Source organism: Nocardioides montaniterrae (genome assembly GCF_054782655.1).
In genome coordinates, this window is record NZ_BAAGSB010000001.1 from 1 (window position 1) to 55,725 (window position 55,725).

Here is a 55,725-nt window from a genome sequence, read left to right on the forward strand (position 1 = left end):
ACCCCCGACGTACCTCTCGCGACACCCTCACACCGTGCGGCACCACACACCACCCTCACCTCAGGTGTTGCGATGACCCCACGAATCCGCCCTGCATCCCTTGGGAAACCTGCAGGCCAGGCGACCCGACGAACCAGGAGAACTGACCGATCGGCTGATGCCCGAGCCGCCACGAGCGACCATGCTGCTCCGAATGGCTACCCGAATCATCCCCACCCGCCTGATCCGCAGCACCCTCGCAGCCCTCGGCATCGTCCTCGCGACCGCGACCACCGCGTCGGCCGCCTCGTGGTCCCACTTCGACGCGCTGATCGACGTCACGACGACCAGCAACGGCTGGGCGACCACTTCGCCGGCGCCGGCGCACCTGAGCACCGACGTGATCGGCGTGCGCGCCGTGAACGGCGCCCGCACGATCACCGTCACCGTGCACACGTTCTCGGCGCTGCCTGCCCACAACTACCTGGTCACGAGCACGTTCCGTACGCCGACCGGCCGCTTCTCCGCCACCCGCGTCGACTCCGCCGCCGGCAACGGCAAGGCCGTCTTCGCCCGGAACGTCCTGGTCGACTGCGACGACCTGAGCATCACCGTCGACCGGCTCCGCCGCCTCGTGCGCTACGCCATCCCCAGCAGCTGCCTGGGTGACCCGGCCTGGATCCGGTTCGGCACCTCGGTCGTCACCTCGAACGCCGCCGACACCGTCGAGTGGTTCGACGACGCCCTGCGCGCCGACATGGGCAGCGGGCTGGCGCTCTCGCCGCGCATCGCCCGCGGCTGACCGGACGCCGGCCGAGCGGGAGGAGTTGCTAGATTCCCGGACATGCTCGGGAACGACAGGTCTCCCACGGCCCCACCGCCGGCACACGGTGTCCTCGACGGCCGGTTCCCGCCCGTCGTCATGGTCATCGGACTGGTCGTCGCGCTGGTCGTGCTGCTGCTGATCATGCGCGTCGTCGCCCGTGGCCAGGTCCGTCGTGAGCAGGAGGCAGCCGAGGAGCGCCGCCGCCGGCTCGAGGAGCTGGACGAGCGTTGAGCGCTAGCCTGCTGGCGTGACCGAGCCGGACGGCAGCTACTCCCCGCACCACGACGGACGACCCGATCCGGGCGAGATCTGCTGGGGCTGGGTGCCCTACGAGGAGGACCCGACGCAGGGCAAGGACCGCCCGGTCCTGGTGATCGGCGACGAGACCGCGCCCGACCCCGAGACGGGCTCAGGGACCGTGCGGCTGTTGCACTGCCTGGTGCTGACCAGCAAGGACCACGACCGCGACGAGGCCCAGGAGGCCCGCGCCGGCCGCTTCTGGATGGACGTCGGCACCGGCGCGTGGGACCCGCGGCACCGCCCCAGCGAGGTTCGCCTCAACCGGCTCGTGAAGCTGCGTGAGGACGGCGTACGCCGGGAGGGCGCTGCCTTGGATCGTGCGACCTACGACGCGGTGATCGCCGCGCGCGCGGCGTACGCCTGAGCGTCGACGCTCAGCGCGCCTCGCAGGCTCGGATGCGCTCGGCCTTGCAGACGTCGCCGCCGGCGCCGCCGTCGGCCGAGTCGGTGTCGCCGCCGCCGATCAGCAGATCGTTGCCGCCCTTGCCGATCAGGGTGTCGTTGCCGGGGTCGCCGTAGATGAGGTCGCTCCCGCTCGAACCGACCAACCGGTCGCCGTGGCTCGTCCCGGTCACCCCGTGGATGCGGGTGAAGGAGACCGTGTGCCCGTTGCCCCAGGCGGCCGTGCCGGCGCCGAGGTCGGCCTTCACGCCGGTCTTGAACTGGTGGAAGGTGATCGCGTTGGAGCCGGAGCCGCCATGCAGGACCGAGCCGTAGTTGACCGAGCGCATCGCGAACTCGTCGTTGCCACCGCCGCCGTAGGCGTGCGGGGCGCCGCGGCCGACGTAGAACAGGTCGTTCCCGTCGTCGCCGTACCCGGCGCCGCTGTTGCGGATCCGGATCGTGTCGTTGCCGGCGTCGCCGTGGCCGACGCCTCCCCAGGCGATGACCAGGTCGTTGCCGGCGCCGCCGTGCATGACGCCGGAGATGTCGAAGAGGACGTCGGAGCCGCCGTTGCCGGTGAGCGTGTCGGCGCCGCCGTCACCCTCGAACCAGTCCCTGCCGGCGCTGCCGACCATCGTGTCGGCGTGCGTGCTGCCGCGGACGATCGCGATGCCGGCATAGGTGTCGTGGCCCTCGCCGTCCACGGTCTGCGCACCGGCGTGGACGGTCACGCCGGTCGCTGCGTTGCCGTAGGTGAGCACGTCCTTGGCGTCACCGCCACCGGAGATCGAGTCGTCGCCCAGGCCACCGGCGAGCAGGTCGTTGCCGGTCTCGCCGAGGATCGTGTCGTTGCCGGCTCCGCCGGCGATGCCGTCGGCACCAGCGCCGCCGCAGATGATGTCGTTGCCCGCGCCACCGGAGTACTGGTCGTTGCCACCGCCGAGCCAGACCACGTCACCGAGGGGGTTGTGCGTGCCCGTGACGGTCGCCTGGGTGTCGGGACCGTCGGTGCCCACGATGTTGGCCACCTCGCCGTCGCAGTAGCGAGTCGTCGCGTGCGCCGCAGAGGGCGCCAGGGCGACGGCGAAGGGAGCGACGAGGGCGAGGACGCAGATCCGAGCACGCATGCCGGTCCAACGATCCGGGACCCCTGGCGTCACTGGTGTCTCACCTCTCAAACCAGCTGCCACCAGGTCGAGCGCAGCCCGAACCAGGAACGGAACTGGTCGCCGGTGATCGTGGCATGTGTCGCCACGCCGTTCTTGAGCCCGTCGATCCGCACCGACGTGACCCGGCCACCCCACATCCCGTTGCCGTCGCGAGCGACGACGCTGAGCGACTGGAAGTCGCCGATGGCCGGGAGGGCGCGCTCGATCGCGCTCGCCTGGATGGTCGCGGGCCACGGGTTGCCGGCCCAGCTGTCGTAGGGGTCCTGCTGGGCGGGGAGGTAGGGCTTTCCGCCGTACGTCGTCCAGCCGCCGTTGCTCGCCGAGAACTGCGTGAAGGCCGGCTCGCCGGCGTACGTCAGGACCTGCTTGGCGGTCTGGCTGACGGCGGCGTTGGTGCTCGCCACCTCGGCCGAGTAACCGCCGTACGCCTGGTCGCGGGTGTCGTCGTACATCTGGAAGGAGGGGCTGGTCGGCTCGCTGCGCTCGAAGGCGGCATAGGTGCGAGCGGCGACGGCCTGGGCGCGCAACGCGGCGGGCTCCCAGCTGGGATAGGCCTCCTGCGGTACGACGCCCTTCAGGTAGCTCTCCAGGGAGACGACGTTGACGGTGTCCCGGGCGCTGCCGCCCGCCGAGCGGAGCACGCCGCGGTAGGAGCGCGAGCCGTGCGGGAGGAAGAGCTTGATCGGCGCCCCGCCGGCCCCGAACTGCGCCTGACCCTTGAGGGTCCGGACGACGTGCCAGCGATCGGTGAGCACCGACAGCCGCGTCGAGGCACCGTGGTCGACGGCCGCGAGCCGCCACCGCTTGGCGCGCGAGTTGCGCAGCTTCCAGGTCGTGCCCCCGGCCACGCGCCGGGCGGTGAGGCCCGTGCGGTTCGCGACCACCACGTCGTTGCTGGTGTCGCCGCTGATCTGCACGGTGACATTGCCGCCGGCGGTGCCCCACGAGGTGCCGGGGTAGTAGAAGGCCAGGATCTGCGGGGTCGTACGCCCCTGCAGCGCGGCGCCCTGGGCGCCCCACTGCGACATGCCGTGCCCGTGACCGTTGCCGCGGCCCTGGATGTCCACCGACGTGGGGCCCTGGGCCGCCGCGGGGTCCGCCGAGATCAGGCCGGCGCCGGCCAGCAGCAGGGCGAGCAGGATCGACGGGCCGAGGCCGCGAGTGATGGAACGCACCGTCCGAGAGTAAGCAGAAGGTGGTACGCCGATTCAACCCGCGCAGCACCGATCTCTAGGATCAAGGGCTATGAGCAACACCCAGGACACCCCGGCGACCGAGACCGCGCCTGAGGCATCGACGCAGGCCAGCCGCGTCGTCGCGGTACCCGAGAAGCCGGCCCTGGAGGGCCTGGAGTCGAAGTGGGCCGAGCGGTGGAAGGCGGACGCGACGTACAAGTTCGACCGCACCCAGCCGCGCGAGAACGTCTACTCCATCGACACTCCCCCGCCGACGGTCTCCGGATCGCTGCACGTCGGGCACGTCTTCTCCTACACGCACACCGACGTCATCGCGCGCTACCAGCGGATGACCGGCAAGAGCGTCTTCTACCCGATGGGCTGGGACGACAACGGCCTGCCGACCGAGCGCCGCGTCCAGAACTACTTCGGCGTGCGCTGCGACCCCTCGCTGCCCTACGACGCCGACTTCACCCCGCCGGAGAAGCCGGACCCGAAGAAGCAGATCCCGATCTCGCGGCCGAACTTCATCGAGCTGTGCGACCGACTCGTCCAGGAGGACGAGAAGGTCTTCGAGTCGCTGTGGCGCACCCTGGGCCTCTCGGTCGACTGGGACGAGACCTACACGACCATCGGCCCGAAGGCGCAGGCCGTCTCCCAGCGCGCCTTCCTGCGCAACCTGTCCCGTGGCGAGGCCTACCTCCAGGAGGCGCCGACCCTCTGGGACGTCACGTTCCAGACCGCCGTCGCCCAGGCCGAGCTCGAGGCACGGGACTACCCCGGCGCCTACCACCGCGTGGCCTACCACGCCGCCGACGGTCGCAAGGTGTACGTCGAGACGACCCGACCCGAGCTCATCGCGTCCGCCGTCGCGCTCATCGCGCACCCCGACGACGAGCGCTACCAGCCGCTGTTCGGCACCACCGTGACGTCCCCCGTCTTCGGCGTCGAGATCCCCGTCCTGGCGCACACCGCCGCCGAGCCCGACAAGGGCGCCGGCATCGCGATGTGCTGCACCTTCGGTGACCTCACCGACGTCCAGTGGTGGCGCGAGCTCAACCTGCCCGTCCGCACCGTGATCGGCCGCGACGGCCGGTTCACCCGCGAGACGCCCGAGTGGCTGTCGTCCGAGACCGCCGCGTCGGCGTACGAGGAGCTCAAGGGCAAGACCGCCCACTCGGCCCGCGAGGCCATGGTCGCGGCGCTCAAGGCGTCCGGCGACCTCGACGGAGACCCCAAGCCGACCCAGCGGATGGCGAACTTCTACGAGAAGGGCGACAAGCCGCTCGAGATCGTCTCCACCCGCCAGTGGTACATCCGCAACGGTGGCCGCGACGCCGCCACCCGCGACAAGATGCTCGCCCGTGGCGCCGAGATCGACTGGCTGCCCAGCCACATGAAGCACCGCTACGACAACTGGGTCAGCGGCCTGAACGGCGACTGGCTGATCTCCCGCCAGCGCTTCTTCGGCATCCCCTTCCCGGTCTGGTACCCACTGGACGCCGAGGGCGAGCCCGACTACACCCGGCTGCTGCTGCCCACCGATGCGCAGCTGCCGATCGACCCGTCGACCAACGCGCCGGCCGGCTACACCGAGGACCAGCGCGGCAAGCCGGGCGGCTTCGTCGGCGACCCGGACGTCATGGACACCTGGGCCACCTCCTCGCTCACCCCGCAGATCGCGGGCGGCTGGAGCACCGACGACGACCTGTTCGGCCGCGTCTTCCCGATGGACCTGTGCACACAGGCCCACGACATCATCCGCACCTGGCTGTTCTCCCGCGTCGTCCGCGCGCACTTCGAGAACGGTGCGGTCCCGTGGGGCCACGCGATGCTGTCGGGCTTCATCCTGGACCCCGACCGCAAGAAGATGTCGAAGTCCAAGGGCAACGTCGTGGTCCCCAACGAGATCCTCGACAAGTACGGCGCCGACGCGGTCCGCTGGCGTGCAGCCATCGCCCGCCCGGGCCTGGACTCGCCGTTCGACGAGACCCAGATGAAGGTCGGCCGTCGCCTGGCGATGAAGGTCCTCAACGCCTCGCGCTTCGTCCTGGACGACGAGTTCGGCGTCGGCGCGACGACGTACAGCGCCGTCGCGGTCTCCGAGCCGGTCGACGTCGCGCTGGTCGGCCGTCTCGCAGGCGTGATCCGCAAGGCGACCGACGCGTTCGACGCCTACGACTACACCACCGCGCTCGAGGTCGCCGAGAAGTTCTTCTGGGAGTTCTGCGACGACTACCTCGAGCTGGTCAAGGAGCGCGCCTACGACAAGGAGGGCGGCCTCGCCGCCGACTCGGCGCGCTCGACCCTCGCGCTCGCGCTCCAGGTCCAGCTGCGCCTGCTCGCGCCGTTCCTGCCCTACGTGACCGAGGAGGTCTGGTCGTGGTGGCAGGAGGGTTCGGTGCACACCGCTGCATGGCCGACCGTCGGCGAGCTCGGTTCGGCCGCCGCCGCTGACGGCAGCGTCGTCGACGCCGTCGCTGCCGCGCTGTCCGGCATCCGTGGCGCGAAGTCGCAGGCCAAGGTCAAGATGCGCGCCCCGCTCGCCCGCGTCGAGGTCACCGGTCCGGCGAACCTCACGCCCAAGGCCGAGTCCGCCGCCGCCGACCTCCGTCGCGCCGGCAACATCGTGGGCGACCTGGTCTTCACCGTGTGCGACTCCGCCACCGAGCTCACCGTCACCGCTGACGTTGCGGATCAGGAGTAGATCGCTCCGCGTCACGCAACCGAAGAACGGACCGATCGGGCGTCACCTCGACGCCGGGTGAGCGGTGGACCACCGCGCTTCTGCGCGATCGGTCCGTCCCGCGGTCGTGGGGCGTCAGGCTTCGGGGTCGACGGCCCGCTCGTCGGCCTCGTGGCCGGGCGTGAGGTGCTCGACGGCCGAGAGGCGCAACGGGGTGAACGGGCCCGGCGTACGCGCCGACCGCACCCGCGCGGCGATGCAGACGTGGTCGCCACCGGCGTCGAGCACGGCGATCCGGTCCAGCGTCATCCGGTTCTCGCACGCGGTCAGCAGGGGTACGCCGTGCTCGTCGACCACCGTGTCGAGGCCGGCGAACTTGTCCTCTTCCTCACCGGTACGGGTTCCGAACCGCTCGGCCAGGGCCATGTCGTCCGCGGTGAGCGCGTGCACCGCGAAGTGCTCGGCCCGCAGCGCCACCCGGTAGGTGTTGTTGGCCTTCGACAGCCAGATCGAGTACTGCCCCGGGTCGATGCTCGAACGGCAGTGGAAGCCGACCAGGCAGCCCGCCTGCTCCCCCTCCGCCGCCGTGGTGACCAGCACCATCGGCGGGTCCAGGGACGTCAGGAGGTCGCTGAGCTCGTCGCTGGCCATGGGCACCTGTGCCCGATCGAGGAAGGCCTACACCTCCGGGCGATCTCGTTCCTCGATCGCCCTTCGGTCACGCAGACTTCTTCTTGGGCTTGCGCAGGACCAGGGTCGGCTCGGCACCCTCGTCGACCACCTCACGGGTGACGATCAGCTTCTCGACATCGCCGCGGGAGGGGACGTCGTACATCGCGTAGAGGAGGGTCTCCTCGATGATCGCGCGGAGTCCGCGGGCGCCGGTCTTGCGCTCGAGCGCCTTGTCGGCGATCGCGTCGATGGCGTCCGGCGTGAACTCCAGCTCGACGCCGTCGAGCTCGAAGAGCTTCTGGTACTGCTTGACCAGGGCGTTGCGCGGCTCGGTGAGGATCTCGACCAGCGCCGGCCGGTCGAGCTTGTTGACGCTCGCGATCATCGGCAGACGCCCGATGAACTCGGGGATCAGACCGAACTTGGTGAGGTCCTCCGGACGCACCTGGGCCAGCAGGTCCTCGGCGTCCTTCTCGGCCTGGCCGTGCACCTCGGCGGTGAAGCCGAGGGTCTTCTTGCCGACCCGCTGCTCGATGATGTGCTCCAGGCCCGCGAACGCACCGCCGACGACGAACAGGACGTTCGTGGTGTCGATCTGGATGAACTCCTGGTGCGGGTGCTTGCGGCCACCCTGCGGCGGCACCGAGGCGGTGGTGCCCTCGATGATCTTCAGCAGCGCCTGCTGGACGCCCTCGCCGGAGACGTCGCGGGTGATCGAGGGGTTCTCGGCCTTGCGGGCCACCTTGTCGATCTCATCGATGTAGATGATGCCGGTCTCGGCCTTCTTGACGTCGTAGTCGGCAGCCTGGATCAGCTTGAGCAGGATGTTCTCGACGTCCTCGCCGACGTACCCGGCCTCGGTCAGCGCCGTGGCGTCCGCGATCGCGAACGGGACGTTGAGCATCCGCGCGAGCGTCTGGGCGAGGTAGGTCTTGCCGCAACCGGTCGGACCGATCACCAGGATGTTCGACTTGGCAACCTCGACGACCTCGTCCTTGGAGTGCTTGCCGTTGGCCGGCATGACACCCGCCTGCACCCGCTTGTAGTGGTTGTAGACCGCCACCGCGAGCGTCTTCTTCGCCTGCTCCTGGCCGATGACGTAGGAGTTGAGGAACTCGAAGATCTCCTTCGGCTTGGGCAGCTCGGCGAGCTCGACCTCGGAGCCCTCGGCGAGCTCCTCCTCGATGATCTCGTTGCAGAGATCGATGCACTCGTCGCAGATGTAGACGCCAGGGCCGGCGATCAGCTTCTTGACCTGCTTCTGGCTCTTTCCGCAGAAAGAGCACTTGAGCAGGTCGCCTCCGTCACCGATGCGAGCCACGGCGGTCCTCCTAGGGGTCGGTCTCTGTGATGCTACGACGAAAGTCGGGTCAGGAGCCTGAGGTCAGGGCCGGCGTCTTCTTGAGCGACTCGAGGATCGAGTCGATCAGGCCGTACTCCACCGCCTGGGCCGAGGTGAGGATCTTGTCGCGCTCGATGTCGCGGCTGACCTCCTCGATCGGCCGGCCCGAGTGGTCGCTGATCATCTTCTCGAGCAGCTCGCGCATCCGCAGGATCTCGTTGGCCTGGATCTCGATGTCGGAGGTCTGCCCGAAGGTGCCCTCGGTGTAGGGCTGGTGGATCAGGATCCGGCTGTTGGGCAGCGCGAGACGCTTGCCCTTGGCGCCGGCGGCCAGCAGGATCGCGGCGGCGGACGCGGCCTGTCCGATGCACACCGTCTGCACGTCCGGCTTGATGAACTGGATCGTGTCGTAGATCGCCGTCAGCGCGGTGAACGAGCCGCCGGGGCTGTTGATGTAGATGCTGATGTCCTGGTCGGGGTTCATCGACTGCAGGCACAGCAGCTGGGCGATCACGGCGTTCGCGACCTCGTCGGAGATCGGGGTGCCGAGGTAGATGATGCGGTCCTCGAAGAGCTTGGTGTACGGGTCGATGCGGCGGATGCCGTACGACGTACGCTCCTCCCACTGCGGGATGTAGTAGTTCATGCTCAGTCCTTCTTGTGGGCCGGGCGGCCCTCGCCGGCGGCTTCCTTGGCGCTCTTGATGACCTGGTCGACCAAGCCGTACTCGAGCGCCTCGTGGGCGGTGAACCAGCGGTCGCGGTCGGCGTCCTCGATGACCTGCTCGACGCTCTGGCCGGTGTGCTCGGCGATGAGGTCGAGCAGCACCTTCTTGATGTGCAGCGACTGCTGCGCCTGGATCTTGATGTCGGAGGCGGAGCCACCCATGCCGGAGGACGGCTGGTGCATCATGATCCGCGCGTGGGGCAGGGCGTAGCGCTTGCCGGCCGCGCCGGCGCACAGCAGGAACTGACCCATCGACGCGGCCAGGCCCATGCCGACGGTCGCGACGTCGTTGGGGATGTAGTTCATGGTGTCGTAGATGGCCATGCCGGCATCCACGGAGCCACCAGGACTGTTGATGTGGAGGAAGATGTCCGCCTCGGGGTCCTCGGCGGAGAGCAGCAGCAGCTGGGCGCAGATCGCGTTGGCGTTCTGGTCACGCACCTCGGAACCGAGGAAGACGATGCGCTCCTTGAGCAGCCGGCTGTAGATGTTGTCGTCGAGGAAGCTCATGCCCCCGCCGTTCATCTGGGGTGCAGCGATCTCAGGATTCAGGCTCACGACGGCGACACTAGCCGCCGGAGCGGCCCGATCCACGCGATCCGGGCCGGTGTTCGCCGACAGCGGATTCCTGAGGGTACCGCGGAGGTTCCTCAGGCGAGCCAGCGGCGCAGCGCCGCGTCGACGTCGGGATGGTTGAGCACCCCGAAGTGGTCGGTGCGGCCGACGTGCAGCATCTCAGCCCCGGGGAACAGCTCACGGCCTGCCCGGTCGATGCCGGCGGCGCTGCGCGGCGTGACCAGGAGGTCGCCGATCGCGCGAGCGACGGGGTGGCGCGCCGAGCGGGTCAGGGTCGCGCTGACCAGGCGGTAGCGCGCATGCGGCAGCGGCGGCACGTCCTCGCGCAGGCCCTCGACCAGGTCACGGATGCCCTGGCCCTGGCGGTCGATGATCCGGCCGAAGGCCGCGACCTCGGGCAGCCGCGCGAGCCCACGGCTGGCGTGACCCGCACTGACCGCGAACCAGGAGCCGAGGTGCGGCGTGGAGAGGGTGATGACGTCGCTGACCTTCTCGGCCCACGCGGGGGTCCCGGTCTCGGCCTGAACGGCGGAAGCGGCCCGCATGATCAGGCCGCCCATCGAGTGGCCCACCAGGGCGATCCGCTCGACCTCGACCGGCCAGGAGGCGGTGAGCCGCTGCATCAGGGCGGTCAGTGCCGCACCGTTCTCGCGCAGCGGGAGGCCGGTGTTGGCGCGGAGGAAGACGGGGGTCCAGCCGTCGGCGGCCAGGCTCTCGGCGTACGTCGTCCCCCGCTTGTCGCGGTGGATGTTGAACGCCTCCTCGTTCTCGCACAGCCCGTGCAGGAACACCACGATCCTGCCCGTGGCGCCCGGGAAGGCGGCCGCCACGGCCTGAGGGTCGTCGGCGGCGACGTCGCGCCCGTGCCGGCGTACGGCCATCGGGATCGCCAGCTGCGGGCGGTCGCGGAGCAGCTCGTCGCCGATCAGGCCGTTGACGGCCGAGTTGACCAGCCTCCCCCAGGCCTGCTCCTCGAGCTGCGGGCCCGCCTCGGCGACCTTGTCCAGGCCCTTGCTCGCGGTGCGCAGGGTGGCACCGATCGAGGTGTAGACCGCGCCGGCGATCAGGTTGTGCGCCGTCTCGACGGGCGCCACGGCTGGTCCGACCCCCAGTCGGACCAGACCGTGGACCCGGTCCGAGATCGCCCGATGGGTGTCTCGGACCGTGTCCACGATGACCTCGTCGGCCGCCTGAGCGACGAGCGAGAGCGCGTCGAGCAGGGTCGGGCCGGCGGGGGTCGTCGTGTTCACGGCGTGACGATAACCCAGTGAGTGCACAGTTGTACACTCATTGTGCGGACGGGCTCATGTAACTACGTGTCCAGTGCACTACCAGGGTGAAAGACCACCCGGCCAGTGCACTGGACACGTAGTTACATGCGCGGGGTGCGCGCACAAGCCGACGGCCCCCACCCGCGATGCGGGCAGGGGCCGTCGTACGACGAACCGGGGCGATCAGGCCTCGACAGCGGCGGCCTCGGCGGCCTCGACCTCGGCGGGGTCGGCGATGGTGCCGTCCGGGAGGAGGTTCTTCAGCTCGACCACGTTGCCGGAGGCGTCCTTGACGGTCGCGCCCTCGACGAGCTGGGCGAGCGCCTTGCCGCGGCGGATCTCGGCGATCAGCTCACCGACGTGGTTGTGCTCCACCATGTGGTTGACGAACTCCTGCGGGTCCTGACCGGACTGCTGGGCACGACGGATCATGTGCTGGGTGAGCTCGGACTGGTCGACACCGAGCTCCTCCTTGTTGGCGATCTCGTCGAGCAGGAACTGCGCGGCGACGGCGTCGCGGACCCGGCGCTCGAGGTCGGCCTCGAACTCCTCCTGGGTCTGGCCCTCGTCCTCGAGGTAGGCGGCCAGCGTCATGCCGGCGTACGCCAGCTGCTGCTCGACGGACTGGCGACGAGCGTTGAGCTCCTCGGTGACCAGCGCGTCGGGCAGGGCGATCTCGGTCTTCTCGAGGAGGGCCTCGAGGACGGCGTCGCGGGCGGCGGCGGCCTGCTCGAGGCGCTTGCCACGGGTCAGCCGCTCACGGACGTCGTCCTTGAGCTCGGCCAGGGTGTCGAACTCCGAGGCGTCCTGGGCGAAGTCGTCGTCCAGCTCGGGGAGCTCCTGCTCCTGGACCTGGGAGACGGTGACCGCGACCTCGACGTCCTCGCCGACGGCGTCGCCGTTGACCAGCTGCGAGGAGAAGGTCTTGGACTCGCCGGCCGAGAGGCCCACGAGGGCCTCGTCGAGACCGTCGATCATGCCGCCCTTGCCGACCTGGTAGCTGAAGCCGCTGATCTCGGCGCCCTCGACGGCCTCGCCGTCCTTGGTGGCGGCCAGGTCGATGGTGACGAAGTCACCGTCGGCAGCGGCGCGCTCGACCTCGGACAGGGTGCCGAAGCGCTCACGCAGCGCCTGGACCTGCTCCTCGACGTCCTCGTCGGAGACGGCGATGTCCTCGACGGAGGCCTCGATGCCGTCGTACGCCGGAACCTCGAACGGAGCGAGGATGTCGACCTCGGCGGTGAACGCCAGGCCCTCGGTGTCGTCGAGCTTGGTCACCTCGATCTCCGGCTGGGCCAGCGGGGTGAGGCTGTTCTCCTGCAGGGCCTCGGTGTAGGCCTTCGGCAGCACGTCGTCGACGGCCTCGCTGAGGACGGCACCACGGCCGACCTGGCGGTCGATGACCTGCGGCGGGACCTTGCCGCGGCGGAAGCCGGGGACGTTGATCTGCTTCGCGATCTTCTGGTACGCCGCGTCGAGGCTCGGCTTGAGCTCCTCGAAGGGCACCTCGACGGTCAGCTTGGCCCGGGTCGGGCTCAAGGTCTCGACGGCGCTCTTCACAGGTGATCTCCTACTAGTCGGTGGGTGGGGCGCGCCGGCGTTAGATCAGCCGGCTAAGACGCCCGGATTCAGACTGGCTCACACTACCCGCGCAGGGGGCACCCCCACGAACCGGGAGAGTCAGCTGGACAGCACGCGGTAGTGGGTCTGGGGCGAGAGGTCCGGCTTGCCGCAGCTGACCATCGGCTCAGCCGTCGTCTCCGCGAGCACCGCGACGGTCAGCGAGCGGGGTCCGGCGAGGTCGACCTCCCACCGGTCGGCGGCGTCCGCGAGCGAGCCGAGGACCTGCCAGTCGCCCGGCACCGGATGGTCGGTCAGGACGTGCGCCAGCGCTGCCTGGACGTACGCCGGATGGCCGGTCAGGCCCCGCAGCAGCTCCGGCAGCACACGACCCGCATCGGTCGCGTCGGCGATGTGCACGGTGTCGGACGGCGTGACCCGTCCGTACATCGCCGCGCCCGGGAACGCGGTCGGCAGCGCCACGACGACCGGCGCGAAGCGGTGCCCGCCGGTGTGGCTGCACCCCCACACCTGACCAGGACGTACCGCGTTGAGGGCCGCCGCGATCGGCCGTCCCTCCATCGCGCAGCACAGGTCGCGCTTGCCGTGGGTGCAGACGAGGTACGCCGGCTCGCCGGCCGGCTCCCCCGCCGTACCGTCGAGCGGGGCGTCGAGCAGGTCGCCGTCGTCCTCGAAGGTGCTCCAGGCGGTCACCGTCGAGCCGGACGGCCGGACCGCCCAGGCACGTCGCAGGGCGCTGCCCGCGACGCGCTCGGGGCGGCGGATCGCCAGCAGCCGAAGGCCGGCGGCGTCGGCACGCTTCTGCAGCGCCGCCGCCACGGAGGCGTCGAAGTCGGAGTCGGACAGGCCCTGGGGACCCCACGCGCCGGGCTGCTCCACGAGCAGGACACCGCCCTGCGGGAACGCCGTACCGATCATCGACTCGTCCCGCTCCGCAGCCAGGACCGAACAGCGCTCCACAGGTCCGATGCTCTCAGAGACCCGGTCGTGCCACGCCTGGACCGGCGGGAAATCGGCGGTCGTCCGGTGAAGGGAGATGGTCGGGGCGACAGGACTCGAACCTGCGGTCTCCTGCTCCCAAAGCAGGCGCGCTAGCCACTACGCTACGCCCCGCGAAACCGCTTCTGACCTGCGGAAACGGTGTCGGAGAGGGGATGACGGGAATCGAACCCGCGTAATCAGTTTGGAAGACTGAGGCTCTACCATTGAGCTACATCCCCGCGGTCCCGGTCAGCGACCGGTTGAACGCAGGAGCATCTTTCCACGTCACCCTCGGCGGTGCACCATCAGGAGGGCCCGGTCGTCGTCGGGCGAGCCGACGGCCGCGACGAGGCGTGCGGACAGGCCGTCCCAGGAGTGACGCAGCAGCGACTCGGCCGCGCCGAGCATCGCGTCGATGCCGAGCTCGATGTCGCGCCGCGGCTCCTCGACCATGCCGTCGGTGTAGAGGACGAGGGTGTCCCCGGGGGCCAGCCGGCCGGAGAGCGGGGCGTACGTGACGTCCTCCAGCACACCGAGGACGGGCCCCTCGGTCCGGTGGACCTCCCAGCGGCCCGAGCCGGCATGACGCTGCGCTGCCGGCGGGTGGCCGGCGGCGCGGACCTGGAACTCGCCGTTGGTCAGGTCGAGGGAGAGGTGGATCGCCGTCGCGAAGCCCTCCTCCCAGGCGCGCTGGAGGAGGTAGTCGTTGGCGGCGCTGAGGAAGTCCTCGCGCGGCAGCGCGCCCAGCAGTCCGCCCATCGCCCCCGACAGCTGGAGCGCGCGGGTGCCGGCGGCCTCCCCCTTGCCGGAGACGTCGACGACGGCCAGGTCGAGGCAGCGGCCCCGGTCGCGCTTGGTGGCGACCACGAAGTCGCCCGCGAACGGCGAGCCACCAGCCGACGTCAGCGCGGACTCGACCAGCCACTGCTTGGGCAGCACTGGGATCTCGCCCTGGGCGAGGATCCGGTCGCGCAGGTCGACCAGCATCGAGGAGCGCCGGCTGCGCGGCGAGCGCTTCATCGCGACGCCGCCCGGCTGCGGAAGACGGGCTGGCAGCGGCTGCACCAGAAGAGGTTGCGCCCACCCAGGACCTCGGTGCGGACCGGGCGCTGGCAGACGTGGCAGGGCTGGCTCGTACGCCGGTAGACGTAGACCTCTCCGCCATGGTCGTCCACCCGCGGCGGACGTCCCATCGCCTCGGGCGTGTGCTCGGGCAGCACCGTGTCGATGCGGCCGGTGCGCACCCCCTCGGCCATCAGCACGACCAGGTCGTCCCACATCGCCTGCCACTGCGCCTTGCGCAGCGTGCGACCCGGCCGCAGCGGGTGGATGCGATGACGGAACAGCACCTCAGCACGGTAGACGTTCCCGACCCCGGCGAGCACGGTCTGATCCATCAGCAGCGTGCCGATCGGGCTGGCGCTGCGGCCGATGCGGGCCCAGGCGCGATCGGGATCGGCGTCGGGTCGCAGCGGGTCGGGCCCGGAGCGCGCCACCACCGCGTCACGCTCGGCCGCGGTCACCAGCGCGCAGGTGGTCGCGCCGCGCAGGTCGGCGTACGACGTCGGGGTCTGGAGCCGCAGACGGACCTGGCCGACCGGCGCGGGCACCTCCTCGACGTCGGAGCGGACGCCGAACTTGCCGTAGAGGCCGAGGTGCACGTGGATGAACCGCTCGTCCTCGAACCGGATGAAGAGCTGCTTGCCCCAGGCCTCGGCGTCGAGGAGACGTACGCCGTCCAGGGCGGCCGCGGAGTCGGCGAAGCGCCCCTGCGGGGAACCCACCCGGACCGGACGTCCCCCGAACACGTCCGTCAGCTGGTGGGCCAGTCGGTGGAGGGTATGCCCCTCAGGCATCGTCCGTCGCGCCCGCAGAGACCGCGGAGTCGGGCAGCGGCGGCAGCTCTCCGGTGGTCTCGTAGTCGGCCATCTGGCCGATGCGGCGTACGTGCCGCTCCTCGCCGGAGAACGGAGTGGTCAAGAAGACCTCCACCAGGCGGGTCATCACGTCGATGGTGTGCATGCGGCCGCCGACCGCGACGACCCAGGCGTCGTTGTGCTCGCGGGCCAGCGCGGCCGTCTCCTCGGACCACGCCAGCGCGGCGCGGATGCCCTCGACCTTGTTCGCGGCGATCTGCTCGCCGTTGCCGGAGCCGCCGATGACGACGCCGAGGCTGTGCAGGCCGTTGGCCCGGTCCTCGCGCACACCCTCCGCCGCACGGAGGCAGAAGACGGGGTAGTCGTCGAGGGCGTCGTACTGGAACGGGCCGTGGTCGACCGGCTCGTAGCCGTGCTCGGTGAGCCAGGCGGTCAGGTGGGACTTGAGCTCCAGACCTGCGTGGTCGCAGCCGAGGTGCACGCGCATGGGGATGATTCTGTCAGTCACACTCCGTGGAGGCGACGCGCGGCCTCCGCGATGGACCCCGAGACCGACGGGTAGACGGTGAACGCCTGCGCGAGGTCGTCGGCGGTCAGGCCCTCGGCGACCGCGATCGAGACGGGATGGATCAGCTCGCTGGCCCGCGGACCGACCACGACTCCCCCGACGACGATGCCCGTGCCGGGGCGGCAGAAGAGCTTCACGAAGCCGTCGCTGACGCCCTGCATCTTGGCGCGCGGGTTGGTCGCCAGCGGGAGCGTGACCGACTCGGCCTCGATCTCACCGGCGTCGATGGCGTTCTGCGACCAGCCGACGGTCGCGATCTCGGGTGCGGTGAAGACGTTGGAGGCCACCTTCTTGAGCTCCAACGGCTGTACGGCGTCTCCGAGGAAGTGCCACATCGCGATCCGGCCCTGCATGGCGGCGACGCTCGCCAGCATGAGCACGCCGGTGCAGTCGCCGGCGGCGTACACGCCCCGGGCGGAGGTGCGGGACACCTTGTCGACCTTGATGAAACCACCGTCGTCGGTCTCGACGCCGGCCTCGGCCAGCCCGAGGTCGGCCGTGTTCGGGACCGAGCCGAGGGCCAGGATGCAGTGGCTGCCGCTGACCTTGCGGCCGTCGGTCAGCGCCACGGTGACCACGTCGCCGTCGCGGGTCACCGACTCCATCCGGGACTGACCGAGGACGGTCATGCCCTTGCGGGTGACGACCTCCTCGAGGACGGCCGCGGCGTCGGCGTCCTCGCCGGGCAGCACGCGCTCGCGGCTGCTGACCAGGGTGACCGGGATGCCGAGGGCGAGGTAGGCACTGGCGAACTCGAGGCCGGTGACTCCGGAGCCGACGACGATCAGCTCGGTGGGGCGCTCGGTCAGGTCGTAGACCTGCTCCCAGGTGAGGATCCGCTCGCCATCGGGCCGGGCGGAGGGGAGGGTGCGCGGAGCGGCTCCGGTCGAGATCAGGATCGCGTCGGCGTCGATGGTCTGCGTCGTGCCGTCAGGCTTGTCGACGACGACCTTGTGGGGGCCGTCCAGCCGGCCGCGGCCGTTGACCACGGTGACGCCCCAACGGCGGATCCGCGAGTCGATGTCCTTGGACTGCTGCTCGGCCAGGGCGAGGACCCGCTTGTTCACCCGGTCGAGGTCGACGTGGAGGCCCTCGGACGGTCCGTCGTGCAGGCTCAGGCCGAGCTCCTCGGCACGCGACACCTCGGTCATCAGCTCGGCTGCCGCGATCAGGGTCTTGCTGGGCACGCAGTCGGTGAGAACGGCCGAGCCGCCGAGGCCATCGGTATCGACGATCGTCACGTCGGCACCCAGCTGCCGCGCGACCAGCGCCGACTCGTATCCGCCCGGGCCGCCACCGATGATCACCACGTGCTCCATGCGCGTCATTGTGTCAGTGCGCTCCCGCTGCAGGTCACCCGATGATCACCGGGTCGCCGCAGTCGTACAGGTGGTCCTTCGGGTCGAGCTGCCGGTAGACGATCCTGGCCCCACGCCCGAAGCACCACACCTCGTCGACGTCGCCGTCCGGGATACCCAGGTAGATGCGCTCGCCACCGGACAGCGCCTCGACGAAGTCGGCGCCGTCACCAGGGACCAGCAGGTCGTGGGTGCCGCTGGCCGTGCCGGCGCTGCGGAGCAGGTCGTCCCCACGGCCGCCGATGAGCGTGTCCGCGCCGCCACCACCGATCAGCGCGTCCGACCCTCCGCTGCCGCGCAAGGTGTCGTTCCCACGACCGCCCAGCGCTCGGTCGTCGCCGGCGCCCAGGTAGATCGTGTCCGCTCCATCTCCCCCGTCCGCCCGGTCGTCGCCGGCGCCGAGGTACGCCGTGTCGGCGTACCTCGTGCCGGTCCAGGTGTCGGCGGTGAACGTCCCGTGGTGCGCCGCCGCGTCAGCGGACAGCGGGGCGAGCAGCACCAGGACCGCCGTGAGCAGCACACCGCGTGATGCACGTCGTCGCATGCCGGGATCCTGCCCGACGCAGCGGCCGCTGTAACCCCCTGGCTATGGTCCGCTGCATGGAGCATGCCGAGCCGTCCCGCCTGCTGCGCCTCATCACGGTCCCCTTGATGCTGCTCGCGGGCGGCATGGTGGCGATCCAGTCGCAGATCAACGGGCGGCTGGCGCACGAGCTCGGCACAGGTCCGCGGGCCGGGATCGGCGCCGCGTGCATCAGCTTCGCCACCGGCCTGGTCGTGCTGCTGGTGGCCGTCCTCGGCCGGGCGCGACACCGGGCGAAGCTGACGGAGCTGGCGGCCGCCGTACGGGCCGGGCGGGTCCGCTGGTTCGAGGTGATCGCCGGCCTCTTCGGCGCCTTCCTCGTCTCCACGCAGGGCCTGACCGTCGCCACGATCGGGGTCGCGCTGTTCAGCGTGGCGATCACCGCCGGCCAGTCCTGCAGCGCGCTGGTCGTCGACCGCCTCGGGATCGGTCCGGGTGGTGCGCAGCCGTTGAACCTGCCGCGCGTCGTCGCTGCCGCCTTCGCGGTCGTCGCGGTCGTGGTCGCCTCGGGCTCCAAGCTGGCCCACGACTTCTCCTGGCACATCGCGCTGTTCACGCTGCTGCCGTTCCTCGCCGGAGCCGGTACGTCGGTCCAGGCGGCGCTCAACGGACGCATCGCGCGTGTCGCCGACCCGCTCGTCACCACCCTGAACAACTTCGCCGTCGGCATGTGCGGGCTGCTGGTGGCGTTCGCCCTCAGCTTCCTCGGCTCCGGCTCGCTCGACGGCCTGCCCGGCACCTGGTGGCTCTACCTCGGTGGCGTCATCGGCATGACGTTCATCTGGCTCTCGGCGCTGCTGGTCCACGTGCACGGCGTCCTGGTGCTCGGCCTGTCGATGATCGCCGGCCAGGTCATCGGGGCCCAGGTGATCGAGGCCGTCATCGACGGCACCTCCCCCGGCACCGCCCAGCTCGTCGCCTGCACCCTGACCGTGCTCGGCGTGCTCATCGCGCTGCTGCTGCGGACCAGGCGCATCGCCTGACCCGGCCGATCAGTGACGGATCCGGCCGGTCGTCACCGCCCACAGCACCACGGACGCGGTGAGCGCTTGGGCCGCGATCACGCCGACCAGCACCAGGATCTGTGCGGAGGCGGCCTGGACCGGCGTACCGCCGCCGAGGAGCACGCCGACGAACGCTCCCGGCAGCGTCACCAGCCCAACCGTGCGGGTCTGGTCGATGGCGGGGAGGAGCGCCTCCCGCGCCGTCGGACGTACGACGAGGTCGCGCGACACCCGCTCCGGGAGGCCGAGCGCCAGGGCGGCCTCGTAGAGGTCGTGGTGGTCGCTCATCTCGCGCAGCGCCCGCCGGCCGCTCAACGTCACCGCCGTCATCGCGTTGCCCGTGACGATGCCGGCGACCGGGATCAGCGCCGCTCCCGTCAGCGGTACGACTCCGGAGGCCAGGCACAGCCCCACGACCGGGCCCGCACCCGCCGCGATCGCCGCCGCGACCCAGCGGGCGCACGCCCGGGGAGCTGCCAGCCGACGCCAGGCGGTGAGCACCGCGACGGCGTACATCAGCAGGGCGAAGCCCAGCGACAGCCAGAACGACTTGAGCACCGCGACGATCACCAGCGCCACGACGGCCAGCTGCGCCACCGCGCGCAGCCCGGCGACCACCTGGTCGCGTTGCACGTCGAGCCGCCCGATCCAGGCCGTCAGCGCGGCGATCGTCAGCAGCGCCGCCAGCACCACCCCGAGGCGCCAGTCGGCGCTCGGTGCGATCGCGTCCGGGGTCATGGGCGCATCATCGCCCATCCGCCGCGGCCACCCGCCAGCACGACGGACGGGTCGGCCGCCCGCAGGCGACCGACCCGTCCGTGGAGCTGAGGATCAGAGGTTGATCATGTGCCCCGCGATGCCGTGGATGGCCTCCTTGACGGCCTCCGACAGCGTCGGGTGCGCGAACACGTTGCGGCCGACCTCGTCAGCGGTGAGGTCCCACTTCTGGGCCAGCGTCAGCACCGGCAGCAGCTCGGTGGCGTCGGGGCCGATCATGTGCGCGCCGATGATCTCGTTGTGCTCGGCGTCGGCCACGATCTTGACGAAGCCGACGGCCTCGCCGAGGCCCATCGCCTTGCCGTTGGCGGTGAAGGGGAACGTGGCAGTCTTGACGTCGTACCCCTTGTCCTTGGCCTGCTGCTCGCTGTAGCCGAAGGAGCCGATCTGGGGGTTGCAGTACGTCGCGCGCGGGACGAAGTCGTACTCGACCGGCATGGTCTCGGCGCCGGCGATGGTCTCGGCCGCGACGATGCCCTGGGCCTCCGCGACGTGGGCGAGCATCATCTTGCCGGTGCAGTCGCCGATGGCGTAGACGCCCTCGACGTTGGTGCGGCAGAAGTCGTCGATCGCGATCGCGCCGCGGTCGGTCAGCTCGACGCCGGTGGCCTCGAGGCCGTAGCCCGTCGTACGCGGGGCGAAGCCGAAGGCCGCCAGGAACTTGTCAGCCTCCAGGACCTGCTCGTCGCCACCCGCGGCCGGCGCGATGCGGACCTTGACGCCCGAGCCGGTGTCCTCGACGCCCTTGACGGCAGTCGAGGTGAGCACCTTGACGCCGAGCTTCTTGTAGTGGCGCGCGAGCTCCTTGGAGACATCGGCGTCCTCGGTCGGGACCATCCGGTCGAGGAACTCGACGATGGTGACGTCCACGCCGAAGTTCTTCATGACGTAGGCGAACTCGACGCCGATGGCGCCGGAGCCACCGATGATCATCGACGTGGGGACCTCGGGGTCGAGGATCTGCTCCTCGTAGGTGACGATGTTCTTGCCGTTGGGCTCAACACCCGGGACGCTGCGGACCGTCGCGCCGGTGGCGATGATCAGGTTGTCGCAGGTGTACTCGGCGGTCGAGCCGTCCTCGGCCGCCACCGAGACCGTCTTCGGGCCGGTGAGGGTGCCCCAGCCGTCGACCTCGGTGATCTTGTTCTTCTTCATCAGGAAGTGGACGCCCTTGACGATGCCCGCGGACACCTGGCGCGAGCGCGAGTGCGTCGGCGCGTAGGTCATCGTCGCGTCACCCTCGATGCCGTACTTGGCCTTCTCGTGGTTCAGCGTGTGCGCGAGCTCGGCGTTCTTGAGCAGCGCCTTCGAGGGGATGCAGCCGACGTTGAGGCACACACCGCCCCAGTACTTCTTCTCGATGACAGCGACGGACTTGCCGAGCTGCGATGCGCGGATGGCGGCGACGTAGCCACCGGGGCCGGCGCCGAGAACGAGGACATCGAAGTGGGTCACAGGTGAGAGCCTACTTACCCTCACGCGCGCGTGGCCAAGCGCACGTCTACGGATGAGTAAGGTGCGGCGTGTGACCGCGTACGCCGCCTACGGGACGAACCTCGATCCCGCCCGGATGAGCTCGCGCTGCCCGCACTCCCCGCTGCAGACGACGGGCTGGCTGACCGGCTGGCGGCTCACCTTCGGCGGCGAGGAGCACGGCTGGGACGGCGCCCTCCCGACGATCGTGCCCGACGTCCTGGAGCAGGTCTTCGTCGCGGTGTACGACGTCACCGGGCCCGACGAGGCGACGCTGGACCAGTGGGAGTCGGCGAGCACCGGCCTCTACCGCAAGACCAAGGTGCGGGTCTCCACGATGCAGGGCGAGGTCGTCGCCTGGACCTACGTCCTGGACGCCTACGAGGGCGGGCTGCCGTCGGCGTCGTACCTCGGGGTCCTGGCCAACGCCGCCGAGGCCGCGGACGCCCCGGCTGACTACGTCAAGGGCCTGCGCGGTCGCGACTGCCGCTCCACCGGCCTCTGACCACTCCGGCTGGAAGTTCGCGCCGGATCGCCGTTTCTGACGGCGCTCATCGCCGAACTTGTCGTCCTTGTGGTCGTCGCCTCCTAGGCTGACGAGCGTGACCTCGCCGTACGACGCCGCCAACGAAGCCGCCGCCCGCCTCGCCGAGCTGACCGGCGTCGCGCGGCACGACATCGCGCTGGTGCTGGGGTCGGGCTGGCTGCCGGCCGTCGACATGATCGGGCGCGCCGACGTCGAGCTCGAGACCACCGACCTCCCGGGGTTCTCGGCCGCTGCGGTCGCCGGACACTCCGGGAAGATCCGCTCGATCACGGCCGCCGACGGGCAGCGGATCCTGGTGTTCCTGTCACGCACGCACTACTACGAGGGGCGCGGCGTCGAGGCCGTCGTGCACGGCGTACGCACTGCCGCCGCGGCGGGCTGCCGCGCGATCGTGCTGACCAACGGTTGCGGCGGGCTGAAGCCGACCTGGACGCCCGGCACACCGGTGCTGATCAGCGACCACATCAACCTGACCGGGCGCTCCCCCATCGTCGGCGCCAACTTCGTCGACCTCACCGACCTCTACTCCGCGCGGCTGCGGGAGGCCTGCCGGACCATCGATCCGTCCCTGGACGAGGGCGTGTACGCGCAATTCCCGGGGCCGCACTACGAGACCCCGGCCGAGGTGCGCATGGCCGGCATCATCGGCGCCGACCTGGTCGGCATGTCCACCACGCTCGAGGCGATCGCCGCCCGTGAGGCCGGCATGGAGGTCCTCGGGATCTCCTTGGTCACCAACCTCGCCGCCGGCATCTCCGACCAGCCGCTCAACCACGCCGAGGTCCTCGAGGCCGGCCGGAACGCCGCTACCCGGATGGGCGAGCTGCTCAGCCGGGTCGTCCCGCTCATCTGAGGCCGTGAGTGCCACGGCACACCGTGACACTCACGACTCTCGTCAGCTCAGCGGCCGCAAGTACCCGAGGACGTAGTATGAGTAGCCGCCCCAGGTGAACGCCTTGCCCATGTCCGAGATGTGCGCATATGTCTTGGGGCCGGTCGGGTTGCCGTAGCGATCGGTCTGCTGACCCGTCTGCGTGTACACATGGAGCGCAGAGCCGGCCGTCGTCTGGTCGCGCAGCACGACCGCGACGTGGCCGTGCGAGCCGCTGTACCAAACGGCGATGTCGCCCTTGCGTGCGAGCGATGAGGCAGAAACTCGCTTGTAGTACGGCGCCAGCGGATGCCCGGCGGCGGCCAGCCCCCACCAATCGCGACCGTCGCCGGCCACCCAACGGGAAGCGCTCGGGGACGAGTAATGACGAACCACGATCTGGTGATAAAGGTTGGCCAGGTCAACGCACTGACTGCCGTAACGCCCATCGACGTTGATGCTCTGGGTGCCATTCCCGTAACGACTGACGAAGGCATCGACGCGGGCACTCAGGGCCGAGCTTGAGGTAGGCGGCGGCTGAGGGCTGCACGTGGGCGCGACGGGGTTGCTCGTGCCGGTGGCCAGCACGGCATCGGACACGTAGCCCCGCTTGCCGGCGTACGTCGTGTGGTCCCACAGAGATGTGGTGCCGTCGGGCCCGGTCACGGACTGGCCGCGCAGCGTGCAGTCGATCGCCAACCGTGTCCCCTTCGGGATGCACACCAACGCCGTCGACGAGGTCGTCGTCGAAGAGCGAAGGTTGACGCAGGTGTAGTTGGGCTTGACCGTCCCGTAGCCGACGGCGTGGGCCGGCGCGACCCCCACAGCGGCGCCGACACCGGCCGCGAGCGCGAGCGCCAGCAGACCTCGCGTGAACATGCCTCGGACCATCGTTCCCCCTCGTTCTCGGTGCGCCGACGATGGCAGAAAAGGACAGCCAGCGGACCGAGTTCGGGAACCGACCACGCGCACCGCGGCCAAACACCCGCCGACGGTCCGGGCGACCGGCCAACATCAGCTCGGGGAGAGCCGCTCCCGCAGGCCCCGCTCGGCGCCGGCCATCATCCGGTGGTGGTTCCAGGTGAGGACGGGACGGGCGGCGTACGACGCGAGCGCGAGCGCTCCGCCGACCTCGACGTGCTGCTCGAAGAGCATGCGGGTCCCGCCGGCGACGGCGGAGAGGTGCCAGCGGACGGTGCCCTCGAGATCGCCGCCGACGGCCACCTCGAGGGTCGGGGGCGTCCGCGAGACCGCCTCGAGGACGAGGTCGAGCGTGTAGGGCAGGGCCGAGCGACACAGGACGCGCGCGGTCGTGGGGCCGAGGGAGGCGACGGCGCGGACCTGCGGCCACCACTCGGGGTAGTGCTCGAGGTCGTCCAGCACCCGCGCGACGTCGGCGATGGGGGCAGGGACCAGCCACTGCGTGGTGAAGTCGTACGCCGCTCGCACGTCGACCATCCTCCCGGACGACGACATTTGCGGGTGCCAACCACCCTTCCACCACGTGAATATTTTTGGACTTCATCGCCGTCGAAGCGGCCGTTCGGCCACTATGTGTGGCACCCGTCACTGCTCCGTGGCGGTCAAGGCGTGACACCTCGGGGAGTCACTGAGCCGGGAGACGGTTCGTGGGTCTGTTCCACCACAAGACGCGGGTTCGCATCTATCGAAGCCACCAGCTGCAGTCGGTCCCGGGCGTCCTCGCCCATCCGATCGTGATCCACGACCTGGAGGACGAGACTCCGGTGTCGGCCCAGGTCGTCGACGAGGCCGGCGCCACCTTGACCGTGGTGCCCGACTACGCCGCTGCCCACGTCGGACCCGACCTCGAGCCGGCCGGCACCGGCTACGTCCCGGCGATGGTCACGCTGCCGGACGCCGGCACGATCCCCGCCGTACGCCGGTCCACGCCGTACCTCACCCTCGACGACGGCCTCAGCGTCCTGCTGGACCGGACGTTCGTGATCGGCACGAACCCGGTCCCGCCGCCGAGCCACCCGTACGCCGAGCCGCTGGCGGTCACGGACCCCGCCGACTCCACCAGCGCCACCCATCTCCTCGTCTCGCCCGCCCGCGACGGGGCGTGGGTGATCGACCTGCACTCGCAGACCGGTGTCGCGATCGCCGACGACCAGGGCCGCTCCATCCACCTGCCGCCCGGGCAGCCGGGGCGCGCGGTGGCCGGCACCGAGATCCACTGGGGATCGCGGGCCATGGTGGTGCGGCTCTGAGCCACCTCCCGCACTAACATCCGAGTTGTGATGGGGAGAGTGTGGTCGGCGCTGCTGACGCCGAAGTGGATCGCGCGATTGATCTTCGTCGTGGGACTCGCCTCCGTGGCGAGTGCGCTGTCCCCGACCCTCGACGCGCGCAGCGAGACGATCAACTCCCTGGTGCCTCCGGTCTTCCCGGCCGCTGCCGCGACCGGGACGGCCGCGATCGGCATCATGCTGCTCCTGCTGGCCCGCGGCCTGCGGCGCGCGAAGCGTCGCGCCTGGACCGTCGCGCTCGCCCTCACCGTCATCGCCACCGCGCTGCACCTGCTCAAGGGCCTCGACGTCGAGGAGTCCGTGATGTGCACCGCGATGGTCGTGCTGCTGATCGCGGCCCGTCGCAACTTCACCGCGCGTCCCGACGCACGCTCGCTGCGCGCGGTCCTCGTCGTGCTGGTCGGCGGGCCGTTGATCGCCGGCGCGATGGGCTGGATCTGGCTCACCGTCGATGCCCGCGGCCAGGAGCCCGGCACCACCACGTGGGACCGCGCCGCCCAGGCCTTCGAGGGTCTGATCGGCATCCCGGGCCCGATCTCCTTCGCCAGCTCGCGCTCCGAGAACATCGCGGCCGTCGCGCTCGTGGTGCTCGGCGCCTCGGTGCTGGTCGCCGCCCTCCTCGCGGCCCTGCGGCCGCCGGCCGGCCCCTCGCCGATCGACGACGACGAGGAGGCCCGGCTCCGCGACCTCCTCGAGCGCTGGGGCCACGCCGACTCCCTGGGCTACTTCTCGCTGCGTGACGACCGCGCCGCGATCTTCGGTCCCGGCGGCGCGGCCGTCTCCTACCGCGTGATCGGCAACGTCTCGCTGGCCGCCGGCGACCCCCTCGGCAATCCCGACGCGTGGGCCGGTGCCGTCGAGGCCTGGCTCCAGGAGGCCCGGGACCACGGCTGGACCCCGGCCGTCCTCGGCGCCGGCCAGGCCGCCGCACGCGCCTACCAGAAGGCGGGCCTCGACGTCCTCGAGCTGGGCGACGAGGCCATCCTGCACGCGCCCCGCTTCACCCTCGACGGTCGCGAGATGCGCGGCGTACGCCAGGCGGTGTCGCGGTGCGAGCGCAGCGGCCTCTCCACGGAGGTACGCCGGATCCGCGACATCCCCGACGACCAGGTCGCCGAGCTCCAGCGCCTCGCCAACCACTGGCGCGACGGCAACGTCGAGCGCGGCTTCTCGATGGCCTTGGGTCGCTTCGGTGCCGCTGAGGACGGAGACGCCGTCGTCGTCCTGGCGCGGATGAACGACGAGCCGGTCGGGATGCTGCACTTCGTGCCGTGGGGCAAGGACGGCCTCTCGCTGGAGCTGATGCGCCGCAACCGCACCTCCCCCAACGGCGTGATCGAGCTGATGGTCGCGAGCCTGATGGCGGAGGCGCCGGCGCTCGGCGTCGAGAAGGTGTCGCTGAACTTCGCGGTCTTCCGGGGCGTGCTGGCCCGCGGCGAGCAGCTCGGCGCCGGCCCGACCGCGCGGCTGGGTCGTGCGGTGCTGATGGGTGCCTCGAAGTTCTGGCAGATCGACTCGCTCTACCGCTCCAACGACAAGTACCGGCCCGAGTGGGTGCCGCGCTACCTCGTGTACCCCGGCGCCAAGGACCTCGCCGGCATCGTGACCGCGGTGCTGCAGGCCGAGGCGTTCCTGCCGACGCCGATGTGGAACCGGCGCGACGACGCCGAGCTGGTCGTCAGCTGACCCTGGCGCGGTCTTGGCGCCGAGGTGTTGGCTGGAGGCATGACCGCACGCCGCACTCTCGGAACCACCTCCTCGCTCGACGTCTCCGCCCTCGGCCTCGGCTGCATGGGCATGTCGGAGTTCTACGGAACGCCCGACGAGGAGGGTGGGATCGCGACCATCCACCGCGCCCTCGACCTCGGCGTCACCTTCCTCGACACCGCCGACATGTACGGCCCGTTCACCAACGAGCTGCTCGTCGGCCGGGCCATCGCGGGACGCCGCGACGAGGTCCAGCTGGCGACCAAGTTCGGCAACGAGCGGCGGCCCGACGGGACCCGGGTCGGCGTGAACGGCTCACCCTCCTACGTGCGGGCGGCGTGCGACGCCTCGCTCGAGCGACTCGGCGTCGACCACATCGACCTCTACTACCAGCACCGGGTCGACAAGACGGTCCCGATCGAGGAGACCGTCGGTGCCATGGCCGAGCTGGTGGCCGCCGGCAAGGTGCGCCACCTCGGCCTCTCCGAGGCCTCGGCCGAGACCATCCGGCGCGCGCATGCCGTGCACCCGATCACCGCGCTGCAGACCGAGTACTCCCTCTTCACCCGCGACCTCGAGGACGAGATCCTGCCGACCCTCGAGGAGCTCGGCATCGGACTGGTCCCCTACTCCCCGCTCGGCCGGGGGATCCTCACCGGGGCGATCCGCGAGACTCCCGCCGAGGGTGACAGCCGCGCGACGGCGTACTTCCCGCGCTTCTCGGGCGAGAACCTCGCCACCAACCTCTCGCTGGTCGACCGCGTCCGCGCCGTGGCCGCGACCAAGGGATGTACGCCGGGCCAGCTCGCGCTCGCCTGGGTGCTCGCCCAGGGTGCGGACGGGCTCGGCGTCGCGCCGATCCCGGGCACCCGGCGGATCCCCTACCTCGGGGAGAACGTCGGCGCCCTCGAGGTGTCGCTCAGTGCCGAGGACCTCGCCGCGCTCGAGGAGGCGGTGCCGCGCGACGCGGTCGCTGGCGACCGCTACGGCGACATGAGCACGATCGACGCCTAACCTGCGGACATGGACGACCTGATCGCCGACGCCCACGCCTGGATCGCCGACGACCCCGATCCCGCCACACGGGCCGAGCTGTCGGCCGTCCTCGAGAGCGGGGACCTGGCGGACCTGGCCGACCGCTTCCGCGGGCCGCTGGAGTTCGGCACGGCCGGCCTGCGCGGGCGGCTCGGCGCCGGGCCCCACCGGATGAACCGGGTCGTCGTGATCCGTGCGGCGGCCGGGCTGGCGGCGTACCTCCTCGCCTCCGGTGGCGAGCGCGGGTCGAGCGTGGTCATCGGGTACGACGCCCGCCACAACTCCGAGGTCTTCGCGCGGGACACGGCCGAGGTGATGGCCGGCGCCGGGCTGCGGCCGCTGCTGCTGCCGCGGGCGCTGCCGACGCCCGTTCTCGCCTTCGCGATCCGCTCCCTCGGGTGCGTCGCCGGGGTGATGGTCACCGCCAGCCACAACCCGCCGCAGGACAACGGCTACAAGGTCTACCTCGGCGACGGCACCCAGATCGTCCCGCCCGCCGACTCGGACATCGCCGCATGCATCGCCGCGGTCGGGCCGGTGTCGTCGGTCGCCCGGGTCGTCGTCGGGCCGGAGGCGGTGGTCGGCGAGGAGGTCGTCGACCGCTACCTCGACGCCGTCGTGTCCGTCGCGTCCGGAGGTACGCCGGGCCTCGCGATCGTCTACACGCCGATGCACGGGGTCGGCGGCGGCCTGATGGGCGAGGCGTTCGAGCGGGCCGGCTTCACCACGGTCGCGGTCGTTCCCGCCCAGGCGGACCCCGACCCCGACTTCCCGACCGTCGCGTTCCCCAATCCCGAGGAGCCGGGCGCGATGGACCTCGCCCTGGCCCTCGCGGCCGAGCGCCGCGCCGATCTGGTCATCGCCAACGACCCGGACGCCGACCGGTGCGCGGTCGCGGTGCCGGTTTCGACAGGCCCGACAGGCTCGAACGACGAGGCTTCGAACTGGCGGATGCTGCGCGGTGACGAGGTGGGCGCACTGCTGGCGTGGCACCTGCTGCGGCAGGGTCGCCACGGCGTCTACGCCACCTCGATCGTGTCGTCCTCGCTGCTCCTCGCGATGGCGGCCCGTCACGGCCGGCAGGCGCAGGAGACGCTGACCGGCTTCAAGTGGATCGGGCGCATCCCTGATCTGGCGTTCGGCTACGAGGAGGCGCTGGGCTACTGCGTCGACCCGCGGAACGTGGCCGACAAGGACGGCGTCTCGGCGGCGCTGATGGTGTGCTCCATCGCCGCCGACGCGAAGGCACACGGCCGCACGCTGCTCGACGTCCTCGACGAGATCGCCCGGTCCTACGGCCTGTTCGCGACCGACCAGCTGTCGGTCCGGGTCGAGGACCTCTCCGAGATCGCCGACGCGATGGCCCGGCTCCGCGCTGCTCCCCCCACCACGTTGGGCGGCCGCAAGGTCGAGGTGGTCGACGACCTGACGCTGGGCGCCGGCGGGCTGCCGCCGACCGACGGGCTTCGCTACCGGCTCGACGGCGGGGGCCGGGTCGTCGTACGTCCGAGCGGGACCGAGCCCAAGGTCAAGTGCTACCTCGAGGTCGTCGTGCCGGTGCACGGCGACGACGTCGCCGCAGCGCGCGCGACCGCCGCCGAGCAGCTGGCGGCGCTCAGGGCCGACGTCGCGTCGGCTGCCGGCATCGCGCTGTAACACGTCGTCCGCTGTAACACGTCGACCGGCGGTCTACCGCCCCGTTCTCCGCACTTCGACGTCGTCACGACAGCGTGGAAGTGCCTCCGAAGACGTGAAGGACCGCCGGACAACGTGTTACAGCAGCCCGACCAGCCACCAGCCCACCCCGAACCCGGCGCCGACGCCCAGGACCCGCAGCGGCCCCCACCTGAGGCCGAAGATCGCGACCAGGCAGGCGGCGGTGATGAGGAACGCCTCGAGGCTCGCCGAGCCGAGGATCGGGACGTCCATGTCGATCGGCCCCCCGGTGAGCGGCCGAGTGCGCGTGAACAGCGTGTGCAGCGCGAAGAAGACCGCGAGGTTCGCGATCACGCCGACCACCGACGCGGTGATGGCCGTGAGCGCGGCCGTCAGGTGGCGGTTGGAGCGCAGGCGCTCGACGTACGGCGCCCCCGCGAGGACCAGCACGAAGCACGGCACGAACGTCGCCCAGGTGACGACGAACGACCCCAGCACCGCGGCCACCCAGGGGTCCAGCGCGCCGGGCGAGCGGTAGGCACCGAGGAACGCGACGAACTGCACCACCATGATCAAGGGCCCCGGCGTCGACTCGGCCAGGCCGAGCCCTCGCACCATCTCGTTCGGGGCGAGCCAGCCGTAGACGTGGACGGCCTGCTGGGCGACGTACGACAGGACCGCGTAGGCACCGCCGAAGGTGATCAGCGCGGTGCCGGAGAAGAACACGCCCTCGTGGACGATCGTGGAGGACCGGCCCAGGGCGAGCGCGATCAGGCCGACCGGCAGCAGCCAGACGACAGCGCCACCCACCACCAGCACGAGCGTGCGTCGCGTCGACGGCGGCGCGTGGTGCAGCAGCTCGTCGCTGACCAGCGGCGCCGGGCCGCCGGAAGAGCCGTGCGGCTTGGGCTCCCCGAGCGCCCTGATCCGCAGACCCGCGAGCCCGCCGATCACGCCCGCACCGAGCACCACGATCGGGAACGGCACCCGGAGCACCGCGAGGGCCACGAACGCCAGCACCGCGAGCACCACCAGGAGCGAGTGCCGCAGGGCACGCGACCCGACGCGTACGACGGCCTGCAGCACGATCGCGATGACGGCCGGCCCGATGCCGGCGAAGACCGCGGTGATCACGCCGACGTCGCCGAACCCGACGTACACCGCCGACAGCGCGAGCAGCGCGACGACGCCGGGGAGCACGAACAGGGTGCCGGCGATCAGGCCGCCGAGCGATCCGTTGAGCAGCCAGCCCGTGTAGATGGCCAGCTGCTGGGCCTCGGGGCCGGGCAGGAGCATGCAGTAGTTGAGGGCATGGAGGAACCGCTGCTGACCGATCCAGCGCTTCTCGTCGACCAGCTTGTGCTGCATGACCGCGATCTGGCCCGCGGGGCCGCCGAAGGTCTGGGCGGCGATCGACGCCCACGCGCGCGTTGCCTCGCGCAGCGGGATGACATCGCCCTCTCGCGTCACGAGCGTGAGCCTAGTGGTGCCACTACGCTGGCCGCGTGACTGATCCCACCGCTGCCGAGATCGCCCGGATGATCGACCACACGCTGCTCAAGCCCGAGGCCACCCACGCCGACGTCGCGGCCGCCATCGTCGAGGCGGCCGCGCTCGGGACCTACGCGGTCTGCCTGTCGCCGAGCGTGCTCCCCGTCGAGCTGCCCGAAGGGCTCAAGCTGGCCGTCGTCTGCGGCTTCCCCAGCGGCAAGCACACCTCGACGGTGAAGGCGGCCGAGGCCGCGCAGTCCGTCGCGCTCGGCGCCGACGAGATCGACATGGTGATCGACATCGGCGCCGCGGTCGAGGGACGGTACGCCGACGTGCAGTCCGACATCGCCGCCGTACGTGCTGCGGCGCCGGCTCCCGTCGTGCTCAAGGTGATCATCGAGTCGGCCGCGCTGACCGACGAGCAGATCGTCGCGGTCTGCACGGCCGCCGAGGCGGCCGGCGCCGACTTCGTGAAGACGTCCACCGGGTTCCACCCCGCCGGCGGTGCCACGGTCGCTGCGGTCGCGCTGATGAAGGCGACCGTGCCGAACCTGGAGGTCAAGGCCTCCGGCGGCGTCCGCACCATCGACCAGGCCCGCGCGATGATCGCCGCCGGCGCCACCCGGCTCGGGCTCTCCGGCTCGCAGGCGCTGCTCGCCGGCGACGAGGCGAGCAGCGGCTACTGAGCGATCAGGCGTGGTCGGCGTACCACGGCTTGATGACCTCGTTGATGATCCGCAGCCGCTGGTCGAACGGCAGGAACGCCGACTTCATCGCGTTGAGGGTGAACCACTCGACGTCGCGCAGGCCGTAGCCGAACGCGTCACGCAGCAGCGCGAACTCGCGACTCATCGAGGTGCCGCTCATCAGCCGGTTGTCGGTGTTGACGGTGACGCGGAAGCGGAGGTCCGAGAGCAGCTTGATCGGGTGCTCGGCGATCGAGGGTGCAGCACCGGTCTGCACGTTGGAGGACGGGCACATCTCCAGCGGGATCCGGCGATCACGGACGTACGCCGCCAGCCGGCCGAGCTGGGCGCCGTCGGCGCTGCCGTCGGGGCCGACGGTGATGTCGTCGACGATGCGTACGCCGTGCCCGAGCCGGTCGGCGCCGCACAGCTGGAGCGCCTCCCAGATCGAGGGCAGCCCGAAGGCCTCACCGGCGTGGATCGTGAAGTGGCCGTTGGCCCGGCGTACGTGCTCGAAGGCGTCGAGGAACCGCGACGGCGGGAAGCCGTCCTCGGGACCGGCGATGTCGAAGCCGGCGACGCCGCGATCGCGCCACGCGATCGCCAGGTCGGCCGTCTCGGTGGCGGGCGCGGCCTGGCGCATGGCGGTCAGCAGCTGGCGGCAGACGATGACGTCGCCCGCGGCCTCCATGCCTTCGCGCAGACCGAGCTCGACCGCGGCGACCACCTGCTCCAGGGTCAGCCCTCCCTGCACGTTGAGCTCGGGGGCGTAGCGGACCTCGGCGTACACGACGCCGTCGGCGGCGAGGTCCTCGACGGTCTCGCGCGCCACCCGGGTCAGCGCGGCCTCGGTCTGCAGCACCGCGACGGTGTGCGCGAAGGTGTCGAGGTAGCGCACCAGCGAGCCGCTGTCCGCCGACGCCCGGAACCACTCGGCGAGTCCGTCGACGGTGTCCGCGGGCAGCTCGTGGCCGATCTCCTGCGCGAGCTCGAGCACCGTCGCGGGCCGCAGCCCGCCGTCCAGGTGGTCGTGCAGCAGGACCTTCGGCGCGGACACGAGCAGCTGATCGGTCGCTGAGCGGGTAGGTTCCATGACGGCATTGTTCCACTGGGAAGAAGGACTGATTCCATGCGCGTTTTCACCACTTTCGAAGAGCTCGAGGCGGCGGCCGGGGAGGACCTCGGCAGCAGCGAGTGGGTCACCATCGACCAGCGTCGCGTCAACCAGTTCGCCGATGCGACCGGCGACCACCAGTGGATCCACGTCGACATGGAGCGCGCCAAGGATGGCCCGTTCGGCGGCACCATCGCCCACGGCTACCTCACCCTCGCGCTCGTCCCGTGGCTCGGCAGCCAGATCTTCAGCCTGCAGACGCCCGGCGCCAAGCTCAACTACGGCGTGAACAAGGTCCGGTTCACCAACCCGGTCAAGGTCGGCTCGCGCATCCGCCTGCACGTCAAGGTCGCCGCGGTCATCGACATCCCCACCGGCAAGCAGCTCACCGTGCAGCACACGATCGAGATCGAGGGCGAGGAGAAGCCCGCCATGATCGCCGAGACCGTCGTCCTGCTGCTCCCGTGAGTGCGCCCAAGGACGCCTTCGCCGAGTACCTCGGCGCCGAGATCACCCAGCTGGGTGGCGGCAACGCCACCGCCCAGCTGACCTTCGGTCCCCAGCACCTCAACCCGCACGGCACCGGCCACGGCTCCTGCATCTACGCCCTGGCCGGCCTCGCCCTCGCGGCGGCCGCCAACAACGAGACCCACTCCGGTGTGGTCAGCGCCGTGCAGATCGACTACCTCTCCCCCGTCCGCGAGGGCGACACCCTCATCGCCCGCGCCGCCGTGCAGGAGCGCCTGGCCCGCGAGGACATCTTCGTCATCCGGGTCCTCCGGGGTGAGGACATCGTCGCCCGTGCTACCGGGCGGGCCAACCGTCGCGAGCGCTGAGCTGGGTGTTGGGATCACCGGTTCACCGGTGATTCCTGAACTTCCACCCCATTGCAACGGGGTGGAAGTTCAGGTTGTGGTGTCACCCGGTGACTGGTGAGACGGGAGTGACGGCCAGGACCGGCCTCACTCGACCTTGTCGAGGATCAACGGCACCGGCTCGTACGCCGACCCGTCGACCGAGACCTCGTAGGCACCCTCGAGCGCCTCGAGGGCGCGCGAGAAGCGGTCGGGGGTGTCGGTGTGCAGCGTGAAGAGCGGCTCCCCGGCGACGACGGAGTCCCCCGGGCGGGCGTGCCAGACGACGCCGGCGCCGGCCTGGACGATGTCCTCCTTGCGCTCACGCCCCGCGCCCAGGCGCCAGGCCGCGACGCCGACGCACAGCGCGTCGAGCCGGGTCAGCACACCTGAGGACGGCGCGGCGACGACGTGGGTCTCGCGTGCGACAGGAAGCGCGGCCGAGGGGTCGCCGCCCTGCGCGGAGATCATCGACCGCCACACGTCCATCGCGCGCCCCGAGGCCAGCACCTCGGACGGGTCGACGTCCGAGACCCCGGCGCACGACAGCATCTCCCGCGCCAGCTCGACGGTGAGCTCGACGACGTCGGGCGGACCGCCTCCTGCCAGCACCTCGACCGACTCGGTGACCTCCAAGGCGTTGCCCGCGCAGAGACCGAGCGGCGTCGACATGTCGGTCAGCAGGGCGACGGTCCGCACCCCTGCATCGGACCCCAGCGCCACCATCACCTCGGCCAGCTCGCGCGCGGACTCGGTCGTCTTCATGAACGCGCCCGAGCCGACCTTGACGTCCAGCACCAGCGCGCCGGTGCCCTCGGCGATCTTCTTGCTCATGATCGACGAGGCGATCAGCGGGATCGCCTCGACGGTGCCGGTCACGTCACGCAACGCGTAGAGCTTGCGGTCGGCAGGCGCCAGACCGTCACCCGCCGCGCAGATCACGGCTCCCACCGACTCCAGCTGCGCCAGCATCTCCGCGTTCGACAGGGACGCGCGCCAGCCCGGGATCGACTCCAGCTTGTCGAGCGTCCCGCCCGTGTGGCCCAGGCCGCGCCCGGACAGCTGGGGCACGGCCACGCCACACGCCGCGACGAGAGGAGCCAGCGGCAGGGTGATCTTGTCGCCGACCCCGCCGGTCGAGTGCTTGTCGGCGGTCGGTCGCGACAGCGAGGCGAACGACATCCGCTCCCCCGAGGCGATCATCGCGGCGGTCCAGTCGGCGATCTCGCGCCGGTCCATCCCGCGCAGCAGGACGGCCATCGCCAGGGCCGACATCTGCTCGTCGGCGACGGCACCGCGCGTGTAGGCGTCGATCACCCAGTCGATCGCGCCGGTCGACAGCACACCGCCGTCCCGCTTCGTGGTGATGATCGAGACGGCGTCGTACCCATTCACTCAGCGACCTCCAGGTCGTCAGCGCCGAACGCGTCCGGCAGCACCTCGTCCATCCGTTTCACGCCGCGCGCCGTCATGACGAGCAGCGAGGGCCCGCCGTTCTCCCACAGGAGCTGGCGACAGCGCCCGCACGGCATCAGCGGCTCACCCGAGCCGTTGACGCAGACGAAGTGCGTGAGCCGCCCGCCGCCCGAGCGGTGCAGGGCCGACACCAGCCCGCACTCCGCACACAGCGTCAGGCCGTACGACGCGTTCTCCACGTTGCAGCCCGACACGACCCGGCCGTCGTCGACGAGCGCCGCGGCGCCCACGGCGAAGTTGGAGTACGGCGCGTAAGCGTTCTCGGCTGCGGCGACGGCCTCGTCGCGCAGGGCGACCCAGTCGACGCTCATCACTGCTTCTCGTAGGGTTCGCCGTCGGCCGCCGGCGGGCGGACACGACCGATGAATCCGGCGACGGCGACGATCACGGCGACGTACGGCAGCGCTCCGAAGAGCTTGGCGTGGTCGGGATCGACGATCGTGAACTGGTTCTGCAGCGACACCATCATCCCGAAGAAGAGGGCCGCGAGGGTCGCGCCGATCGGGTTCCAGCGACCCATGATCACTGCGGCGAGCGCGATGAATCCCTTGCCGCCGGCCATGTTCTCCTGGAAGGCGCCGGTGTTGCCGACGGTGAAGTAGGCACCGCCCAAGCCGGCGAAGAGACCGCCGAGGAGCACCGCCTGCCACCGCATCCGCAGCACCTTGATGCCCACGGTGTCAGCGGCCTTCGGGTGCTCGCCGACGGCACGCACCCGCAGCCCCCACCGGGTCTGGAAGAGCAGGAACCAGACCAGCGCGATCGACAGGTACATCAGGTAGACGAGCAGCGACTGGTCGAACAGGATCTTGCCGACGAAGGGGATGCTGCTGAGTCCCGGGACCGCCCACGTGTTGAGGATCGGGGGCGAGTTCAGCCAGCCCTCCCAGCCGTGGTTGAGCCGGATCTGGCCGAAGAAGAAGCCGGTCAGACCGGTCGCGAACGCGGTCAGGACGACCCCGAGGACGACCTGGTTCACGTGGTACGTGGTGGCGAACAGCGCCAGCAGCGCTGCGATGAGTACGCCGCCCCCGATGCCACCGAGCAGACCGACGGCCGCCGAGACCTGCTCGGACATGCCGTGGACGTGGGTCATCAGGGTCGCCGACACCGCCGACAGGAACGCCCCGAGCAGGAACTGCCCCTCGATGGCGATGTTGATGACGCCGGCGCGCTCGCACAGGCAGCCCGCCAGGGCGCCGAGGATGAGCGGGGTCGCCTGGTCGATGCCGACGCCGAACGGCTCCACGACGGTCACGGCGTTGGCGAGGGGAAGCGACTGGTCGACGAAGTTCCAGAGGTAGAAGCCCGTGAAGAAGGCCGCGCCCGCGAGGGTGCAGATCAGTGCACCGACCCAGCTGCGCGGCACCTTGTTCAGCACCGCGAGCACGAGGGCCGCCACCGCGACCACCACGCACAGGACCTGGATCCAGGTGATGTCGATGTTCGTCGGCGCCTTCGCCGGCCCGCCGTTGCCGAACCAGCCTCCCTGGTTCCCGCGCTCACCGAACAGCACGTGCGGGTTCGACGTCGACAGCCAGCAGTAGACGAGCAGGGCCGCCGAGAGCCCGAACGCGACGACGAGCTTGATCTGCCGGTGGACGTCCGCACGCTCCCGCACGGGCATCACCACGGGGGCGTCTGCCACGGCCGTCATCCGCCCCACCCCTTCGCCGCGAGCGTCTGCTCCCGGTTGATGATCTTGATTCGTACGACGGACCGGACCAGCGCGGGCGCCGCGACGAACATGACGATCAGCGCCTGCAGGACGGCCGCCAGCTCGACCGGCGTACCGGCCTGTGCCTGCATCTCCACGCCGCCGACGTTCAGCGCACCGAAGAGCAGACCGGCGAAGACCGTTCCGATCGGGGTCGCGCGACCGAGCAGCGCGACCGTGATCGCGTCGAACCCGATGGTCCCGCCGGTGCCGGTGCTCAGGTTGTCGTTGTGCCCCTGGACCTGCATGACCGCCGCGAGCCCGGCGAGGACGCCGGCGAGGACCATCACGATCGTGGTCACCTTGGCGATGCTCATGCCGGCGGTACGGGACGCGTTCGGGTTGGCGCCCACCGCACGCATCTCGAAGCCCCAGGTGCTGCGCTCGAGCAGCCACCACACGGCCACCGCGGCGAGGAACGCCAGGACCACCGAGGTGTTGACACCGAGGACGGTCGGGAAGAGCGCGTTGGCGGCGACCTTGGGCGAGACGGGCTGGTCGTTGCCCGGCCGCTGGAAGGCGTTGTGCAGCAGGGCGAAGTCGAGGATCCGCGCCGCGACGTAGTTGAGCATCATCGTGGTGATGACCTCGTGGGCGCCGGTCGACGCCTTGAGGGCGCCGGGGATGAGGCCCCACAGGCCGCCGGCCACCAGGGCCGCGACCAGCGCGGCGACGAGGTGCACGCCGACGGGCAGGTCCCAGCTGAAGCCGACGTACGCGCAGGCGATCGAGGCGACGATGAGCTGTCCCTGGGCACCGATGTTGAACAGCCCGGCACGGAACGCGATGGTGACCCCGAGGCCGGCGCAGATCAGCGGCGCCGACCGGACCAGCGTCGTCGCGATGTTGTCACCGCCACCGAACGCACCGGAGATCAGCGCCCAGTAGGACTCCCCCAGCCGGCTCAGGCAGTGTCCGACGTCGCCGCGTCCGAGCGCGTCGAGGGAGCTCTTGTCGGTGAAGATGATGAGGACCGCACCCACCGCGAGGGCGAGCAGGACCGCGGCGGCCGTGGCCACCACCGACGGCATGGCCGTCTCGAGCCAGGTCTCCGCCCGGTTCTCCTGCTGGGCCGACGGCTCGGCGGGCGCGCTCATGCGACCGGCTCCTCGTCGTACGCGCCGGCCATCATCAGGCCGATCTCCTCTCGGCTGATGTCAGGCGTGACGACGCCGACGATGCGGCCGTCGTACATGACGGCGATCCGGTCGGACAGCGCGAAGATCTCGTCCAGCTCGGTGGACACCAGGATCACGGCGGTGCCGTGGTCGCGCTCCTCCACGATCCGCCGGTGGATGAACTCGATGGAGCCCACGTCGACGCCCCGCGTGGGTTGCGACGCGATGAGCACCTTGAGGGGACGGGAGAACTCCCGGGCGACGACCACCTTCTGCTGGTTGCCCCCGGAGAGCGAGCCGACCGTCGAGCCGGTGCTCTGGGTACGGATGTCGAACTGCTCGATCCGCTGCCGGGCGTTGGCCTCGATCGCCGCCGTCCGCAGCGCGGGACCCCGGGAGAACTCGTCGTTGCGGTAGAGGTCGAGGATCAGGTTCTCCCGCACCGAGAAGGCGCCCACGAAACCGTCATGGCCGCGGTCCTCGGGGATGAAGCCGATGCCGTCGTCGAGGCTCTTGCGGGGGTTGTGCCGGGTGATGTCGCGTCCCTCGAGCAGGATCGTGCCGGCGTCCGGGCGGATCAGCCCGAGCAGCGACTTGATGACCTCGGTCTGGCCGTTGCCCTGCACCCCGGCGATCCCGAGGATCTCGCCCGCGCGGGCCTGGAAGGACACGCCCTTGACCACCTGGAACCCGCGGTGGTCGACGACCGCGAGGTCGCGGGCCTCGAGCACGGTGGCACCGACGTCGGCCGGTGGCTTGTCGACGACGAGCTGTACGGCGCGACCGACCATCATCGCGGCCAGGTCGGCCTCGGACGTGGTCGGTTCGGCCGTACCGACGACCTTGCCGCGACGGATGACGGTGATCTTGTCGCCGACCGCCTTGACCTCGCGGAGCTTGTGGGTGATGAAGATGACCGACGTGCCCTGCTTCTTGAGCTCACGCATGATGCCCATCAGCTCGTCGATCTCCTGCGGGGTGAGCACCGCGGTGGGCTCGTCGAGGATCAGCACGCGGGCGTCGTTCGCCAGCGCCTTGATGATCTCCACGCGCTGCTGGACGCCGACCGGAAGGTCCTCGACCTTGGCCTCGGGATCGACCGCCAACCCGTAGCGCGCACTCAGGTCGCGGACCTTGGCAACCGCCGCTGCCCGGTCGAGCACACCGCCCATCCAGGTCTCCTCACGCCCCAGCATGACGTTCTCGGCGACGGTGAAGACCGGCACCAGCATGAAGTGCTGGTGGACCATCCCGATGCCCGCCTCGATGGCGTCGGAAGGGCCGGCGAGCTCGAGCGGCCGGCCGTCGGCGAGGATCTCGCCCTCGGTCGGGGTCAGCAGGCCGTAGAGCATGTTCATCAGCGTCGACTTGCCCGCCCCGTTCTCACCGAGGAGGCAGTGGATCTCGCCCGGCTCGACGGTCAGGTCGATGTGGTCGTTGGCGGTGAAGTCACCGAACCGCTTGGTCAGCCCCCGGAGCTCCAGGTGCATGGAAGCCACTCCTTCCGCCGTGAGACAGGACAGACCCTAACGCCGCTGGGACGCCGGGCCCAGAGCCGTGACGGCCGGGACGGTGACCCGTCCCGGCCGTCGACAGCGTGGGATCACTTGACGGTGTAGGACCCGTCGATGATCTTCGACTTGTACTCGTCGAGCTTGTCCTTCAACGCCTGCGGGATGACCGAGTCGAAGTCGTGGAAGGGCGCCAGGCCGACACCGCTGTTCTGCAGCGTTCCGACGTACGGCGTGTTGTTGAACTTGCCGTCCACCGCGTCACCGATGGCCGCGGTCGTGGCGTTGTCGACACGCTTCACGACCGAGGTGAGCAGCATGCTCTTGTAGTCGGCCAGGGACGGCTGGTCGTAGCCGTCGCTGTCGACCCAGATGCCGAGGTCGCCGGCGGACTTGGCCGCCTCGAGCGCACCGGCGCCACAGCCACCGGCAACCGGGAAGACGATGTCCGCCCCCTGCTGGATCTGGCCCTGGGCGATGGCCTTGCACTTGGAGGTGTCACCGAAGTCGCCGGAGAAGGCGCCGTTCGAACCGTCCCAGCCGAGGACCTTGACGTTCTTGCCGTTGTCCTTGTTGTACTGGTTCACGCCGGCGTAGAAGCCGTCCATGAAGATCGTGACGGTCGGGATCTGGAGACCGCCGAGCGTCGCGACCGTGCCCGACTTGCTCATTCCCGCGGCCAGGTAGCCCGCCAGGAACGACGGCTGGTCGGTGGAGAAGGTGAGCTCCTTGAGGTTCGACGGGAGCTTGATCGGCTTGCCCTTGCCGTCGACGTAGGTGTTGTCGATGATCGCGAACTTGGTGTTCGGGGTGGCCTTGGCCGCGTTCAGGGTGTCGGTGGCGAGCAGGAAGCCGACGGACGTGATCTCGTCGCACTTCTGGTTGATCAGGGTCTTGAGGTTGTCGGCGTACTGGTTGTCGGCCTGCGACTGGACCTTCGAGGTCGTGATGCCGTACTTGTCGCCCGCGGCGGTGAGGCCCGACAGGGCGGTCTCGTTGAACGAGTGGTCGTTGAAGCCGCCCGTGTCGGACACGATGCAGGCCTTGAAGTCAGGGTGGGAGGCGGACGGGCTGTTGCCGCCCTTGGCGCCCCCGTCGTTGTTGCTGCCACACGCGGTCAGCGCGATGGAGGCGACGAGGCCCACCGCAGCGATCTTGCCGATGCGTCGCAAGACTGCTCCTCTTCGTTCGCGCGCCGCGAGTCGGCGCGATGCCTCGCACACTAGGTCCGCGAACGGGCCCTACGGAGGGCCTAGCGACAAGTTGTTACCAAGTCGAGAGCGGAGCGCGGCGAGCGCGTGCGTCAGCGCGTTCCGTCGTACGCCGCCAGCAGGCGGTCGGCCGCCAGCGGAGCCGTCAGCTCGCCGGCCAGGACGGCGGCGCTGAGCTCGTCGCGGATCGCCTTCACGCCCTCGGAGTGCCGCAGCCGCTGGTCGAGCTCGTCGCGGACGAGCGCCCAGGTGAAGTCGAGCTGCTGGCGGGCGCGCTTGTCGGCCAGCCCCTCCTCGCCGAGGGCCTCGCGGTGCTTGACGACCTCGCCCCAGACCACGTCGAGGTCCTTGTTGTGCAGGCCGGAGTAGGTGATGACCGGCGGGGCGGCCTTGCTGCCGCGGACCAGCTTGAGGGCGCCGAACAGCTCGCGGGCGGCGACCTTGGCCGCGACCTCCTGCTCGCCGTCATCGGCCTTGTTCACGCCGATCACGTCGGCGATCTCCAGGATGCCCTTCTTGATGCCTTGGAGCTGGTCGCCCGTGCGCGCGATGGTCAGGAAGAGGAACGTGTCGACCATGCCGGCCACGGTCACCTCGGACTGGCCGACGCCGACGGTCTCGACCAGGACGACGTCGTACCCGGCGGCCTCGACGATGGTCATCGCCTGCGCGGTCGCCCGCGCGACGCCGCCGAGCGTGCCCTCGGACGGGCTCGGCCGGATGTAGGCGTTCGGGTCGACGGACAGCTGTGCCATCCGGGTCTTGTCACCGAGGACGCTGCCGCCGGTGCGGACCGAGCTCGGGTCGACGGCGAGCACCGCGACCCGGTGACCTTCCTTGGTCAGGTTGGTGCCCAGCGCCTCGATGGTCGTGCTCTTCCCCACCCCCGGGACGCCAGAGATGCCGACGCGGATCGCCTTGCCGGCGTACGGCGTCAGCTGCGCGAGCAGCTCACGCGCGAGCTCGCGGTGCGCCAGCTTGCGCGACTCGACGAGCGTGATGGCGCGGGAGACCTGCGCGCGACGTCCCGCGAGGACGCCCTCGACCAGCTGGTCCACCTGCTCCGCGCTCTTCACCACGCAGGAAAGGTTACTGAGGCGGCCGGGCGGGTAGGTCGGCGCCGTGATCGAGAACGCACCCGTCCTTGTCCAGAAGCTCGACGCGCTGAGCGCAGCGATGGCGCCCGGCGACACCGCCGCCGAGATGGCGTTCTGGGAGCAGGCCTGCCAGCTCGGCATCTGGTACGTCGTCAACCGGGGCACCGAGGAGGCGCCTCAGCCCAGCGGATTCGAGATCCCCGGCGTAGGAAACGTGCTCGGCGTCTACAGCACCCGCGAGCGCGCAGGCGCGGTCGCGGGTGAAGGCGGCGCGTTCGTCGGTGTGCCGATGCCGCAGGTGCTGGACTGGCTGGCGTCGTTCGGCGAGCACGGCGTGCGCGGGATCGTGATGGACCATCCCGGGCCCTGGATCCCCCTGCCCAACCTGTCCTACCTCAAGCGCTGGGTACCCGCCGAGGGGTTCGCCTCGATCGGCGACCCTCGGGTCGTGGCCGCACCCCGGACGCAGGCCGCGATGGAGGCGTACCTCGTCGCGCAGTCGGATGCGGCGTACGAGGAGGTCATCCGCGCACTCGCGTCGGAGAACGTGCTGGTGGTCCTCGACCCGCAGGGCGACGGCACGGCGTTGAGCCACGTCGTCAACCACCGGGGCGAGAAGGTGCTGCTCGGCTTCACCGACTCGACGCGCGCCCTCGGGATGCTGGAGGGAAAGGCTGCCGACATCCAGGAGCGGCCGGCCGCTGAGGTTCTGACGATGGTCGGTCCGGAGTTCGACGTGCTGATCCTCGACCCGCAGCACCCGGCCTCGTTCGCCGCGACACCCGAGTGGATCCGGGTCACGCTCGGCGGTGCCGAGGCCGCGCTCGCCGGTTCTCCGGCTCCTGCCGAGGAGCCGAGGAAGCGGTCACGGTTCGGCTTCCGCCGCTGACGGAGTAACACGTGGTTCGCACGTCTGCTGCCCCGCTTTCTGTGCTTCCACCTCGTCGCGGCAGCGTGGAAGCACAGAAAACGGGGCCGTAGTCCGACGGACGACGTGTTACTTGTTGGGTACGCCGCCCCGCCGACTCACCCGTTCGCGATGACCTTCCGCGGCTGGACGACCAAGGTGTAGCGGGTGTCGCCGGGCTGGTCGAAGTTGGAGACGTCGGCGTTGTACTTCACGCCGACCTTGCCGGCGGTCACGTTGCCCTCGTCGAGGGTGAGCTCACCGGTGCCGCGGACCTCGATCGTGCGGAACTGGTTCGCCGGGTCGACGATCAGCAGGCCGAGGTCGGGGTTGGCGAGGAGGTGCTTGTACTTCACCCGCGCGTCCGAGAGGGAGATCTTGAGCTGCCCGTCCTCGGGGTCGGCGAGGTACCAGACCGCGGTCGTGTGCGGGCGGCCCTGCGCGTCGAGGGTGACCAGGGCGGTCGCCCAGGTCGCGTCGAGGAGGTCGTGGTGCGAGGCGGGGACGAGCTCACGGATGTCCGGCATGGTCTCTCCTGGAGGTCTGGTCGGTGACGAGGTCTGGGGCTGTGATCACAGCCTCCTGCACAACCCGCCCGGCCCGCTAGGGCTTCCCCCGCCGGGCACAATCTCCGATGTGGTGAGCCTGCTGATGTCCGTGACGTTCGCCTGTGGCGTCGTCATCGCCCTCGCCCACGTGGTGAACCGGCGCTTCGTCGCGCCGACGTACGACGTCGTCCTCAACCTGCTGGCCTTCGGAGCGGGCGTGGGCTCCTCGCTGCTGCTCGACCACTGGCTCCCGGCCGCCTTCTCGGCGGTCGCGATTGGGTGCTGGCTGCTGCTCGCCCGCCGCACGATCCACACTCATCGCATGTCGGGATAGCGCGATCTGGGTCCGACGGGCTACGGTTGTCGTGTTGAAGGGGTGACCTGGTCACCCTGGCCGCTCACGATGTGCGGCTTGTATCTCGTAGTTCCTGGTCTTCGGTTCGCTGGACATCAGCACGCAATAGATGTCTTCAGCAGTACCTCGGGGCACGTCGCCCCGGGCACGAAACCAAAGGAAATCATCATGGCTCAGGGCACCGTCAAGTGGTTCAACGCTGACAAGGGCTTCGGCTTCATCGCGCAGGACGGCGGCGGCGAGGACGTGTTCGTGCACTTCTCCGCTATCCAGACCAACGGCTTCAAGTCCCTCGACGAGAACCAGAAGGTCGAGTTCGACCTCGCCCAGGGCCCCAAGGGTCCCCAGGCTGAGAACGTCCGCGCGATCTGATCGCGTAGGAAGGCCCCGACCGCACTGCGGTCGGGGCCTTTCGCCCTTTTTGGCCGTACGCCGTTCCGGCGATCGTGAACGCGAAGCGGCCCGAGTGCGATGAACTGGGTGTGACCGCACTCCACGCACTGAGTCCCCCGCCGGAGCCCGACCTGACCACCGATCCCGACGACCACGCGATCATCGCGCGCTCGCTGCACGAGCCCGACGCGTTCGGCGTCCTCTTCGACCGCCACGCCCGCGAGCTGCACCGCTTCGTCAGCCGCCGGGTCGGCGAGCTGGCCGACGACCTGCTCGGTGAGCTGTTCGTGATCGCCTTCGAGCGACGCGCCCGCTACCGCCCCCAGCATGCCGATGCGCGGCCGTGGCTCTACGGCATCGCCGCCAACGTCGTACGTCGCCACCACCGGGCCGAGGCCACCCGCTACCGCGCCCTCGCCAAGATCCCGGTGGTCGCCGCCGTCCCCGACGACTCGCACCGCGTCGTGCTCGACGCCGACGCGACCGCCCTCCGACCGCGCCTCGCCGCAGCCCTTGCCGAGCTGTCGGCGCAGGACCGCGACGTCCTGCTGATGCTGGCCTGGGCTCAGCTCGACCAGGCCGAGGTGGCCACCGCCCTCGGCATCCCGGCGGGCACCGTGCGCTCCCGCCTCCACCGGGCCCGCCGCCAGCTGCAGCCCGTCCTGAGCGACCTCGGAGGAGACCTCCGATGAACGACCTCGACCTGATCGACCGGTTCGGCCCCGAGCCGACCGTCACGACCGACGCCGCCCTCACGCGTGCGCGCGCCCAGCTGGAGCGGACGATGGCCTCCACGCCTGCCCGGCGCATGCCCCGCCGGCTCCCCCTCCTCGCCGCGGCCGGCGTCGCCGCGGCTGCGGCGGTCGGGTTCGCCGTCGTACCGGGCCTGTCCGGCTCGGACCGCGCGATCGCCCTCGCGCCCACCGCTCCCCTGTCGTTCCCCGTCACCGCGACGTGGCTGCCACCGTCGGTGAGCCCCACCCGCTTCTTCTCCTACGGCGACCTCGGTCTGCAGATCGAGTCGTTCCGTGCCGGCGAGGACGGCATCGCGATCGGCGTCGGCACGAGCTACGACACGGTGCCGCCGCTCGACCACTCCGTCCCCGTCGACATCAACGGGATCGAGGGCCGTGCCTTCGACGCCACCGGCGACGACAGGTCCCGACCCGAGTACGGCATCGCCTGGCAGCTCCCCGACGGACGGATCGTCCAGGTCAGCGGCGGTGGCCGGTTCGACGACCCGGCGCTGCTCGAGCGAGTCGCCGACTCGGTCGTCGAGCGGGCGCAGCCCGTCGACCTGACCCTCTCGTTGGCACCGAGCGGTTGGCGGGTCACCGACTACCAGTCCGACGACCACGTGACGTACGCCGACCCGGCCGATGACCACGACCAGGACCTCAGCGTCTCGATCAGGAGCAGCGTCGGCGCGGACCTCGACGACTACTACCGGCTCGAGGATCTCCACGACATCACCGTCGACGGCCGGCACGGCGTGATGGCGAGGCTGTCGGACGGCTGGCTGATCGAGACGTCGGCGGCGGACGGGCAGGCCTTCGCGCTCATGGCGCCCACGAGCCTCACCGAGGACCAGGCGATCCAGGTGGCGGCCGGCGTACGGCACCGCTGAAGGACACAACGGGTGGGCTGGGTGTCACCTGGTGACACCCAGCCCACCCGTTGTTCGCCTCAGCCCCGTCGCACGAAGCCGCCGAGGAACTCCCCCATCGAGTACGCGTCGTCCCAGCGGCTGATCTTGCCGTCGCGCACGGTGAACGTGCCGGAGACGGCGAAGGTCGAGCTGAGCGGTCCCCAGCCGAGCGTGTCGCGACGGTCGAAGCGGACCAGGCCGTCCCCGAGATCGGCGAGCTCGTAGTCCTCCGCGGAGAAGCGGATCCCCAGCTTCGGCATCGAGGCCAAGGCGTGCCGGACGCGGCGCCCCCGCAGGGTCGGGAGCTTGGTGTTCAACCACGCGATGTCGTCGGTGAGCAGCTCGTTCGCGCTCACCACGTCGTTGTCGACCAGCGCTGCGAAGAGCGCCTCGACGACCAGGGTGTTCGGGGTGGTGTTGGTGGTGGGGGCCATGCCCCCAACGTACGACGGGCGGCCACCCGCGAGGATGGCCGCCCGTTGTGCTCACTCACCAGTGAGTGAGGCGGTCAGTGCCCGAGCTGCTCCGAGAGCTGGCCGAGCAGGTCGAGCGCCGACTCGGCGATGACGGTGCCGGGGAGGAACACCGCGGCGGCGCCCATCTCCTTCAGGGTGGGGACGTCGTCGGGCGGGATCACGCCGCCGATGACGATCATGATGTCGCCGCGGCCCTGCTCCTCGAGCGCCTTCTTCAGCGCGGGCAGGAGGGTCAGGTGGCCGGCGGCCAGCGAGGAGACACCGACGATGTGGACGTCGGCGTCGACGGCCTGCTGGGCGACCTCCTCCGGCGTCGAGAAGAGCGGACCGACGTCGACGTTGAAGCCGAGGTCGGCGAAGGCCGAGACGACGACCTTCTGGCCGCGGTCATGGCCGTCCTGGCCCATCTTGGCGACGAGGATGCGCGGGCGACGGCCCTCGTCCTCCTCGAACTTCGCCGTGGCCTCGAGGACCTTGGCGGCTGCGTCGTCGTTGCCGACCTCGGACTTGTACACGCCGGAGATCGTACGGATCACGGCCTGGTGGCGGCCGTAGACCTTCTCCAGGGCGTCCGAGATCTCACCGACGGTCGCCTTGGCCCGAGCGGCGTCGACCGCCAGCGCGAGCAGGTTGCCGTCGAGCGAGCCGCCACCGACCGAGCCGCGCTCAGCGGACGCGGTGAGCGCGTCGAGTGCACGGGCCACGTCCTCGGAGGAACGCTCGGCGCGCAGGCGCTCGAGCTTGGCGATCTGCTGGCGGTAGACGGAGTCGTTGTCGACCTTGAGGACGTCGAGCTTGTCCTCCTGCGGCAGCCGGTAGGTGTTGACGCCGATCACGCTCTGCTGGCCGGAGTCGATGCGCGCCTGGGTGCGGGCGGCCGCCTCCTCGATGCGCATCTTCGGGATGCCCTGCTCGATCGCCTTCGCCATGCCGCCGGCGGCCTCGGCCTCCTGGATGTGCGCCCACGCGCGCTCGGCGAGGTCGTGGGTCAGCTTCTCGACGTAGTAGCTGCCGGCCCAGGGGTCGATCGAGTACGTCGTGCCCGACTCCTGCTGCAGCAGGAGCTGGGTGTTGCGGGCGATGCGCGCCGAGAAGTCGGTCGGCAGCGCGATGGCCTCGTCGAGCGCGTTGGTGTGCAGCGACTGGGTGTGGCCCTGGGTCGCGGCCATCGCCTCGATCGCCGTACGGCCCACGTTGTTGAAGACGTCCTGGGCGGTGAGGCTCCAGCCGGAGGTCTGCGAGTGGGTACGCAGCGACAGCGACTTGGGGTTCTGGGGGTCGAACTGGCGGACCAGGCGCGACCAGAGCGCACGGGCCGCGCGCATCTTGGCGACCTCCATGTAGAAGTTCATGCCGATCGCCCAGAAGAAGGACAGCCGCGGCGCGAACTGGTCGATGGTCAGGCCGCTCGCGAGGCCGGCCCGGATGTACTCCACGCCGTCGGCGAGCGTGTAGGCGAGCTCGAGGTCGGCGGTCGCCCCGGCCTCCTGCATGTGGTAGCCGGAGATCGAGATCGAGTTGAACCGCGGCATCTTCTGCGAGGTGTAGGCGAAGATGTCGGAGATGATCCGCATCGACTGCACCGGCGGGTAGATGTAGGTGTTGCGGACCATGAACTCCTTGAGGATGTCGTTCTGGATCGTCCCCGAGAGCTGCTCCGGCTTCACCCCCTGCTCCTCGGCAGCGGCGATGTAGAGCGCGAGGACCGGCAGCACCGCGCCGTTCATCGTCATCGAGACCGACATCTGGTCCAGCGGGATGCCGTCGAAGAGGGTGCGGGTGTCGTAGATCGAGTCGATCGCGACACCGGCCATGCCGACGTCGCCGCGCACGCGCGGGTGGTCGGAGTCGTAGCCGCGGTGGGTCGCGAGGTCGAAGGCGACCGAGAGGCCCTTCTGACCAGCCGCGAGGTTGCGGCGGTAGAACGCGTTGGACTCCTCGGCGGTGGAGAAGCCGGCGTACTGCCGGATCGTCCACGGCTGCGAGGTGTACATCGTCGGGTACGGGCCACGCAGGAACGGGCTCAGGCCGGGCCAGGTGTCGAGCGCGTCGACGCCCTTGAGGTCCTCGGGACCGTACGCCGGCTTGATCTCGATGCCCTCCGGCGACTGCCACGATTCGTTGGTTGAGTAGCCCGAGCCGCTAGGCGAGGGCGTATCGAAACCAAGGCCGAGGCCCTTGAAGCTCTTCGGAATGCTCATGCGAGCGCCTCCCGCGTGGTGGTGAGGAACGCGAGGGCGTCGACGCCCATCGCGCAGGAGTCGTCGGCGTACTCGACCGGCTTGCCCGCGATGATCACGCGCTGGGCGCCGGCCTCGCGCAGCGCGGCGGCAGCGTCCGCGCCCCACTCGTCGTACGCCGTGTCAGCACCCGCGAGGCAGACGACGGCCTGGCCGGCGTACGCCGCGACGAGCTCCTCCACGCCGGCCGTCGGGCCGGCGACGTCGACGGCGATGCCGCCGGCGGCGAACAGGTTCGAGGCGAACGTCGCCCGCGCGGTGTGCTGGGCCACCGTGCCGAGCGTGGCCAGGAAGACGTGCGCGGAGGCCGGCTCGTCGCGCAGGGCCTCGAACGAGGCGCCGTAGCGGCGTACGTCGGCACCGTCGGTGCTCGGCTCACGCGCCGGCAGCTCCTCGGCGAGGTTCGGGAACTCCGAGACGCCGGTGATCGGCAGCTTCCGCTTGGCGATCGCGGCCTCACGGGCCGCGACGGTGGCCTCGATCAGCGGCGTGATGTCCTCGCCCTCGTCGAGTCGACCGAACAGCTCCCACGCGGCGACCGCGAGGTCGTCGGTGAGCTTCTCGACGGCGTACGAGCCGCCGGCGGGGTCGGCGACCTTGGCGACGTGCGACTCCTCGATGAGGAGGTGCGAGACGTTGCGAGCGATCCGGCGGCCGAACGTCTCGGGCTGACCGAGCGGCTCGTCGAACGGCAGGACCGTGACCGAGTCGGCGCCACCGACGCCGGCCGCGAAGGCGGCGACGGTCGCGCGGAGCATGTTCACGTACGGGTCGTACTTGGTGTACATCGGCCGCGAGGTCACGACGTGCTGGCGCATGCCCGTTCCGGTGGTTGAGCCTGCCGAAACCCCTGAGAGCTCGAGCACCCGCGCCCACAGCCGGCGCGCGGCGCGCAGCTTGGCGATCGTCGGGAACTGCTCGTCGGTGGCGGCGTAGCGGAACTCGATCAGGCCGGCGGCGTCCTCGACGGCGAGCCCGGCCTCGACCAGGCGGCGCAGCGCGGTGACGCCGAGGAGCAGCGCGGCCGCGAGCTCCTGCACGTCGGACGCACCCTGCTCGTGGACGATCGTGCCGTCGGCGACCACGGCCAGCACACCGGCCTTGCGGGCCAGCTCGGCGACCTCGACCAGCTGGTCGCTGTCGGCGGCGGCACCGAGGTTGGTGGCCGGGTGGAGCTCGGCGTACCCAACCGACGCAGCGTGGTCGACGAAAGCTCCCGCCACGGCGACCGCGTCGCCCTGCGGGTCGAGGACGACCGGCGCGAGGTCGAGCAGCACCTTGTCGAGCAGCACCTTGAAGTCGGTGTCGGCAGCCGCGGCGACCCACAGCGAGGTGGTGCCGCCGTCGAGGTCGGTGAGCGCGTGGCCGTTGAGGAGCTTCTCCGCCGCTCCGGCGTAGCGCGCCCGGATGTCCCACGCGCCCGCGCGCGTGGGCCGACCGGAGGTCTGCAGACCCTCGAGGTCGGCGGGTACGCCGAGCGGGGTGATCGCGATGCCGTCGAGCGTCGTGCGGGTCAGCTTGTCCCACACCAGGCCGTCGGCGTCGTCGTCGGACAGGCGGCGAGCCTTGCGAAGGACGGCCGCCGTCGCGGCCTCCCACTCCTCACGGGAGTGGCTGTCCTCGGGCTGCGCGAGCGTCAGCGGCGATTCAGTCACAAACGACGACTCTATCGGCGGCGCGCCGGCACTCTCCAGCCGATGTGACCAAACCGAGGACAGGCCTCGGTGCGCGGGCGGACGACAGATGGCTGGTTTGGCATCCGGCGACATTGGTAATGAGGAACGTGTCTCGGGAACCAGCGACAGGAGCGCGAGCATGACCAACGGCATCGACCTCGCCAACCCCACGGGCGTCCTCGCGGACCTCAACGAGCTGAACAGCACGGCGATGGAGCAGCTGCGCCACCTGTACGCCGCCGACCAGTCGGGCGACGACGTACCCGTCGCGGCCGACGACCGGGGCCGCCTCGCGAAGGCCCTCTGGCGACTCGCGTCCCGCTACGAGGAGATCGGCGACGAGTGTCGCGACCTCTCCGACAAGCTCCTCCACGGCGCCACGGTCGCCGACCCCACCGCGGGCGCCACCGTCCTCGGCCCGACGCTGCGTGAGCTGTACGGCGCCTTCGAGGGCACCGTCGACGCGATGTCCACCCTCCTGCGAAGCAACGCCGACGAGATGCACCGCGTGAGCGAGAAGTGCCTGGTGGCGTTCTACTCCTTCGAGGGCCCCCAAGCGGATCCCGTCGCGTGAAGGTCAAGGACCCCCACGGCCAGACCTGGCGGATCACCCGCCGCTGGGTGCCCTGGCGCCGCCGGCTGACCGGTCTGGGCGACAGCGGGCTCAGCACACCGCTCGACTGGGGCAGCGGCCTCGGCAACGACCCGATCAGCGCGGTCATCGGCGTGGTCCTGCTGATCCTGGCGCTGCCGTTCATCATCCTCGGCGCGGTCGTCGCGGCGGAGTTCTTCCTGCTCCTGCTGCTCCTTCCGTTCGCCGCCCTCGCTCGCGTGCTGTTCAGCAAGAGCTGGACCGTCGAGGCGCGTCGGGGCTTCGAGATCGCCTGGGACGCCCCGGCCGGGGACTGGCAGGCCAGCGGGATCAAGATCCACGAGATCGCCGATGCGATCCGCCAGGGCAACCTCCCGCCGGGCCGCCGGCCCGCCGGTGACGCTGTCGCTCGCGAAGGTGCGTGACCTGACCGGCCGCGTGGCCACGGGCGCGGATGTGACCTTCAGCCGTTCATCCGGCGTACACCCGCGCACGACGTCCTGATCAGGATCGAGCAACATCGCGCGCGCACGCTGCAGGCATGCGCATCGCTCTGGTGACCGAGTCCTTCTACCCGGCGGTCGACTCCTCGACGACCACGCTCAAGGCGACGGCCGACCGGCTGGTCGACCTGGGCCACGAGGTCGGGATCATCGCGCCGGGGCCCGGCTTGGCGACGTACCGCAACGCCCGGGTGGTCCGGGTCCGGCCGCTCGAGCCGGCCGGGCCCCAGGTCAAGGCGGCCCTCGAGGCGTTCGCCCCCGACCTGGTGCAGGCCCACTCCCCCCGCGGCGTCGGCCGCAAGGCGCTCAAGCACGCACGGAGGATGGGCATCGCCACCGTCGTCGTCGAGCAGTCCCCCGTCCTCGACCTGGCCGCCGACTATTGGCGCGCCAAGGTCGCCGGTCGGGCGGACCGGCTCCTGGTCACCTCGCCCTGGATGGTCGAGCGCGCGGCCGAGCTGGGCGTCGCGGCGGAGCTGTGGCTGCCGGGCGTCGACCCTCTCGCGTTCCACCCGGGCCTGCGCGACTCCTGGCTGCACGCCTCGTGGTCGCGCGCGAAGTCTGCGGACCGGCCGCAGACCGTGGTCGGCTACGTCGGCGGCCTCCACAAGCGCCACGGCGTACGTCGCCTCGCCGAGCTGGCCGACCTGAGCGACACCCGTGTCGTGGTGATCGGTGACGGACCCGAGCGCGACTGGCTCGCCAAGCGGCTGCCCGGCGCCAAGCTGACCGGCCCCCTGCAGACCGGCGACCTCACCGTCGCCCTGCCGACCCTCGACGTCCTGGTGCACCCGGGCGAGCAGGAGACCGACTGCCACGTCCTGCGCGAGGCCGCCGCGTCCGGCGTACCGGTCGTCGCCGCGCGTGCCGGCGGTGCGCCCAGCGTCGTCGAGCACCTGCAGACCGGCCTGCTCTTCGACCCCGAGAGGAAGCGCGACCTCGTCCGCGCTGTCGCCGCGCTGGCCGCTGATCCACAGCGCTCCCTGATGGGCGCGCACGCCCGCGAGGTGTCGCTGCGGCGCACGTGGGCCGACGCGGTCGACGAGCTCGTCGCGCGGCACCCGGTGCCGATCACGGCCTGAACCAGCTCGATAAGGGTCGCCTAACGTGCATATCTCACATGGGCAGTGGGAACTACTCGGCGGTAGCGGGAGTAGCGTGACCCCCCGTGGCAACGACGACGACGCGACCCCCGTTGGTGAAGGGCAGGAGCGCAGCCCGCTCCACCATCTTCATCAAGCTCCTGATGGCCGTGAGCGGCCTCCTGTTCATCGGCTTCGTGCTGGCGCACATGTACGGCAACCTCCACGCCTTCCAGGGCGAGGAAGCCTTCAACGGCTATGCCGACCACCTGCGCACGATCGGTGAACCCTTCCTCCCGTACAGCGGCCTGCTGTGGATCCTGCGCGTCGGCCTGATCGCCGCCCTGGTGATCCACGTCGGCTGCGCGATCCACCTGACGGTGAAGGCCCGCAAGGCCCGCCCGCAGGCGTACGCCGTGAAGAAGAACCGGGGCTCCTCGCTCTCCTCGCGCACCATGCGCTGGGGCGGCCTGACCATCTTCTTGTTCCTGGTGTGGCACCTGCTCAACTTCACGATCGTCAAGATCGACCCGAAGAACGGTCACACCGGCGGCGACAACCCGTACCACCTGCTGGTCGACTCCTTCGGCACCTGGTGGATCACCGTGATCTACCTGCTGGCGATGCTGGCCCTGGCCATGCACCTCCACCACGGCACCTGGAGCGCGCTGCAGACGCTCGGCCTGACCAACTCCGCCAAGGCACGCGCTCGCGCGAAGGCTGCGGGCTGGCTCGTCGCGGTGGTCATCGCCGGCGGCTTCTCGCTGGTCCCGATCTTCACGCTCGCCGGCGTCATCGACTGAAAGGCCTGAGACACCATGGCTGCAGGAACCCATTACCTCCCGGGGCTGTCCCCGACCAACAAGGCCTCCGAGCAGAAGTCCGACGACGCCGCCGGCTACTACACGCTCGGTGACAAGCTCGTCGACGACAAGGCCCCCACTGGCCCGATCGCGGAGCGCTGGACCATCCGCAAGTTCGAGAACCGCCTGGTCAACCCGGCCAACCGCCGCAAGCTCGACATCATCATCGTCGGCACCGGCCTGGCCGGCGGCGCTGCCGCTGCCACGCTCGGCGAGGCCGGCTACAACGTGAAGTCGTTCTGCTACCAGGACTCCCCGCGTCGCGCGCACTCGATCGCCGCGCAAGGCGGCATCAACGCCGCCAAGAACTACAAGGGCGACGGCGACTCGACGTACCGCCTCTTCTACGACACCGTGAAGGGCGGCGACTACCGCTCGCGCGAGTCGAACGTCTACCGCCTCGCCGAGGAGTCGGCGAACATCATCGACCAGTGCGTCGCGCAGGGCGTCCCCTTCGCCCGCGAGTACGGCGGCCTCCTCGACAACCGCTCCTTCGGTGGCGTCCAGGTCTCGCGCACGTTCTACGCCCGCGGCCAGACCGGTCAGCAGCTGCTGCTCGGCGCCTACCAGGCCATGGAGCGCCAGATCGCGGCCGGCACCGTCGAGGCGTTCACGCGCCACGAGATGCTGGAACTCATCGTCGCCGACGACAGCACCGGAACTCCTCGGGCCCGCGGCATCATCACGCGCGACATGGTCACCGGCGCCATCGACACCCACCTGGCCGACGTCGTCGTGCTGGCCTCGGGTGGCTACGGCAACGTCTTCTACCTGTCCACCAACGCGATGGGCTCGAACGTCACCGCCGCGTGGCGCGCGCACCGCAAGGGCGCCTACATGGCCAACCCCTGCTACACGCAGATCCACCCGACCTGCATCCCGGTCACGGGCGGTCACCAGTCCAAGCTGACCCTGATGTCGGAGTCGCTGCGCAACGACGGCCGCATCTGGGTGCCCAAGAACGTCGCCGACTGCGAGAAGGACCCGCGCGAGATCCCCGAGGAGGACCGCGACTTCTTCCTGGAGCGCATCTACCCCTCCTTCGGCAACCTGGTCCCCCGCGACATCGCCTCGCGTGCAGCCAAGTACATGTGCGACGAGGGTCGCGGCGTCGGACCCGAGATCGAGGAGATCCAGCCCGACGGGACGACCAAGAAGGTCCGCCGCGGCGTCTACCTCGACCTCACCGACGCGATCGCGCGGATGGGCAAGGAGGCCGTCGAGGAGAAGTACGACAACCTCCTCGACATGTACGAGCGGATCACCGGTGAGAACCCGTACGAGCTGCCGATGCGCATCTACCCGGCCGTCCACTACGTCATGGGCGGCCTGTGGGTGAACTACGAGCTGCAGACCAACATCACCGGTCTGTTCTGCACGGGTGAGGCCAACTTCTCCGACCACGGCGCCAACCGCCTCGGTGCCTCGGCGCTGATGCAGGGTCTGGCCGACGGCTACTTCGTCCTTCCGAACACCATCCGCGAGTACATCGCCGACGGCCCGTTCGAGGAGATCAGCGAGGACCACCCGGCCGTCGTCGAGGCACGCAAGTCCGTCGAGGAGCGCGTCGCGAAGTTCATGTCGATCAACGGCACCCGCTCGGTCGAGAGCTACCACAAGGAGCTCGGCTCGATCATGTGGGAGTACTGCGGCATGGACCGTCGCGAGGAGGGCCTCAAGACCGCGATCCAGAAGATCCGCGACCTGCGCGCCGACTTCTGGACCAACGTCAAGGTGCTCGGCTCCCCCGACTCGCTCAACCAGGACCTCGAGAAGGCCGGCCGCGTCGCCGACTTCCTCGAGCTGGGTGAGCTCATGTGCATCGACGCGCTCAACCGGCGCGAGTCCTGCGGCGGCCACTTCCGCGGCGAGTCGCAGACCGAGGACGGCGAGGCGCTGCGCCACGACGACGAGTTCGCCTATGTCGCCGCGTGGGAGTGGGGTGGCGACTCCAACGAGGGTGGTCAGCCGGTCCTGCACAAGGAAGACCTGATCTACACGGCCATCGAGATGAAGCAGAGGTCCTACAAGTGAAGCTCACGCTCAAGATCTGGCGCCAGGCCGGCCCCGAGGCCAAGGGCGCGCTCCAGACCTACCAGCTCGACGGCGTCTCGTCGGACATGTCCTTCCTGGAGATGCTCGACCTGCTCAACGAGCAGCTGGTCACCGGCGGCGAGGAGCCGGTCGCGTTCGACCACGACTGTCGCGAGGGCATCTGCGGCATGTGCTCGCTGATGATCAACGGTCAGGCGCACGGCCCCGAGGTCACCACGACCTGCCAGCTGCACATGCGGTCCTTCAAGGACGGCGAGACGATCACCGTCGAGCCGTGGCGCTCGGGCTCGTTCCCGCTGATCAAGGACCTCATCGTCGACCGCTCGGCCTTCGACCGGATCATCCAGTCGGGTGGCTACATCTCGGCGAACACCGGCTCGGCCCCCGAGGCCAACTCGGTGCCGGCGCCGCGCGACAAGGCCATGCGCGCCTTCAACGTGGCGACCTGCATCGGCTGCGGCGCCTGCGTCGCGGCGTGCCCCAACGGGTCGGCCTCGCTGTTCCTCGGCGCCAAGATCACCCACCTGGGTGAGCTGCCCCAGGGCCAGCCCGAGCGCTGGTCGCGCGTGGCCGACATGGTCGGTCAGCACGACCACGAGGGCTTCGGTGGCTGCACCAACATCGGTGAGTGCGCGGCCGCGTGCCCCAAGGAGATCCCGTTGGACGTCATCGCCCAGCTCAACAAGGACCTCCGCACCGCGATGGCCCACGGTCACTG

The 55,725-nt window shown here is 70.5% G+C and carries 56 protein-coding genes and 2 tRNA genes (1 of these 58 only partly in view); 25 read left to right on the forward strand and 33 right to left on the reverse strand.

Annotated elements, in window-relative coordinates; all coding sequences use genetic code 11:
- Window positions 1–193: 193 nt before the first annotated feature.
- Genes ACYVJ3_RS00005 through ACYVJ3_RS00015 form a run of 3 tightly spaced genes read left to right on the forward strand, consistent with a single transcriptional unit; the run spans window position 194 to window position 1,469 of the window.
- On the forward strand, window positions 194–781 hold the full coding sequence (locus tag ACYVJ3_RS00005; protein WP_460850420.1) for a hypothetical protein: 588 nt from the start codon (window positions 194–196) through the stop codon (window positions 779–781).
- A 42-nt stretch (window positions 782–823) separates the two neighbouring features.
- Window positions 824–1,036 (forward strand): hypothetical protein, encoded by a 213-nt coding sequence (locus ACYVJ3_RS00010; RefSeq protein WP_460850421.1) that lies wholly within the window; start codon window positions 824–826, stop codon window positions 1,034–1,036.
- Between the two features lie 16 nt (window positions 1,037–1,052).
- Window positions 1,053–1,469 carry a type II toxin-antitoxin system PemK/MazF family toxin gene (locus tag ACYVJ3_RS00015; RefSeq protein ID WP_460850422.1) on the forward strand — a complete coding sequence of 139 codons (417 nt, stop codon included), beginning with the start codon at window positions 1,053–1,055 and terminating at the stop codon, window positions 1,467–1,469.
- Window positions 1,470–1,479: 10 nt separating this feature from the next.
- Here the strand turns inward: ACYVJ3_RS00015 and ACYVJ3_RS00020 are convergent, their stop codons facing one another.
- Both ACYVJ3_RS00020 and ACYVJ3_RS00025 read right to left on the reverse strand, forming a co-directional pair.
- Window positions 1,480–2,616, reverse strand: a complete 1,137-nt coding sequence (locus ACYVJ3_RS00020; RefSeq protein WP_460850423.1) for a calcium-binding protein — start codon at window positions 2,614–2,616, stop codon at window positions 1,480–1,482.
- 47 nt (window positions 2,617–2,663) lie between these two features.
- Window positions 2,664–3,833: a SpoIID/LytB domain-containing protein gene (locus ACYVJ3_RS00025; RefSeq protein ID WP_460850424.1), complete on the reverse strand. Its 1,170-nt coding sequence runs from the start codon at window positions 3,831–3,833 to the stop codon at window positions 2,664–2,666.
- A gap of 70 nt (window positions 3,834–3,903) precedes the next feature.
- On the opposite strand from ACYVJ3_RS00025, the gene valS reads away from it, so the two are divergent.
- On the forward strand, window positions 3,904–6,540 hold the full coding sequence (gene valS, locus ACYVJ3_RS00030) for a valine--tRNA ligase (RefSeq protein WP_460850425.1): 2,637 nt from the start codon (window positions 3,904–3,906) through the stop codon (window positions 6,538–6,540).
- Between the two features lie 114 nt (window positions 6,541–6,654).
- Here the strand turns inward: valS and ACYVJ3_RS00035 are convergent, their stop codons facing one another.
- From ACYVJ3_RS00035 to ACYVJ3_RS00100, 14 genes are all read right to left on the reverse strand, one after another.
- Window positions 6,655–7,170: a flavin reductase family protein gene (locus ACYVJ3_RS00035; protein WP_460850426.1), complete on the reverse strand. Its 516-nt coding sequence runs from the start codon at window positions 7,168–7,170 to the stop codon at window positions 6,655–6,657.
- 67 nt (window positions 7,171–7,237) lie between these two features.
- Window positions 7,238–8,512 carry an ATP-dependent Clp protease ATP-binding subunit ClpX gene (gene clpX / locus ACYVJ3_RS00040; RefSeq protein WP_460850427.1) on the reverse strand — a complete coding sequence of 425 codons (1,275 nt, stop codon included), beginning with the start codon at window positions 8,510–8,512 and terminating at the stop codon, window positions 7,238–7,240.
- 49 nt (window positions 8,513–8,561) lie between these two features.
- Complete coding sequence (locus ACYVJ3_RS00045) at window positions 8,562–9,179, reverse strand: ATP-dependent Clp protease proteolytic subunit (RefSeq protein WP_460850428.1); 618 nt, start codon at window positions 9,177–9,179, stop codon at window positions 8,562–8,564.
- Window positions 9,180–9,181: 2 nt separating this feature from the next.
- Window positions 9,182–9,784 (reverse strand): ATP-dependent Clp protease proteolytic subunit, encoded by a 603-nt coding sequence (locus ACYVJ3_RS00050; RefSeq protein WP_460851084.1) that lies wholly within the window; start codon window positions 9,782–9,784, stop codon window positions 9,182–9,184.
- A 125-nt stretch (window positions 9,785–9,909) separates the two neighbouring features.
- A complete protein-coding gene (locus ACYVJ3_RS00055) occupies window positions 9,910–11,085 on the reverse strand; it encodes an alpha/beta hydrolase (protein ID WP_460850429.1) in 1,176 nt (391 codons plus the stop codon).
- Window positions 11,086–11,289: 204 nt separating this feature from the next.
- Window positions 11,290–12,666, reverse strand: a complete 1,377-nt coding sequence (gene tig, locus ACYVJ3_RS00060) for a trigger factor (RefSeq protein WP_460850430.1) — start codon at window positions 12,664–12,666, stop codon at window positions 11,290–11,292.
- Between the two features lie 120 nt (window positions 12,667–12,786).
- The gene (locus tag ACYVJ3_RS00065; protein ID WP_460850431.1) at window positions 12,787–13,647 is read right to left on the reverse strand and encodes a sucrase ferredoxin; all 861 of its coding nucleotides are present in this window, start codon (window positions 13,645–13,647) and stop codon (window positions 12,787–12,789) included.
- Between the two features lie 77 nt (window positions 13,648–13,724).
- Window positions 13,725–13,800 (reverse strand) — tRNA-Pro (locus ACYVJ3_RS00070).
- Between the two features lie 36 nt (window positions 13,801–13,836).
- Window positions 13,837–13,907, reverse strand: a tRNA-Gly gene (locus ACYVJ3_RS00075).
- Window positions 13,908–13,953: 46 nt separating this feature from the next.
- Complete coding sequence (locus ACYVJ3_RS00080; RefSeq protein WP_460850432.1) at window positions 13,954–14,733, reverse strand: PP2C family protein-serine/threonine phosphatase; 780 nt, start codon at window positions 14,731–14,733, stop codon at window positions 13,954–13,956.
- Window positions 14,685–15,524 carry an Fpg/Nei family DNA glycosylase gene (locus ACYVJ3_RS00085; RefSeq protein ID WP_460850433.1) on the reverse strand — a complete coding sequence of 280 codons (840 nt, stop codon included), beginning with the start codon at window positions 15,522–15,524 and terminating at the stop codon, window positions 14,685–14,687. Before ACYVJ3_RS00085 ends, ACYVJ3_RS00080 begins: the two co-directional genes overlap by 49 nt.
- The gene (locus tag ACYVJ3_RS00090; protein WP_460850434.1) at window positions 15,517–16,032 is read right to left on the reverse strand and encodes a ribose-5-phosphate isomerase; all 516 of its coding nucleotides are present in this window, start codon (window positions 16,030–16,032) and stop codon (window positions 15,517–15,519) included. Before ACYVJ3_RS00090 ends, ACYVJ3_RS00085 begins: the two co-directional genes overlap by 8 nt.
- A 17-nt stretch (window positions 16,033–16,049) precedes the next feature.
- Window positions 16,050–17,432, reverse strand: coding sequence for an NAD(P)H-quinone dehydrogenase (locus ACYVJ3_RS00095; protein ID WP_460850435.1), 1,383 nt, complete (start codon window positions 17,430–17,432; stop codon window positions 16,050–16,052).
- Window positions 17,433–17,466: 34 nt separating this feature from the next.
- Window positions 17,467–18,015 (reverse strand): calcium-binding protein, encoded by a 549-nt coding sequence (locus ACYVJ3_RS00100; protein WP_460850436.1) that lies wholly within the window; start codon window positions 18,013–18,015, stop codon window positions 17,467–17,469.
- Between the two features lie 56 nt (window positions 18,016–18,071).
- Here ACYVJ3_RS00100 and ACYVJ3_RS00105 point away from each other — a divergent pair, with 56 nt between their 5' ends.
- On the forward strand, window positions 18,072–19,037 hold the full coding sequence (locus ACYVJ3_RS00105; protein WP_460850437.1) for a DMT family transporter: 966 nt from the start codon (window positions 18,072–18,074) through the stop codon (window positions 19,035–19,037).
- 9 nt (window positions 19,038–19,046) lie between these two features.
- Here the strand turns inward: ACYVJ3_RS00105 and ACYVJ3_RS00110 are convergent, their stop codons facing one another.
- Together ACYVJ3_RS00110 and lpdA are read right to left on the reverse strand one after the other, a co-directional pair.
- The gene (locus ACYVJ3_RS00110) at window positions 19,047–19,796 is read right to left on the reverse strand and encodes an ABC transporter permease (RefSeq protein WP_460850438.1); all 750 of its coding nucleotides are present in this window, start codon (window positions 19,794–19,796) and stop codon (window positions 19,047–19,049) included.
- Between the two features lie 93 nt (window positions 19,797–19,889).
- The gene (lpdA, locus tag ACYVJ3_RS00115; protein WP_460850439.1) at window positions 19,890–21,290 is read right to left on the reverse strand and encodes a dihydrolipoyl dehydrogenase; all 1,401 of its coding nucleotides are present in this window, start codon (window positions 21,288–21,290) and stop codon (window positions 19,890–19,892) included.
- Window positions 21,291–21,351: 61 nt separating this feature from the next.
- Between lpdA and ACYVJ3_RS00120 the strand changes: the two genes are divergently transcribed.
- Window positions 21,352–21,813: a gamma-glutamylcyclotransferase gene (locus tag ACYVJ3_RS00120; RefSeq protein ID WP_460850440.1), complete on the forward strand. Its 462-nt coding sequence runs from the start codon at window positions 21,352–21,354 to the stop codon at window positions 21,811–21,813.
- A gap of 97 nt (window positions 21,814–21,910) precedes the next feature.
- Window positions 21,911–22,708 carry a purine-nucleoside phosphorylase gene (locus ACYVJ3_RS00125; protein ID WP_460850441.1) on the forward strand — a complete coding sequence of 266 codons (798 nt, stop codon included), beginning with the start codon at window positions 21,911–21,913 and terminating at the stop codon, window positions 22,706–22,708.
- Between the two features lie 42 nt (window positions 22,709–22,750).
- Here ACYVJ3_RS00125 and ACYVJ3_RS00130 read toward each other — a convergent pair whose 3' ends face one another.
- Together ACYVJ3_RS00130 and ACYVJ3_RS00135 are read right to left on the reverse strand one after the other, a co-directional pair.
- Window positions 22,751–23,605 carry a CHAP domain-containing protein gene (locus ACYVJ3_RS00130; protein WP_460850442.1) on the reverse strand — a complete coding sequence of 285 codons (855 nt, stop codon included), beginning with the start codon at window positions 23,603–23,605 and terminating at the stop codon, window positions 22,751–22,753.
- A gap of 135 nt (window positions 23,606–23,740) precedes the next feature.
- Complete coding sequence (locus ACYVJ3_RS00135; protein ID WP_460851085.1) at window positions 23,741–24,184, reverse strand: SRPBCC family protein; 444 nt, start codon at window positions 24,182–24,184, stop codon at window positions 23,741–23,743.
- Between the two features lie 170 nt (window positions 24,185–24,354).
- Here ACYVJ3_RS00135 and ACYVJ3_RS00140 point away from each other — a divergent pair, with 170 nt between their 5' ends.
- The 4 genes from ACYVJ3_RS00140 to ACYVJ3_RS00155 are packed head-to-tail and all read left to right on the forward strand — an operon-like array spanning window position 24,355 to window position 29,394.
- Window positions 24,355–24,957, forward strand: a complete 603-nt coding sequence (locus ACYVJ3_RS00140; RefSeq protein ID WP_460850443.1) for a hypothetical protein — start codon at window positions 24,355–24,357, stop codon at window positions 24,955–24,957.
- Window positions 24,958–24,987: 30 nt separating this feature from the next.
- Entirely contained in the window at window positions 24,988–26,682 is a 1,695-nt protein-coding gene (locus ACYVJ3_RS00145) for a phosphatidylglycerol lysyltransferase domain-containing protein (protein ID WP_460851086.1), read from the forward strand.
- A 39-nt stretch (window positions 26,683–26,721) separates the two neighbouring features.
- Window positions 26,722–27,717: an aldo/keto reductase gene (locus ACYVJ3_RS00150; protein ID WP_460850444.1), complete on the forward strand. Its 996-nt coding sequence runs from the start codon at window positions 26,722–26,724 to the stop codon at window positions 27,715–27,717.
- A gap of 9 nt (window positions 27,718–27,726) precedes the next feature.
- Window positions 27,727–29,394 (forward strand): phospho-sugar mutase, encoded by a 1,668-nt coding sequence (locus ACYVJ3_RS00155; RefSeq protein WP_460850445.1) that lies wholly within the window; start codon window positions 27,727–27,729, stop codon window positions 29,392–29,394.
- A 117-nt stretch (window positions 29,395–29,511) separates the two neighbouring features.
- On the opposite strand, the gene chrA is transcribed toward ACYVJ3_RS00155, so the two are convergent.
- Window positions 29,512–30,864: a chromate efflux transporter gene (gene chrA, locus ACYVJ3_RS00160; protein WP_460850446.1), complete on the reverse strand. Its 1,353-nt coding sequence runs from the start codon at window positions 30,862–30,864 to the stop codon at window positions 29,512–29,514.
- 68 nt (window positions 30,865–30,932) lie between these two features.
- On the opposite strand from chrA, the gene deoC reads away from it, so the two are divergent.
- The gene (gene deoC / locus ACYVJ3_RS00165; protein WP_460851087.1) at window positions 30,933–31,571 is read left to right on the forward strand and encodes a deoxyribose-phosphate aldolase; all 639 of its coding nucleotides are present in this window, start codon (window positions 30,933–30,935) and stop codon (window positions 31,569–31,571) included.
- Between the two features lie 4 nt (window positions 31,572–31,575).
- Here deoC and ACYVJ3_RS00170 read toward each other — a convergent pair whose 3' ends face one another.
- Window positions 31,576–32,664 (reverse strand): adenosine deaminase, encoded by a 1,089-nt coding sequence (locus tag ACYVJ3_RS00170; RefSeq protein WP_460850447.1) that lies wholly within the window; start codon window positions 32,662–32,664, stop codon window positions 31,576–31,578.
- A 36-nt stretch (window positions 32,665–32,700) separates the two neighbouring features.
- Here ACYVJ3_RS00170 and ACYVJ3_RS00175 point away from each other — a divergent pair, with 36 nt between their 5' ends.
- Both ACYVJ3_RS00175 and ACYVJ3_RS00180 read left to right on the forward strand, forming a co-directional pair.
- Complete coding sequence (locus ACYVJ3_RS00175) at window positions 32,701–33,153, forward strand: MaoC family dehydratase (RefSeq protein WP_460850448.1); 453 nt, start codon at window positions 32,701–32,703, stop codon at window positions 33,151–33,153.
- Window positions 33,150–33,521 (forward strand): hotdog fold thioesterase, encoded by a 372-nt coding sequence (locus ACYVJ3_RS00180; RefSeq protein WP_460850449.1) that lies wholly within the window; start codon window positions 33,150–33,152, stop codon window positions 33,519–33,521. Before ACYVJ3_RS00175 ends, ACYVJ3_RS00180 begins: the two co-directional genes overlap by 4 nt.
- A gap of 126 nt (window positions 33,522–33,647) precedes the next feature.
- On the opposite strand, the gene ACYVJ3_RS00185 is transcribed toward ACYVJ3_RS00180, so the two are convergent.
- From ACYVJ3_RS00185 to meaB, 7 genes are all read right to left on the reverse strand, one after another.
- Complete coding sequence (locus tag ACYVJ3_RS00185; RefSeq protein ID WP_460850450.1) at window positions 33,648–34,934, reverse strand: thymidine phosphorylase; 1,287 nt, start codon at window positions 34,932–34,934, stop codon at window positions 33,648–33,650.
- Window positions 34,931–35,326, reverse strand: a complete 396-nt coding sequence (locus ACYVJ3_RS00190) for a cytidine deaminase (RefSeq protein WP_460850451.1) — start codon at window positions 35,324–35,326, stop codon at window positions 34,931–34,933. The genes ACYVJ3_RS00185 and ACYVJ3_RS00190 overlap by 4 nt, the downstream gene beginning before the upstream one ends.
- Entirely contained in the window at window positions 35,326–36,672 is a 1,347-nt protein-coding gene (locus tag ACYVJ3_RS00195) for an ABC transporter permease (RefSeq protein ID WP_460850452.1), read from the reverse strand. Before ACYVJ3_RS00195 ends, ACYVJ3_RS00190 begins: the two co-directional genes overlap by 1 nt.
- On the reverse strand, window positions 36,669–37,829 hold the full coding sequence (locus ACYVJ3_RS00200) for an ABC transporter permease (RefSeq protein WP_460850453.1): 1,161 nt from the start codon (window positions 37,827–37,829) through the stop codon (window positions 36,669–36,671). Before ACYVJ3_RS00200 ends, ACYVJ3_RS00195 begins: the two co-directional genes overlap by 4 nt.
- The gene (locus ACYVJ3_RS00205; protein ID WP_460850454.1) at window positions 37,826–39,340 is read right to left on the reverse strand and encodes an ABC transporter ATP-binding protein; all 1,515 of its coding nucleotides are present in this window, start codon (window positions 39,338–39,340) and stop codon (window positions 37,826–37,828) included. Before ACYVJ3_RS00205 ends, ACYVJ3_RS00200 begins: the two co-directional genes overlap by 4 nt.
- 113 nt (window positions 39,341–39,453) lie before the next feature.
- Window positions 39,454–40,533: a BMP family lipoprotein gene (locus ACYVJ3_RS00210; protein ID WP_460850455.1), complete on the reverse strand. Its 1,080-nt coding sequence runs from the start codon at window positions 40,531–40,533 to the stop codon at window positions 39,454–39,456.
- 131 nt (window positions 40,534–40,664) lie between these two features.
- Window positions 40,665–41,651 carry a methylmalonyl Co-A mutase-associated GTPase MeaB gene (meaB, locus tag ACYVJ3_RS00215; protein WP_460850456.1) on the reverse strand — a complete coding sequence of 329 codons (987 nt, stop codon included), beginning with the start codon at window positions 41,649–41,651 and terminating at the stop codon, window positions 40,665–40,667.
- Between the two features lie 43 nt (window positions 41,652–41,694).
- Between meaB and ACYVJ3_RS00220 the strand changes: the two genes are divergently transcribed.
- The gene (locus ACYVJ3_RS00220) at window positions 41,695–42,558 is read left to right on the forward strand and encodes an SseB family protein (protein ID WP_460850457.1); all 864 of its coding nucleotides are present in this window, start codon (window positions 41,695–41,697) and stop codon (window positions 42,556–42,558) included.
- Window positions 42,559–42,695: 137 nt separating this feature from the next.
- Here the strand turns inward: ACYVJ3_RS00220 and ACYVJ3_RS00225 are convergent, their stop codons facing one another.
- Window positions 42,696–43,103 (reverse strand): pyridoxamine 5'-phosphate oxidase family protein, encoded by a 408-nt coding sequence (locus ACYVJ3_RS00225; protein WP_460850458.1) that lies wholly within the window; start codon window positions 43,101–43,103, stop codon window positions 42,696–42,698.
- Window positions 43,104–43,212: 109 nt separating this feature from the next.
- Between ACYVJ3_RS00225 and ACYVJ3_RS00230 the strand changes: the two genes are divergently transcribed.
- The 4 genes from ACYVJ3_RS00230 (at window position 43,213) to ACYVJ3_RS00245 (ending at window position 45,499) form a co-directional block, all read left to right on the forward strand.
- Entirely contained in the window at window positions 43,213–43,458 is a 246-nt protein-coding gene (locus tag ACYVJ3_RS00230) for a hypothetical protein (RefSeq protein ID WP_460850459.1), read from the forward strand.
- Between the two features lie 189 nt (window positions 43,459–43,647).
- Window positions 43,648–43,851, forward strand: coding sequence for a cold-shock protein (locus ACYVJ3_RS00235; protein WP_460850460.1), 204 nt, complete (start codon window positions 43,648–43,650; stop codon window positions 43,849–43,851).
- Between the two features lie 110 nt (window positions 43,852–43,961).
- Window positions 43,962–44,564, forward strand: coding sequence for an RNA polymerase sigma factor (locus ACYVJ3_RS00240; RefSeq protein WP_460850461.1), 603 nt, complete (start codon window positions 43,962–43,964; stop codon window positions 44,562–44,564).
- Window positions 44,561–45,499: a hypothetical protein gene (locus ACYVJ3_RS00245; protein ID WP_460850462.1), complete on the forward strand. Its 939-nt coding sequence runs from the start codon at window positions 44,561–44,563 to the stop codon at window positions 45,497–45,499. Before ACYVJ3_RS00240 ends, ACYVJ3_RS00245 begins: the two co-directional genes overlap by 4 nt.
- A gap of 59 nt (window positions 45,500–45,558) precedes the next feature.
- Here the strand turns inward: ACYVJ3_RS00245 and ACYVJ3_RS00250 are convergent, their stop codons facing one another.
- The 3 genes from ACYVJ3_RS00250 to ACYVJ3_RS00260 form a co-directional block, all read right to left on the reverse strand.
- Window positions 45,559–45,954, reverse strand: coding sequence for a limonene-1,2-epoxide hydrolase family protein (locus tag ACYVJ3_RS00250; protein WP_460850463.1), 396 nt, complete (start codon window positions 45,952–45,954; stop codon window positions 45,559–45,561).
- A 74-nt stretch (window positions 45,955–46,028) separates the two neighbouring features.
- Window positions 46,029–48,197 (reverse strand): methylmalonyl-CoA mutase, encoded by a 2,169-nt coding sequence (gene scpA / locus ACYVJ3_RS00255; RefSeq protein ID WP_460850464.1) that lies wholly within the window; start codon window positions 48,195–48,197, stop codon window positions 46,029–46,031.
- Window positions 48,194–49,891 (reverse strand): methylmalonyl-CoA mutase family protein, encoded by a 1,698-nt coding sequence (locus tag ACYVJ3_RS00260; RefSeq protein WP_460850465.1) that lies wholly within the window; start codon window positions 49,889–49,891, stop codon window positions 48,194–48,196. The genes scpA and ACYVJ3_RS00260 overlap by 4 nt, the downstream gene beginning before the upstream one ends.
- 160 nt (window positions 49,892–50,051) lie before the next feature.
- On the opposite strand from ACYVJ3_RS00260, the gene ACYVJ3_RS00265 reads away from it, so the two are divergent.
- The 6 genes from ACYVJ3_RS00265 to ACYVJ3_RS00290 all read left to right on the forward strand — a co-directional run.
- Window positions 50,052–50,486 carry a hypothetical protein gene (locus ACYVJ3_RS00265; protein WP_460850466.1) on the forward strand — a complete coding sequence of 145 codons (435 nt, stop codon included), beginning with the start codon at window positions 50,052–50,054 and terminating at the stop codon, window positions 50,484–50,486.
- Window positions 50,483–50,929: a hypothetical protein gene (locus ACYVJ3_RS00270; protein ID WP_460850467.1), complete on the forward strand. Its 447-nt coding sequence runs from the start codon at window positions 50,483–50,485 to the stop codon at window positions 50,927–50,929. The genes ACYVJ3_RS00265 and ACYVJ3_RS00270 overlap by 4 nt, the downstream gene beginning before the upstream one ends.
- Window positions 50,930–51,045: 116 nt before the next feature.
- Window positions 51,046–52,089, forward strand: coding sequence for a glycosyltransferase (locus tag ACYVJ3_RS00275; RefSeq protein WP_460850468.1), 1,044 nt, complete (start codon window positions 51,046–51,048; stop codon window positions 52,087–52,089).
- A gap of 86 nt (window positions 52,090–52,175) precedes the next feature.
- Window positions 52,176–52,892, forward strand: coding sequence for a succinate dehydrogenase cytochrome b subunit (locus ACYVJ3_RS00280; RefSeq protein ID WP_460850469.1), 717 nt, complete (start codon window positions 52,176–52,178; stop codon window positions 52,890–52,892).
- Between the two features lie 15 nt (window positions 52,893–52,907).
- On the forward strand, window positions 52,908–54,986 hold the full coding sequence (locus ACYVJ3_RS00285; protein WP_460850470.1) for a fumarate reductase/succinate dehydrogenase flavoprotein subunit: 2,079 nt from the start codon (window positions 52,908–52,910) through the stop codon (window positions 54,984–54,986).
- On the forward strand, window positions 54,983–55,725 hold the 5' portion of the coding sequence (locus tag ACYVJ3_RS00290) for a succinate dehydrogenase/fumarate reductase iron-sulfur subunit (RefSeq protein ID WP_460850471.1). It continues 1 nt past the right edge of the window; 743 of the gene's 744 nt are visible here — the first part of the coding sequence; the start codon lies at window positions 54,983–54,985; the stop codon is cut by the window's right edge — 2 of its three bases fall inside, at window positions 55,724–55,725. Before ACYVJ3_RS00285 ends, ACYVJ3_RS00290 begins: the two co-directional genes overlap by 4 nt.

Coding starts and splice junctions, on each gene's coding strand:
- ACYVJ3_RS00150 (WP_460850444.1), top strand. CDS start 26,722: ATGACCGCACGCCGCACTCTCGGAACCACCTCCTCGCTCGACGTCTCC.
- ACYVJ3_RS00050 (WP_460851084.1), bottom strand. CDS start 9,784: ATGAACGGCGGGGGCATGAGCTTCCTCGACGACAACATCTACAGCCGG.
- ACYVJ3_RS00010 (WP_460850421.1), top strand. CDS start 824: ATGCTCGGGAACGACAGGTCTCCCACGGCCCCACCGCCGGCACACGGT.
- ACYVJ3_RS00045 (WP_460850428.1), bottom strand. CDS start 9,179: ATGAACTACTACATCCCGCAGTGGGAGGAGCGTACGTCGTACGGCATC.
- ACYVJ3_RS00130 (WP_460850442.1), bottom strand. CDS start 23,605: ATGTTCACGCGAGGTCTGCTGGCGCTCGCGCTCGCGGCCGGTGTCGGC.
- ACYVJ3_RS00155 (WP_460850445.1), top strand. CDS start 27,727: ATGGACGACCTGATCGCCGACGCCCACGCCTGGATCGCCGACGACCCC.
- ACYVJ3_RS00170 (WP_460850447.1), bottom strand. CDS start 32,664: ATGGAACCTACCCGCTCAGCGACCGATCAGCTGCTCGTGTCCGCGCCG.
- ACYVJ3_RS00135 (WP_460851085.1), bottom strand. CDS start 24,184: ATGGTCGACGTGCGAGCGGCGTACGACTTCACCACGCAGTGGCTGGTC.
- ACYVJ3_RS00005 (WP_460850420.1), top strand. CDS start 194: ATGGCTACCCGAATCATCCCCACCCGCCTGATCCGCAGCACCCTCGCA.
- scpA (WP_460850464.1), bottom strand. CDS start 48,197: ATGAGCATTCCGAAGAGCTTCAAGGGCCTCGGCCTTGGTTTCGATACG.
- ACYVJ3_RS00175 (WP_460850448.1), top strand. CDS start 32,701: ATGCGCGTTTTCACCACTTTCGAAGAGCTCGAGGCGGCGGCCGGGGAG.
- ACYVJ3_RS00195 (WP_460850452.1), bottom strand. CDS start 36,672: ATGACGGCCGTGGCAGACGCCCCCGTGGTGATGCCCGTGCGGGAGCGT.
- ACYVJ3_RS00250 (WP_460850463.1), bottom strand. CDS start 45,954: ATGGCCCCCACCACCAACACCACCCCGAACACCCTGGTCGTCGAGGCG.
- ACYVJ3_RS00205 (WP_460850454.1), bottom strand. CDS start 39,340: ATGCACCTGGAGCTCCGGGGGCTGACCAAGCGGTTCGGTGACTTCACC.
- ACYVJ3_RS00110 (WP_460850438.1), bottom strand. CDS start 19,796: ATGACCCCGGACGCGATCGCACCGAGCGCCGACTGGCGCCTCGGGGTG.
- valS (WP_460850425.1), top strand. CDS start 3,904: ATGAGCAACACCCAGGACACCCCGGCGACCGAGACCGCGCCTGAGGCA.
- ACYVJ3_RS00020 (WP_460850423.1), bottom strand. CDS start 2,616: ATGCGTGCTCGGATCTGCGTCCTCGCCCTCGTCGCTCCCTTCGCCGTC.
- ACYVJ3_RS00145 (WP_460851086.1), top strand. CDS start 24,988: ATGGGGAGAGTGTGGTCGGCGCTGCTGACGCCGAAGTGGATCGCGCGA.
- ACYVJ3_RS00090 (WP_460850434.1), bottom strand. CDS start 16,032: ATGCGCGTGCACCTCGGCTGCGACCACGCAGGTCTGGAGCTCAAGTCC.
- ACYVJ3_RS00085 (WP_460850433.1), bottom strand. CDS start 15,524: ATGCCTGAGGGGCATACCCTCCACCGACTGGCCCACCAGCTGACGGAC.
- ACYVJ3_RS00100 (WP_460850436.1), bottom strand. CDS start 18,015: ATGCGACGACGTGCATCACGCGGTGTGCTGCTCACGGCGGTCCTGGTG.
- ACYVJ3_RS00275 (WP_460850468.1), top strand. CDS start 51,046: ATGCGCATCGCTCTGGTGACCGAGTCCTTCTACCCGGCGGTCGACTCC.
- ACYVJ3_RS00265 (WP_460850466.1), top strand. CDS start 50,052: ATGACCAACGGCATCGACCTCGCCAACCCCACGGGCGTCCTCGCGGAC.
- deoC (WP_460851087.1), top strand. CDS start 30,933: ATGATCGACCACACGCTGCTCAAGCCCGAGGCCACCCACGCCGACGTC.
- ACYVJ3_RS00190 (WP_460850451.1), bottom strand. CDS start 35,326: ATGAGCGTCGACTGGGTCGCCCTGCGCGACGAGGCCGTCGCCGCAGCC.
- ACYVJ3_RS00095 (WP_460850435.1), bottom strand. CDS start 17,432: ATGGAGCACGTGGTGATCATCGGTGGCGGCCCGGGCGGATACGAGTCG.
- ACYVJ3_RS00285 (WP_460850470.1), top strand. CDS start 52,908: ATGGCTGCAGGAACCCATTACCTCCCGGGGCTGTCCCCGACCAACAAG.
- ACYVJ3_RS00245 (WP_460850462.1), top strand. CDS start 44,561: ATGAACGACCTCGACCTGATCGACCGGTTCGGCCCCGAGCCGACCGTC.
- ACYVJ3_RS00105 (WP_460850437.1), top strand. CDS start 18,072: ATGGAGCATGCCGAGCCGTCCCGCCTGCTGCGCCTCATCACGGTCCCC.
- ACYVJ3_RS00035 (WP_460850426.1), bottom strand. CDS start 7,170: ATGGCCAGCGACGAGCTCAGCGACCTCCTGACGTCCCTGGACCCGCCG.
- ACYVJ3_RS00200 (WP_460850453.1), bottom strand. CDS start 37,829: ATGAGCGCGCCCGCCGAGCCGTCGGCCCAGCAGGAGAACCGGGCGGAG.
- ACYVJ3_RS00225 (WP_460850458.1), bottom strand. CDS start 43,103: ATGCCGGACATCCGTGAGCTCGTCCCCGCCTCGCACCACGACCTCCTC.
- ACYVJ3_RS00235 (WP_460850460.1), top strand. CDS start 43,648: ATGGCTCAGGGCACCGTCAAGTGGTTCAACGCTGACAAGGGCTTCGGC.